Here is a 45,742-nt window from a genome sequence, read left to right as displayed (position 1 = left end):
TCATCCCGAAAAAGACGAGTAACTTTCCTCTTCCCTCTAAACGAAATGCCTGCCTTCCTTCTTTCGCTAACAACAATACAATCAGTACGATTGCCACCGCTCCATAGCGAATAAGAGAAAAATAAAATGGATCTATGTATTCTAGCGCATGATCAGCAACTGGAAACATTGCTCCCCATGACATACTTGCAATTAAACACGCTAAAGCCCCTATTATCATTTGAACTTTTTTCACCACAATCCCCCACTTCTTTCTATTTGCACAAAGAGAATTGTAAAAGAAAAAATATATCACGTAAAATGATTCGAAATGATGTTAACTATCACTTATAATGATAGTTAACATCAAGGAGGAGCATAAAATGGAATTAAGAGACTTACAAATCTTCCAAAGCGTTGCCGACCAAGGCAGTGTAAGCGGCGCAGCAAAGGAATTAAACTACGTACAATCAAATGTAACTGCACGTATTAAACAATTAGAAAACGAACTAAAAACACCGCTCTTTTATCGTCATAAACGAGGTATGACTTTAACAGCCGAAGGAAGAAAAATGCTCGTTTATGTTCATAAAATTTTGCAAGATGTTGACGAGCTAAAACAAGTATTTTTAGATAGTGAAACACCCTCCGGTATATTAAAAATTGGTACAGTCGAGACAGTAAGTACATTACCTACCATCTTATCTTCTTACTATAAACGCTATCCGAATGTCGATTTATCATTACAAGCCGGTCTAACAGAAGAATTGATTAGAGAAGTCCTTAATCATCAATTAGATGGTGCCTTTATATCAGGTCCAATTAAACATCCACTAATCGAACAATATGATGTTAGTACAGAGAAATTAATGCTTGTAACACAAAATAAAGCTTTTCATATTGAAGAATTTACAACCACACCCCTCCTCGTTTTTAACCAAGGATGTGGATACCGTTCCAAACTAGAACGATGGCTGAAAGATGAAGGTTTGCTACCAAAAAGAATTATGGAATTTAATATATTAGAGACCATATTAAACAGTGTTGCACTCGGCCTTGGAATTACACTCGTACCACAGTCCGCTGTCCACCATCTTTCTAAAGCTGGTAAGGTACATTGTCATGCAATCCCTGAAAAATATGGTAGTATTTCAACGGTTTTCATACGCCGTAAAGATAGCTATATGACGAATTCAATGCGTAGCTTTTTAAAAACAATTGAAGAGCATCATCATATCAATATGCTTTAATAGACATTCTTACACGAATGTCTTTTTTCTTACAAAAGTGTAAGCCTTCCGTAAGCTAATTCGATAGTTGCAGGCGATCATATTCCCTATAATTAAGATATAAAGCAGGGCAATAACAATTCGAAAAGGAGCGGATACGCATGATGAACAAAATGAAATCAAACAAATTTTTAAATACAATGGGCATGGTGCTATCCGCACTTGTCGATGCAAAAGCCGTTGCAACTACATTAAACAAATAAGGAGAGATTATAATGAACAACATTACTTTCAACAAATCAGACTTTACCCCGCATTAACGGGCAGTAAGACTTCCACTTCAAAATCCAACGAAATCAAAGAAGTTAGGTTTGGAATCAACTGCCCGTAAAGCCCGATTGGTTCAACTAATAATCAGTGAGGGATACCCCGCCCTCATTGATTAAAGTTTCACTTTATCGGACTTGCAAGTGGAGCTACTCTTCTTACAGCTTTCATTTACACACTTGCTCAAGGTCTTGTTTAATACTTTGTTTCCCCAAACCCCTTTATATATAGAAAAAGCTGCTCGTCTTATAGACAAGCAGCTTTTTAGTTTATCCCGCTTTAATGGGCAGTAAGACCTCCACCTCAAAATTCGACGAAAGCAAAGAAGTTAGGTAGGGGGCGGGCTGCCCATTAAAGTCCGATTGGTGAGGGCTGATAATCAGTGAGGGATAGAACCCCCCACTGATTAAAGTTTTAGTTTATTTCATATATAATTTGACCTGTTTTCGTCATATCGTATCCGCCAATTGCTTTTAATTCATTATGAAATTCTTCCGATTGCAGAATATCTTTCACGACTTCAATCAGCTCTTCATTTTCTTTATTCTTCAAAATCACCAAATCATACTGTTCTTTCATGATTGGAATAAAATCTACATTTACAATTTGCGAAAACTTTTCTGATCCTACTCCCACATCAGCTTTTCCATTCGCGACTTGCGTGGCAACACCAAGATGATTCGATTCTTCCCATTCATATCCACTAATACGTTCTTTATTTAACTTTTGAATGCGCAATTGTTCATCGACTAACACCCTAATACCAGAACCTTTTTCTCGATTTACAAATCGTATAGATGATTGAGATAAATCAGCCCATGTTTTTATATTTTTAGGATTTCCCTTTTGCACATAAAACCCGACGTTCCTTGCTAATAAATTAATCATAGTACATGGTTGTCCAACTAAAATACGTTTTACGTAAGGAACATTATATGTACCCGTTTCTCCATCAAACAAATGAAGACTAACGATACTTCCTTCTCCTTGATACATTTTTATTAAACTCGTTAAACTACCTTGATATGCCCTTAATATATTTGAACTTGGCAGGCGATTTTCTATACGTTTTGCCAACATATCTAACGTTAGTTCTTGTCCGCTAATAATACATGTATCCAAGCCTCTACTATCTTCGCTCTTTACAGGAGTACCTTGTATTTTCCCTGTTTTCATTTGCTTTATATATTGTTCTAAATCTGTTGCATCAATGCGCATCTGTCTACCGATTCTATAAGAAGGCAGTTTTCCTTTTTTAATTAGATCGTATACAGTTAATTTTGATACTTTTAATCGCTTCGCTACTTCTTCCGTTGTGTAGGAATGATGATCCATAGACGATTCCTCACTTTCTTCCTTCATTGTAACAAAGAAAAGAATATTTCTCCTATATTTTAAAAACAACTACATCGTTCAAATTATATTCAATTATAACTAGTTATATTTAGTTATATTTAGTTATAATTAAATATGTCAAAACGAAAGGGGATTTTTTTATGAACAAGTTTACATTACGATCCATCGGAGCACTTATACTTTCTTTTCTTCTTATATTTAGTGCTGCATGTACAAGCGGCGAAAAGAAAGAGAAATCAACTGCTAAAGAAGGAAAAACAGTAGAACTTACTATATCAGCTGCTGCAAGCTTACAAGATGCACTAAAAGAAATTGAAACAAAATATAAAGAAAAAGAACCTAATATTAAACTTTCTTTTAACTTCGGTGCTTCTGGTGCACTTCAACAACAAATTGAGCAAGGTGCACCTGCTGATTTATTCTTCTCAGCAGCCGAAGATAAATTCCAAACCCTTGTTAAAAAAGGATTTATTAATGAAAAAGAAGGGAAAAATCTTCTTGGAAATGAACTCGTTCTAGTCGTCCCAAAAGATAGTTCTCTTACAAAAATTCAAGATTTAAAAGATGAAAAAATTAAGAAGATCGCACTTGGTACACCTGAATCAGTACCTGCTGGAAAATATGCAAAGGCTTCTCTCACACATGAAAATCTATGGAATGATATTCAAAATAAAATCGTATTTACAAAAGATGTTCGCCAAGTGTTAACATATGTAGAAACAGGTAATGTCGATGCTGGTATTGTATACAAAACAGATGCTCTTATTTCAAACAAAGTAAAAATTGGTGAGACAGCAGCAGCGACTTCTCATGAGCCAATTCACTATCCTTTAGGTGTTATAAAAGAATCTAAGCACAAGAAAGAGGCGACCTCATTTTATGAGTATTTGCAGTCAAAAGATGCACAATCTATCTTTAAGAAATATGGATTTACAGTCCTATCCTAATTGCCATGAGCTTTGATGCTATTTTGTCACCAATCTTTCTATCTTTACGAGTAGCTGCATGCGCCACCCTGATCGTTACAATTTTAGGAACGATAATTGGACGAGTGCTAGCACGCTCCTCATGGAGATATAAAGTAATATTAGAAACTATTTTCTTATTACCAATGGTGCTTCCACCAACCGTAATCGGCTTTTTTCTCATTATCATTTTTGGAAATAATAGTCCCATTGGAGCGTGGGTAGAATCAATATTTCAGCAGTCTATTATGTTCACATCTACTGCTGCTATCATCGCTTCTACAGTTGTTGCATTTCCGCTTATGTATCAATCAGCAAAAACAGGATTTTCTATCGCAAATGTACAAATTGAAGAAAGTGCTCGTGATCTTGGTGCAAGTGAATATCAAGTTTTTCTACACGTCACACTCCCGCTTGCATTTCCTGCCTTACTAAGCGGAATGATTTTGAGCTTTGTTCGTGCACTAGGGGAATTTGGTGCTACACTCATGTTTGCCGGAAATATTCCTGGTAAAACACAGACTATCCCAACTGCAATTTATATGGCGATTGATGCAAGTAATATGCAACTTGCTTGGACACTAGTAGTTATCACTATTAGTATTTCACTCCTATTTCTGCTATGTATTCAGCTTATTAATAAAAGAATTACTAACCCTTAAAGCAGCTTCTGTCGAAGCTGCTTCTTTATTTCTTAGGAAATAAAATATACTAACGGGAAATAACTGAATTTTACTTCTTATTAAAATATACATTTTATTTGAATTCACTTTCTAAAATAGGCAATTTCCTGTTATTATATGGAGGTGTTTCAAAAAATGAAGAAATGAAAACGCATTTATATTGTGAATTCTTCATCCTGTTTTAGCGATCGGTAATCTTCTACTCTATTAGTGGGGCATTACCGATCGTTAGAACGATATGTAATTATATTGGTATAGAAAACCGAAGGGAGTCTTGTAATGGACATTTTATTAGCGCTTCTTCCTGCAATTGCATGGGGAAACATCTTATTAGTAAGCGTAAAAATGGGCGGTGGTGCATATAGCCAAACGGTAGGTATGACAATCGGTGCTCTATTCTTCGCAACAATTATGTATGTATTTACTCAACCAGCTTTAACAATGACAGTCTTGATTGTTGGTTTTATTTCAGGTTTATTCTGGGCATTAGGACAAGTAAACCAATTAAAAACAGTTGAAAAACTAGGTGTTTCAACTACTGTAACGATTTCTACTGGTATGCAACTTGTTGCAACTTCTATCTTTGGGGTTATCGCTTTCCGTGAGTGGACTACTACAACAACGATTGTTCTGGGAACGATTGCAATCCTATTAATCGTAGTTGGTGTTGTATTCACATCACTAGATGACAAAGAAAATGCACAGCCACCAGGACAATTGAAAAAAGGACTTCTTACTTTAATTGTTTCTACTTTCGGCTACCTTGTATATGTAATTATTATTCGTTGGTATAATATCGATGGTTGGTCTGCTATTTTACCACAAGCAGTTGGTATGTTTGTTGGTGCGGTTGTACTGACATCTAAACATAAGCCATTTAACAAATATGCAATCCGTAATGCTTTATCTGGTTTACTATGGGGAACTGGAAACTTATTCTTACTTCTTTCATTACCACGTGTCGGAGTAGCAACAAGCTTCCCATTATCTCAAACTGGAATCGTTATCTCAACATTCGGTGCGATTGTCTTCTTAGGTGAAAAGAAAACAAAACGTCAATTGATCTTTATTGCACTAGGTAGTGTTTTAATTATCGGCGGCGCTGTATTGTTAGGTATGACAAAAGCATAAACTTATAATCTATTAATCCCTGAAGCAATTATGCTTCAGGGATTTTTTATTACAACTATTTTTTAAATATAATAATCTTTATAGCCTTATTTGTATCACCTCTCCTCCCTCCCATTCCATTCTTTTCACGATAAGTCTTTTCTTTTTACAAAATTCTCTTAAAAATGGTATCGTTTTTTATAACATATCTCCACTAGAAAGGAATAAAGGATATGCTAACTAAACATCGAATTCTATTTATTGGTGCTGGTCGTATGGCAGAAGCTATATTTTCCGGATTACTTAAAACAAGCGAAGAATACATCGAAGAAATTATCGTTTCTAACCGAAGCAACGTAAAAAAGCTAGAACAATTACAAGCACGATATAATGTGTCTACTGCAACAGATTGGAAGCAGCATGTTACATCTGTTGATACGATTGTTTTAGCAATGCCACCTTCTGCACATGAAGAATTATTAGCAGAATTATCTCCGTTACTATCGAATCAACTTGTCGTAACGGTAGCCGCTGGCATTGGCCCATCTTATTTAGAAGAAAGACTTCCCGGGGGAACACCTGTTGCTTGGATTATGCCAAACACAGCTGCTGAAATTGGAAAGTCTATCTCCTTATATACAATGGGACGATCAGTAAACGAGATGCATCAAGAAACCCTGCAACTGCTTTTAAGAGGCATTGGTACTTCGCAACTTTGTACTGAAGAGGAAGTTCATCAGCTTACTGCAGTTACTGGAAGTGCACCAGCTTTCCTTTATTACTTTGCTGAAAGCTTAATTGAAGCAACAAAAAGTTATGGAGTCGATGAAGCAACCGCAAAACACCTTGTCATTCAAATGATTTCCGGTTCTGCTTCTATGCTTGAACAAACGCAAGATCCAGCTAACCTCCGCGAACAAGTAACAACACCAGGTGGTTCCACAGCTGAGGGTCTCAAAGCTTTATATGAATATAATTTTTCAGAGGCAATTCAAAAAGCAGTAGAAGCAACAAACAAAAAAGCTAGGGGGAAATAATATGAATTTAACAAGTTTAAAAGACTATACAACATTACATAACGGTGTAAAAATGCCTTGGTTTGGTTTAGGTGTTTTTAAAGTAGAAGATGGTTCAGAAGTAATTGAATCTGTAAAAGCAGCAATTAAAAATGGCTACCGCAGCATTGATACTGCAGCAATTTATCAAAACGAAGAAGGCGTTGGAAAGGCGATCCGTGAATCAGGTGTTTCACGTGAAGAATTATTTATTACATCAAAAGTGTGGAATAGCGATCAAGGGTATGAAACAACACTTCAAGCATTTGAAACTACATTAGAGAAATTAGGCCTAGAATATTTAGATTTATATTTAGTACATTGGCCTGTAAAAGGGAAATATACTGAATCATGGAAAGCATTAGAAAAGCTTTATAAAGACGGCCGTGTTCGCGCTATCGGTGTGAGTAATTTCCATATTCACCACTTACAAGACGTATTTGAAATTGCTGAAATTAAGCCAATGGTCAACCAAGTGGAATATCACCCACGTTTAGCACAAGAGGAGCTGCATACTTTCTGTAAAGAACATAACATTCAACTTGAAGCTTGGTCACCATTAATGCAAGGCCAACTGCTAGACAATCCAACATTACAAGACATTGCAACAAAATATAATAAATCAACTGCACAAATTATTTTACGCTGGGATCTACAAAACGAAGTTGTAACAATCCCTAAATCTATTAAAGAACATCGCATTATTGAAAATGCAAATATATTCGATTTTGAATTAAGTGCTGATGACATGCAAGCAATTCAAGCTTTAAATGAAGATCGTCGCGTTGGTCCAGACCCAGATAACTTTAATTTCTAATAGAAAAACCACTGCTATATGCAGTGGTTTTTTTCATCAAATAAAACTGAAAATTTAAACTATATTTCATTCGGTTGACACTTCATTATCCAAGGTGTAAGATTTTGAATTATCAAAGAAACACAAAAATTAATAAAGTTTATTCGTTTACTCATTGTATCAAGAGAGGTGGAGGGACTGGCCCTTTGAAACCTCGGCAACAGGTTCACTTTGAATACTGTGCCACTTCCTGCAAGCTTTATGCTTGAAAGATAGAATGAGGGACTTCGTTTATATACGGGTGCATAACTTGTACGTAAAAATCCCTCTTTCTCAATACGAAAAGAGGGATTTTTTATTTTTCATTTCCCTCATCATCATCCAAACTTAATTATTTAGGAGGAAAATCAAATGAAAAAGAAGTTTGTACCCGGTATTGCATCAGTTGTAGGAGTAAGTATTTTATTAACTGGTTGCGGTAGTTATAAAAACGAAGCAAGCGGAGCAAATGCAAAAGACGAGGCGCCTAGTAAACAGGTTTTAAACTTATCTTCACCTACTGAAATACGAACAATGGATACAGCTCGTGCTACAGATACTGATTCTGGTCAAGTAATGAGAAACGTATTTGAAGGTTTGTATAATCTTGGTGAAGGTAACAAACCTGTCCCTGGTGTTGCAAAATCTCATGAAGTAAGTGGCGATAAAACGAAATACACATTCCATTTACGAGATTCAAAATGGTCAAACGGCACTCCTGTTACAGCAAAAGACTTTGTCTTTGCTTGGCAAAGAGCTGTTGATCCAGCAACAGCCTCTGAATATGCATTTCTATTCTTTGATATTAAAAACGCAACAAAAATTAACAATAAAGAACTTCCAGCCGATCAACTTGGTGTAAAAGCAATTGATGACCATACGTTTGAGGTAGAATTAGAACGTCCTGTTCCGTACTTTATAAGCTTAACAGCGTTCCCAACATTTCTACCAATTAACGAGGAATTCTTTAAAGCACAAGGTGATAAATATGCTTTAGAAGACAATACAATTTTGTACAACGGGGCTTTTACACTAAGCGATTGGAAGCACGAGCAAAGCTTTAAATTCAAGAAAAACCCTACCTATTGGGATAAAGATACTGTCAAACTAGAAGAAATCAACTTTAACATCGTAAAAGAAAAGTCTACGGAAGTAAATTTATTCGAGTCAAAACAATTAGACCGTATCAAACTAACATCTGACTTCGTTGATAAATATAAAAAGGATGCTAACTTTAAAGAGCGTCCGAATGTAGGAGTACAGTTTTTACGTATGAATCAACAAAACAAAGTACTTCAAAACGTTTCTGCACGCCAAGCAATCGATCAAACAATTGATCGAAAATCCTTTGTAAATACGTTATTAAATGACGGCTCTACACCAACCTCTAGTCTCGTGCCGAAAAACTTTGCAAAAGGACCTGACGGAACAGATTTCCGTGCTGCAAACGGCGATTTAACAAAGGTTGATACAAAATCTGCTCAAGAATTATGGAAAAAGGCAAAACAAGAACTTGGGTCTGAAAAAATAACGTTAGAGCTATTAACAAGTGACGGTGACCTTGAAAAGAAAACTGGTGAATTCTTAAAAGGACAACTAGAAAAGAATTTAGATGGCTTAACAGTAAATATAAAGCCGCAACCACGTAAGCAACAAGTTTCACTTTTATTAAAAGGTGACTACGAAATTGGAATTGACGGCTGGAGCCCTGACTTTGCGGATCCAATTACATTCCTTGAGCTATTTACAACGAATAACCCTTACAACTTAGATCATTACTCTAATAAGGAGTTTGATGAAACAATAGCAAAAGTGAAAACAACTTTAGCCGGTGATGAAAAAGCTCGCTGGGAAGCATTACTAGCATCCGAGAAAATATTATTTAAAGACTCTGTTATCGCTCCTCTTTACCAAAAAGGCGAATCTTATTTAGAACGTTCTTATGTGAAAGGAATTGTGCAAGTAGACTTTGCAGGTCAATTAAACTTCAAATGGGCAAAAATTGAAAAATAAAACAAAGCGTTAATCCGCATCAATCGAGCTTTTATCGGTAGCCGCAATTAGCGTAATAAAAGGCCACTTTATTTGAAGTTTCCCCACCTACACCAATTATTTTTTTAGAAAAACATATGAAAAGTAGGTTCCCTAATACGAGGGAATCTACTTTTTTAATATATTATTTCAAGAAATTAACAATCTATTTTTATTATTGACATATAGTTCTTTCCAGTGTTAATATTCTAAATAATCAAAGAAACGAAATATTTAACCATCAAAATATAATGTCTTCTACGCTGAAACATATAACGATAGATTATAGTTCAGCATGTATATACATATAGAACACCTGATTACCTACATACACATACCTATAATAGGTTCTCTCTTCTTCTATAGTTACACTTCAATACATGGACATTATGACGTTACGAACAACACATTTAGGGAGGAACGAACAATGAATAAAAAAGTTGTACCTGTTGTTGCATCTGTTTTAGGGGCAAGTCTATTACTAACTGCTTGCGGAGGAAATAAAGATAACGCAAGTGGAGCGAAAGCAAATGATAAAGCACCTGATAAACAAGCAATTAACTTATCATTTGCTTCAGAAATTCCAACAATGGATGTTGCAAAAGCGACGGACGGGGAATCCATGAGCGTAATGCGAAATGTTTTTGAAGGTTTATATGCAATGGGAGAAGATAATAAACCGATTCCTGGTGTTGCTGATTCGGTTGACGTTAGTCCCGACAAAACAAAATATACATTCCACCTGCGTGATTCAAAATGGTCAAACGGTACTCCTGTTACAGCAAAGGACTTCGTCTTCGCTTGGCAACGTGCCGTAAATCCTGATACAGCAGCTGAATATGCATTCCTATTCTTCGATATACAGAATGCGAAACAAATAAACCAAAAACAATCACCAATTGATCAACTAGGGGTCAAAGCTCTTGATGATAAAACGTTAGAAGTACAGCTAGACCGTCCTGTTCCCTACTTCTTAAGCTTAACGACATTCTCAACATTCTTACCAATTAACGAAGAGTACTTAAAATCTCAAGGAGATAAATATGGTTTAGAAACAAATCATTTAATTTACAACGGTGCTTTCACATTAGATAACTGGAAACACGAGCAAAGCTTCCAATTGAAGAAAAACCCTAACTATTGGGATGCTAAAACTGTAAAATTAGAGGAAATCAACTTCAATGTCGTTAAAGATAAGTCTACAGAAGTTAACTTATATGATTCAGGACAAATTGATCGCGTTGCTTTAACTGCGGAGTTTGTTGATAAATATAAGGGCGATCCAAACTTCAAAGACCGCGCTGAAGTTGGCATTCAATTCTTACGACTCAATCAAAAAAATGAAACGTTAAAAAATCAACATGCACGCCTTGCTATTAACGGAGCAATGAATAAAAAAGCATATGTAGAAACAATTTTAAATAACGGTGCTGTTCCAGCTGAAGGAATGATTCCTGCGAAATTCGCAAAGAGTCCAGAAGGTAACGACTTCCGTAAAGAAAACGGAAACCTAGTCAAAGATGATGTGAAAACAGCGAAAGAAAACTGGAAAAAAGCGAAACAAGAACTTGGTACTGACAAAGTAACAATCGAACTATTAACAAGTGATAATGCTTTAGCTAAAAAGACTGGTGAATATTTAAAAGGTGAACTAGAAAAGAATCTAGATGGATTAACAGTGACATTAAAACCACAACCACGTAAACAACAGTTAAAACTACTATTAAGCGGTGACTATGAAATCGGTATTGATGGCTGGGGCCCTGACTTCGCGGATCCAATTACATTCTTAGATTTATTTACAACAGATAGTGCTTATAATTTCGATAAATACTCTAACAAAGAGTATGATGAGCTAATCCATAAAGTGAAAAAAGATTTAGCTGGCGATGAAAAAGCTCGCTTTGAAGCAATGAAGCAAGCTGAAAAAATCCTATTACAAGACGGCGCTGTCGCTCCTTTATACCAACAAGGTCGTTCTTACTTACAACGCTCTTTCATTAAAGGGCTTGTAACAACTGACTTCGGCGGTGAATTTAACTACAAGTGGACAGAAGTTGCAAAATAATAAGTATCAGTAAAAAAAGGTATCCAATTGAAGGATACCTTTTTGTTTTATACTTCTTTAATTATAGAACTACTTCTCTTTACCATCCCTTTTATACATATAGTAATTCTTGCTACCAATTTTATAACTAGTACAATAAGTAATAATACAATAATATTTCTCTCCCTATTAACTTCACCAAATATTATTGTATGATAACCGTTTGTTACGGGAAATAATCTCTAATCTAGTGATAACTATTTGCGGATCAATAATAGGAAGACAAACAAAACGATTATCAATTTTCTTCATAGCACTCTTTTTGCATCGAACTAAAACTCATCATAAATATAAACATAAACATCAAATATGTTCTCCATGTCAAAGAAGGTATATGTCCTGACCAAAGATAGCTAATTAAATAATTAATTCCCATAATACAAGACGATATTACTAAACTAATACTTATTAGTTTTGCATATTTGAGCATATCTTTTCTCCTTACTTTTCTATCTCTTCAAATTGCAGATTTATCGGTTCTTCTAGTAGTGTTTCATAAAAGTTTTCAGCCAAATCTGTTGAAGGAATTTTTTCATCCACTTCATCAAATCGGATACTATCTAGCCACACGCTGCCTTCTCCTGACAATAAAATACCGAATGCAATACCAAGCGCCCCTTCTTTTATATCTAATACAACCGAGTACGATTGCCAGTTATTCGTATTTTTAATTGGACGATTTTGCATATTATCCATAGCGAGCGGTTCTGTATCTTTCCCATCTACTCGCATCCACAATCCTGCCCAATCTCTTACATTCTCACTCTTAATAAACGCTGTTAAACGTAATCTTTTACCTACATATTTATCTGCTCGGAACATTTGCATTAATGTTGAAAATCCTCCATGCGTAACATTCTCTTTTGCTTTTATGTATGCAGATACTTTTCCTTGATGGGCAACTTCATAATCTAAACCCATCTCATATTCAGCAGGATGACTTCCACTTAAGATCCATCCTTTCGGTATACCTTTTTGCATTGAAACACCCTCTCTTTCTATATAAAATGACTGAAAGTACTTTCGATATTTCTTTGGTGGCAATTGAAACATTCTTTTAAAAGCTCTCGTAAATGCCTCTTGTGAGGAAAAACCATATTGCACTGCAATATCAATAACAGCTCTCTCCGTTAACACTAAGGATTGTGCAGCATGAGTTAACCTTCTCTTTCGAATATAATCCGTTACACTCATCCCAATATACTTTTGAAAAATACGATGAAAATGGTACATCGATACTGCACTGTGAGACGCCACTCTTTCTGTAGTAAGCTCCTCATGTAAATGATCCTCTATATATTCAATTGCCTGTTTTACCATCTCTTTATATTCCTCATGCATATTAGTACCCCCTCACAACTTCAATTTACCATATACATACAAATCATTTTTGATTTAAATTGCGGATTATCCCTTGCGGCTATAGGATAATAATTTATTTTCAACTCATACATAATTACATGATTTTGGGAAAAACTTGTATAGAACGAATTTACATAAGGAGGAATTTATAATGAGAATTTTACTATCAGTTTTATTAGCTCTTATGCTAGTACCTGCATTAACAGGATGTAAAGCTCCTGCAAAAGAAGACACAACTTCTAATAAAAAGACTACAGAAGAGGCAAAGAATGAAGCCCCTGCTGATTTAAAACTAGACTTTAATGAATTCGATTTAAAGGCAGACTACCAAGATACAAAGAAAGACTACGAAGCTGACTATAAAAATGTAGCAGCAGATAAGAAAATGGAAGCAAAAATTGAAGATCATAAAGCAGATGTAAAATTAACAGGAGACGAGGCTATCACAAAATTAAGCCCACTTCTACAAGAATTAAAATTTAATAAAGATACTCCTGATCAAGAAGTAATCGATCAAGTAGTAAACGTGTTCAAGCTTGATAAAGACTACCAAAAGTTCGATTTAGAAGTTGTCTTCTCTGATGGAACGAAAAAAGAATATAAAAGAGAAATAAAATAAAGAAGTAGGCGGTTGCCTACTTCTTTATTTTTACATATTTTAAATCCGGTTTAGATCCAACATAATATTGAAGACCTGATACTGACCCTTTTTGTAAATAAGAATCAGAAGGGAATATAATTGGAATTAATGGTGAATCTGTAAACATAATATCTTCTGCTTTATGCAATAAGTCAAAACGCTTATCTTCGTTTTGTTCAACTTCTGCTTCTTTTACTAAAGCGTCAAATTCCTTATTATGCCATTTTGCATAATTATTCGGACCATCACCTGCATATAAATCTAGTTTAGTAATCGGATCTAATAAAGAGCCACCCCATCCCATATAAGCTAATTGGAAATCACTTTGCTTATATGTGTCGATGTAACTCTTCCACTCTTTATTTTCTAATTTAATATCTACACCAAGATTTTTCTTAAACATTTCCTGCATTGCTTCTGCTACTTTTTTATGCTGTGTATCCGTTGTAAACTTTAATGTTACTTCAGGTAATGTAGACCATCCTTGTTCTTTCATACCTTCTTCTAACAATTTTTTCGCTTCTGCTGGATCAAATTTAACGTAATCACCTTTTTCTTTACGGAAATCACGACCACCTTGTGTTTTTGCTCCTTCTGGTACGAATGCATATGCTTCTTGTGCATTATTCTTATACAGTTTTTCAACGATAAACTTACGATCAACTGCTAGTGAAAATGCTTTACGTACTTTCGCATTTGTAAATGGCTCTTTTTCTACGTTAAACGAGTAAATATAAGATGAGAATCCCGCAACACGTTTATATTCTTTATTCCCTTTTTCTTTCTCGATCATCTCTTGTGGTAAGCTACTTAATAAATCTAATTCTTTTGATTTGTACAATTGATACGCTGTTTTAGAGTCTGGAATAATACGAAACTCAATTTCTTTTAATGTTACCTTTTTATCATAGTATTCTTTATTTTTTTGTACTGTAATTGCTTGATTATGCTTCCATTCTTTTAACGTGAATGGTCCATTTGTAATTAACTCTTTGGGATCTGTTTTTAATTTGTTGTTATCATCAATTGATTTTTTAGATAGTGGAATAAATAATGAACTCGCTAATTTTTGTTTAATAGAAGCAACTGGGTGCTCAAGTGTTACCTTTAATGTTTGAGGATCAACGACTTGAATACCAACTTGGCCTTCTTCACCTTTTCCAGTATTATATGCCTCTGCACCTTTAATAAAATACATTTCTGTCGCATTCATAGAGCCTGTTTTCGGATTTAATAATCGCTTCCATGCAAATTCAAAATCATTTGCTGTAATAGGAGAACCATCTGACCATTTAATATCTTTCTTTAAATGGATTGTATATTCAGTTCCATTCGCATTTACTTCTTCTTTTTCTGCTAACTCATTTTGATATTTCCCATCACTATCTTGCGTATATAAGCTTGAGAATAAATGTCCAATTACATAACCTGATGTGCTATCCGTTGCAATAGCGGAATCAAGTGTATATGGATCGCTACCAATATTCGTTACTAATCGATCCCCTTCTCCCTTACCAGCACTCGCCTTTTGCGCCTCTTTCTTACCGCAAGCGACAGAAGTAATTGCTAATACGGTCATAATGACAAATAATAAAAACTTCTTCATCCTACATTCTCCTTTAACCCGAAATTTTTGGTGTTGATGCTAATAATGTTTTTGTATAAGAATGTTGTGGATTACGAAATACTTCATCCGTATTTCCAAATTCAACAAGTTCTCCTTTATATAAGACAGCCACTTTTTCACATAAGTAGTGAACCATCGGCAAATCGTGCGCGATAAATAAATATGTATAACCTTGCTCCTTTTGAATCTTTTGCAGTAAATGTACAACTTGAATTTGCAATGAAACGTCTAATGCAGAAATTGGTTCATCAAGAATTAATACCTCTGGCTCACATAATAACGCCCTTGCAATAGCGATTCGTTGACGTTGCCCTCCGCTAAATTCATGTGGGTATCGATCGACATATCGTCGATCTAAGCCAACACGTTCTAGCGCATCACCTGCGACTTTATCTTTCAATCCCTTATCACCTAAACCGAATGAAATATATCCTTCTGTTACGCTATCGCGTACTTTCCAGCGCGGATTTAATGCAGCTGTTGAATCTTGAAATATGAACTGTACTCTCTGCAAGAAATCCCGCTTATGAGCTGACTTCAACTTGTGGACAACTTGACCGTTATAATCAATTTGACCAGATGTTGGACTCTCGATCCCAGCTATGAGCTTACCAAGTGTTGTTTTTCCTGAACCACTTTCTCCAATAATGCCAAGCGTTGTTCCTTTCGGGATAGAAAGTGATATATCTTTTAACGCCGCGATTTCTTTCTTCTTACTCCCATACGTTTTTGTTACTTGCTTTACCGTAATTAAATCTGTCGTCATGAGGCATTCACCTTCTCTTTTGATTTCGCTTGGTTATGCTCTAGAACATGTTGCCAACAATGTGAATTATGTTCCTCAGAATAGGATGTTCTATCAGGGAAACGATGAATACATTCTTTTATTGCTACTGGGCACCTATTTACAAATGGGCACCCAAAGCTATTTAACGTTTCAATTGATGGTGTTGTTCCCTCAATAGCCCTAAGTACCTTTTCAGAATCATCCATATTCGGAATGGCCTGCAATAAACTTTTCGTATATGGGTGCTTCGGTGAACCTATTACTTCTTGTATCGTTCCTTTTTCAACAACACGTCCCCCGTACATCACAACTACTCGATCTGCTACTTCACGTACAAGTGCCAAATCATGTGTAATTAATAAAATACTCGTATTTTGTTTTTCTTTTCTCTCTTTTAATAACCCCATAATTTGTTTTTGAATCGTTACATCTAATGCAGTTGTAGGCTCATCTGCAATAACGAGCTTTGGGTGACACGCAAATGCAATTGCTAAACAAATACGTTGTCTCATACCTCCGCTTAATTGATGCGGGTACTGTTCAAAACGTTTCTCCGCTTCATGTATCCCTAAATCATTTAATAAGTTAATTGCAATTTCTTTTGCCTCTTTCTTTGACTTCTTTTCGTGTTGTAAAATCACTTCTGTGATTTGTCTGCCTACCTTCATCGTCGGATTTAAAGAGGACAGAGGGTCTTGAAAAATAAACGAAATATCTTTCCCTCGAATTTGATTCCACTCTGATTCTTGTAAATTCGTTAATCCTTGAGATTGGAAAGAGATACTTCCATCGTCGATATGAATAGCTTCTTGATTTAGTCCAATAATAGATTGTGCTGTAACGCTTTTTCCTGAACCACTCTCTCCTACAAGTGCAACAATTTCACCTTCGTTAATAGAAAAGGAAACATGCTTCACAATTGCTTGCTTACTATTCTTTTTTTCAACGGCCAACGTTACGTTTTCTAAAGATAAAAGCTGTCCCATGTTTTTTCTCCTTTCGATTCCTTTTTACGATTTTTGGATCAATTGCATCTTGCAAACCATCACCAATTGCATTAAATGCGAACATGATTAGTGCAATCATGATTGCTGGGAAGAATAATTGCCACCACTCTCCGCTTAATAATGTCCCGAGTGCATCGTTCGTCATCGTTCCCCAGCTAGCCGCTGGTGATTGTACTCCGAGTCCGATAAAACTTAAAAATGATTCTGAGAAAATAGCTGCCGGAATTGTAAATGACAAATTTACGATAATAATCCCTGTTAAGTTTGGAATTAAATGTCCATATATAATTTTCATATGAGACGTACCTAACCGCTCTGCTGCGATAACAAATTCTCTTTGTTTTAAAGACAGTACTTGTGCTCGAATAAGACGAGCCATTCCAATCCATCCTGTTAATGCAAGGGCAATGATAATAGTAAAAAGACCTGGTTTCATAACAATTAATAGCAAAATGACAATTAATAGATATGGGATACCATATAATACTTCAATCCCTCGTATAATCCACTCATCAATTAACGTTCCAAGACGATTACGCCCTCTTACATATCCGCTAAAACCTCCGATTAGTACACCAAGCCCTATGTCTAGCGCTGCCGCTACCAATCCAACTGTTAGCGAGATTTTCCCACCAGCCCAAGTACGCGCCCATATGTCTCTTCCTAAATCATCGGTTCCAAACCAATGCTCGCTACTAGGAGGTAAATTAGTTGCTTCTTTCACTTGTTCACTCGCAGTAAATGATGTTAAACTTTCGCCAATTAGTGAGAAAATAATAATGAGTAATAACGTCACTGCTCCTAAAACCGCTATAGGGTTTGATATAAACTTGCGAAACACTTCCTTCTTTCGGCTAATCGTTTGCTGCTCTTTATTTATCGTTAATTCTTTTTTCTCTTCATTCGTTAATAACTGGTTATTGATTTCATAAGCTCCCATTTAAATGTCCCCCCTCCTTATGTAATAGAACGAATACGCGGATCAACAATACGATGAATAATATCTGTAATGAAAATACAAGAAATTAATAATGCACTATAGAAAATCGTTGTTCCCATAATGACTGGATAATCTCGGTTAAAAATGCTATCTACAAAATACTTTCCTAGGCCAGGAATGGAAAATATTTTTTCAATAACGAAAGTCCCTGTTAACAGTCCAGCCATTAAAGGTCCAACAAATGTAAGTACTGGCACAATCGCATTTCGAAGAGCATGTCTTATAATGATTTTCTTAATTGGGATACCTTTCGCTCTCGCTAGCTTAATATAATCACTCTGCAAAACTTCAATCATATTAGAGCGAACAAACCTTGTAATTACTGCGATTGGCCCTAACGCTAATGCGAAGGATGGTAATACCGTATGTTCGAATGTGCCCCAAGACGCTACTGGTAACAGTTCAAATTGAATTGCAAATACTTGTATAAATAGTGGCGCTAAAATAAAACTTGGAATAGAAATACCGAGAATCGCAAGTAAGCTCACACTATAATCAATTACTTTCCCATGATAGAGAGCTGCAAATGTACCTGCTACAATTCCGACTAATAATGAAATGATAAGTGCTTGTAAACCAATAATCGCTGATGGACCAAATCCTGTCGTTATAATTTCTGATACGCCTTGTCCCGTCGATTGAACCGATTCACCAAAGTCAAAATGAACTACACCATCTAAATAAGCGACATATTGATTCCATAACGGTTCATCGAGGTGATACTTCGCCCTCATATTTTGTATTACTTCCTCTGGGAAGATTTTCGCATCTGATGAAAATGGATCCCCAGGAATGATATGCATAATCAAAAATGTTACTGTCGTAATGACCCATAGCGTGAACACCATAACCGATAGTTTTTTAATAACATACACTTCAATAACCCCCTAAACAAATGAATTTACTTTGTTTTATTGACATATTTATTCTCCTTACTTTTCCGCTTCTTAAAATACAAAAAGCCTTGATCTTAAAAAATAAGATCAAGGCTTAATAAACGAAGGCCCATCACTTATCTTTCAAGACTTGCTTGCTGGAATTAGCACGGTGTTCCTGTTACAGAACCCGCTGCTGAGGTGTCATAGGGCCAGTCCCTCTACCTCTCTGGATAAGTAAATTGCTATATTATTATTTGGTTCAAATTGTATATTTCGAATTATAATTCTGAAAAAATGAAAAGTCAATCAAATTGGATATATTTAGAAAAATCAGTTTTTAATTCTTTTATCGGAATTACCATTAACAATCGTTCTACTTGTCATCCTCGGCTTCTACAAACTTTTTATACTCCATTCGATACTATTACCTGGCAAACCATTTCTGAATTTCACGAAGAACAGAAGGTATTAGTATCCGAGGATGAAGACGGAGATGGTAAGAAGAAAAAATAACCTTGCACGTACGCAAGGTTATTTTTTCGTTTCTGCTTGAAAACGTTTATAGTATGTTGATGCTGTTGCAAAGTTAATTTCTATATCACGAATCAATGATGAGTCTTCTTCTTTAGCTAACTTCTGCAATTTTTTCATCGCTTGTTCCGATTCATCCAAGAAACCAGCATATACCTCATGCTCTTGCTCTTTCGACTTTGGAACACGAATTTCTTTACGTATATGATCAATATCTTCTAACATGCTAGTCGTTACCTTTTGCACATCTTCTTTATATGTAGCATTCGTTATTTCCTTACCGCCCTTTTCTTTTGCCACTTCAAATAACTGCAGTGCTTTATTAATTTCTTTATTCATTTTTATATCGTATTTTTCATGTACTGCAAGATATGCTTTCATCTCTTCTGTTTGTTCAGTAGATTGCTCTACCTTTTCTTTCGGTTCTTTCGTATCTTTATTTCCATTACACCCTGCTAGAAGGAGCATACTTCCCATTACAGCAATACCCAAAACCTTCTTCATCTCTTCTTCTCCTTTTATCTACAGCTATTACTCATTATAGTTTCTTTTATCTCCACTTGTTATTATACCGATAACACTCTACTTTTTACACTTAAGACGATATCTTAATATACACACCAACATTTTTGTCACAGTATCGTCACTTTATGCAAATAACTTTTGCATCACCTTACAAAACTGTATAAGTTATTTCAAAGAAATGAAAAAAGAGCTAATTCAAAAATATTTGAATTAGCTCTTTTTTATAAATTAAGCCTCTAAATTTTGTCTTTGCTGCAGTTCAAACTGCTTTTCACTTCTTCTGGCCATAAATAGATAACATAACACAGCACCAATTTCACAAAGAGCGATCACAACCCCCATCGGTAATGCGGTGTTGCTTCCCCCAATACCTACTAATGGTGCAACAAGTGCTCCTGAAATGAACTGTAATAATCCTAATAAGGCCGACGCTGTTCCTGCAGCTTGTTTCTGATTTCTCATCGCTAACGAGAACCCAGTTGTTGAGACAACCCCAACACTTGATACAACAAGGAATAATGAACATAAAACACCAATTAAACCTATTCCTAGTACGATTGTCAGTAATAAAGATAGGCCACCAACAGCTGCGATAATAATACCAGCAACAAATAATGTCTTCTCATTCACTTTCCCTGCTAAACGACCCGTTACCTGACTAGCAATAATAATACCGATACCGTTAATCGCAAAGAATAAACTAAATTGCTGTGGTGATGCTCCGTATATGTTCTGCAACACAAACGGTGAGCCCGAAATGTATGCAAACATTGCCGCCGTTACTAGCCCTTGTGACAATGCATATCCCATAAACAGACGATCCTTTAACAGTTTTCCATACGTCGCCAACGTCCCTGACAATCCACCTGTTTCTCTTTCTTCAAGAGGTAATGTTTCACGTAATACGAAAGTAGCTGATATTAACATGAATACACTAATTGCTCCAAGAACGATGAAGACACCGCGCCATGTTGTAAATTGTAACAATTGTCCTCCAATAATCGGTGCCAAAATAGGCGCTGCTCCGTTTACTAACATGAGCAGTGAGAAAAACTTCGTCATTTCAGAACCTGAATACATGTCACGTACCATTGCACGTGATATAACAATCCCAGCCGATCCTGAAGCTCCTTGTAAGAAGCGCAATAACACTAAACTCCAAATAGATGGCGCAATAGCACAAAGTAAAGAAGAAGCAACATAAATAATAAGAGCAATAATAAGAGGTTTGCGCCTTCCGTAAATATCACTAATTGAACCGACAAATAATTGTCCTACTGAAAGCCCAAGTAAACAAGCTGTTAAAGTAAGCTGCGCAAGGGATGCACCTGTTTGTAAATCATCCGTTAATTTCGGTAAAGAAGGTAAATACATATCAATAGATAATGGCCCAATCGCCGTAAGTGTCCCTAGTACAAGAATCATCCATAACCTATTTGTCTTTACAGGTTTATATATTTCTTGATTAACTCCATTCACTTTTTCCGTTCACCCTTTCCTATAACTACTGAATCGTAACAATTATAGTTACAACATAAACATACGTCAAGTATAGTGCATTTTCCTGTTTTATGCTGTAAAAAAAAGCGATAGAATTTCTATCGCTTTACTTTTTCAAATTACTATTTTCAAATTTAGATACGGAAGACATCGCCTCTCCTGTATCTAAATATGTGATTTGAATTGGATCTCCCACTTCTGTAAACATAGCATATGGGAATTTCTTCACAGGTATCATAAATACTTTTTGTTCATTCTCTAACAGTACGTACACAATTGTATTTTCACCTGATTTTTCTTTATATACACGTTGTACAACGCCTTTTTTTTGTGCCTCTTTACCATTTGAAGTTGGTCTAAATGAATCTCCACTTCCACTCAGCGCATTTTTATAATTCTCAAGCGCTTCTTTTTGCGTAGAACCTGTTGCAAATATTTTTGCATTAGAAGCATAGATAACTGTATGAGCACGTACTAATCCCCCGTCATCAATAACAGGTACAATCCAAGAAGGTTTACCATACACGTTATAAATAACCGGCATCGTTCCATGCCATTTCTCTCTCTTAAAGGAATTATCCACTACTTCCGAAGCAGCTGAACCATCCATAATTCCCTTCACTTCTTTTCCGTTATAGTAATACAACTTACCTGTACGCGCATCGATAAGCGAATAACCTAGTGCAGAATCTACTCCCTCTTTCGGAGAGGTGAAATCAGTAAAGTAATATAATGTTCCATCCTTACCGAAGATTGGTGTAACTCCTTCTTTCGTTCCCCACTCAGTCGGAATCTTCATATCCGTTTGTGAGAATTTTGTATTCCAAAATCCGTGAATATATTTACCGAAATACGTATTTAATGTAGATGCGGTCTCGTGATTTAATACACCATCAACAAATTTAGGTGCCTTTCCTTTATCGTATCTTTTCACTTCACCTGTTTGTGCATCTACTACTACAACGCCCTCTACCTCAAATCCAGATCTTCCTGAGATAAATTCACCATACGTCATTGTATAATACGGCTTTCCTTTATCATCAACTTCGAATTTAGGTTTCCCTTTAAAAATTAAATCCGGTTCTGCTTTTCGAACGACACGTTCTAATTTATTACCAAAAAACATGCTTGGCACATATTTCATTTTATAACCAAGATGCAGTTTCGCTTCCGCATCAGGATTCGTACCTGACATCGTTACGTACCCTGGAATTGTCTCAGCTTTACGTGCTTTAAAAAAGCCTGAAACTTCAATAGGTGCTACATATAAAGCCTCACCATTTACCATTTGTGGCGTTAATTCCCCTAGCTCAAAATAAGCTACTTTCGGAATGTCCCCAAATACTTTTTTCATTTTATTCTCCGCTGTCTTTGGCGGCACTGTAAACGGCTGATCATTTTCAGTAAATGGCTCTGAAATATCTTTCTCTATCTTTACAACAGAATCATATTTTTTTTGCGTGATTACTATATCGTGCAAATAACCAAAATAGCCGTAACTTGCGAGTAAAACAAACATTAGAAGTCCTTTTAACGTACCTTCTAATTTCCCTATTTGATCTTGTGAAAATAAAACAAGCCCAATTAAAATTGCTACTGCAACAGAATAATGAGTAAGAATCGAATCTGCTCGATCATCAATTAGCCAAAGATATTCATAGATTGCAATACCGATCCAAAATAAAACAGGAATAACTAAAATGGATGATTTCTTACCCTTTACAACCTTCTCATCCCCTTTCTTATCCACTGCACGAAGTTTACTACCGCTTCTTGTCCATGGAATCAAAAACAAAGTGAGAATAGCTAAAATTAAAAATTTCATCAAAGGCAATGTCCCCTTTTCTTTTGTCTTCCCTTTTAGTATAACAAATAAAGGGTATTCAGGTAAAAATGGGGATGATTATATTTTTTTACTACTTAATACAACGCCGCTCACTACATATAAGATAGATGCAATATAAAAAATCGTACCAATCGTAAAGAAATCTACTAAATATCCCGTTGCAATAATTGCTACTGCTCCTCCAATCGATGTCCACACATGATATTTTCCAATCTCATAACCAGCATTTTTTTGCACAACTTTTCGCGCTAACGATGTCTTCTCCGTATTACGCTGCACAGCACCTAAAACCCCCATTAAAATTTGAAGAATGTACACATGCCAAACTTCCGTGGCAATCGGGAAACAAAGCATTAATATTGCCATGGACCAAGCATATATAATTAATAATTTCTGATCACCTACTCGATCAGACACCTTTCCTACTACCGGATATACAAGTGCTGAAGTTAGGGCAAATAAGCCATACGCCCAGCCAAACTGCGAGAAGCTATTCCCAACATTCCGAAGCAATAGAATGTAAAAAGGAAATACCATACTTCCCGCCATCATAATTATGCTTTGTGATGCTACAAATCTTCTATATGTCATTTGCTATACTCCTTATAAAATAAATTCACAAACCGTTCCTCTGGGTCTACTTCCTTCTTCTTCTGAAGGAACTCTTCTATGCGAGGATATGCTTTCTTTAGTTGCTCCTTTTCTGGATAAGAATAATAAGGTAAATAATAACTTCCATTATGCTTCAAAGTAACATCAATCATCTTCTGAATGACCGCTTTTGTTTTCTTTATTTCATCCTCTGAGCGCCCTTGATTAATTAAAAGTACAAGCGCAAACATATCATCTTTCGCATAAGATAGTACCGCATTTTCATTCTTTTCTACATAGCGGATGGTAATGTTAAGAAGGTTTAATTCCTCTTCATTCAAAACACTTCGCAAGTCATCTATATATGCTGCAAAACTATCTACCGGTACGAAATACTCCTGTAAAATCTCGGTCAAGTTTGGATTATCGTATTCCATAAAGGCACTATCCGATCTCATTACATTATTTCGTGTTTCGTACTTACCATTTGTACGTTCAAAATAACTTCTTTGTATATCCCAAAACGTATCCTTTCCCCAATCACTATAGCGTGATAAACCAAGTAAAAACTTTGGCGCAGCTATAATATTTTCTTCTTTTAATTTGCTGTATTCTTTCAACCTCTGCTGATCTTTTGCTAATACATAATCTGTCACATACATTTCTTTTAAAAATGAATGTGGGGCAACAGAAATACGTGCTAAATGCATACGTATATTCTCTTCCCTTCGCACTTTATTCTTAAAATATGAAGAGTACTCTTTATAATCTAGTACCTTCGTATGCTCTTCATACAATTCATCATCTGTTAACTTTAGCGTCACATCTAAAATCACGCCAAACAATCCATATCCCCCAATTACATACGTAAACAGATCCGTATTTTCTTCTCTACTTACATTACGCACCTTACCATCTGCCATTAACAACCTAAACGACTCTACTGTATCAATCAATGCTTCATGACGAATATCACGCCCATGTACATTTACACTTAATGAACCACCAACAGTAAAAATATTTTGAGATTGCATCACTTGAACCGCAAGACCATATGGATTGATTTTCTTTTGAATGTCATTCCATGTGACACCACTTTGCACCCTAATCCTCTTCTTCTCCGCATCGAATTCTAATATTTCATTATACCCTTTCATATCAAGCATCGTACCGTTCGGATAATACGTCTGACCGCCTTGGCTATGCTGCATACCTGCAATAGAAATCTTCTCTCCAGAAACGTTTGCATCTTGCACGACCTGTTTTAATGAACTTTCATCCTCAGCATGTTCAACACGTTTAATTTTTGTTGGAAGTAACTTTCCTACATCGCTCATAATGGGATGATTTAGTTGCTCCTTATATGTATTTACAGATGTTGCAAGCAACACTGTATAAGCTACAATGACCACCGCTATCTTTCTTTTTTTCAAATGACACTCTCCTCTTCTACAGTTTTCCCTCTTCATATTGTACCTATTTTCCTAAGAAGAAAGTATACAAAAAGGGGGCCCTTATTTTAGGTCCCCCTCATCAAAACTGTTACTTTGCTGCTGGCAATTGTATTGGGTCAAACTTTTCGTACGACGTATATTTTGCGTTCGTAATAATGTGTGCTTTATCCTTGCCATTACTACTCATAATCATATCTATCTTTGCTGATTCATATTTAAAATCTTTTGTAATGATATATTCTGCATCCACTTCTTCTATCTTCGCATTTTGTGCTTGTAACATTTTCTTCTGCGTTTCATCCATGCTAGTTAACATACTTTCTGTTTCTTGCCCTTTTAATGTAAATTTCAGTTTATATTTATCTCCGCTTTTCTCCATCTTCATTTTATCTAAAACTACTTCCGGTACTTCTAACTTATCTATAATATCTTGAGTCGCTTTCATTCCACCAGCGTTTAATTGCTCCTCTGGTACAGTTATAACTTCTCCTGTATTAGGGTTTTTTACCTCACCAGCAACTTTACCATCCACAGTATACACTACAACATCTGTACCAGAAATATTCATTTCAGAACGAGAATTCTTTGTCTTTGGCTCTAATTGCATCTTAGCCTTTAATATATCCATCTCTGTTCCCTCAGCTTTTACTCCTACACCATATGTCATCGTTACATGCTCTTCATTTTTAAAAGATTCGTTCGTTTTCTTGAAAACATCCTTCGCCGCTAATTCCTTTTCTTTTTGAACTGATTCTTTTTTCGGTTCATTCGTCTTTGCCGTTTTCTCATTACTACATCCTACCCCTAGACTGATTGCAAACACTAAACTTGAAATAAAAATAATTTTTTTCATAATGTCGCCCCCTTTTCCAAAATAATATCACCTCTTTTCCTATGAAATCTATACAATTTTTAATCTATATTCGCTATATAGCGACATGTTTAATGAAGATGTTAAATATGATGTTAATAACAACAACTAAATTCAGGAGGTCATTATGAAAGCAATTATTTGCACAAAGTATGGACCACCTAACGTTCTTCAACTTCAAAATATAGAGAAACCTACACCTAAAAAGAACGAAGTATTAATTAAAATTCACGCAACAAGTGTATCAACTGGGGATTGTAGAATACGCGGTTTTAATAGCCCTCTCTTATTTTGGATTCCTATGCGGGTCATATTAGGTTTCAGAAAACCGAGAAAACCTATACTCGGCGTAGAGTTATCCGGTGAAATCGAAGAAATAGGAACAGATGTAACTCAATTTAAAAAAGGTGACCCAATTTTCGCATTAACAGAACTAAACCTCGGTGGTTATGCCGAGTACACATGCGTACATGAAAGTGGATTAATAACATTAAAACCTACCAATGTGACGTATGAGGAAGCTGCAGTTATTCCTTTTGGTGGAACTTCAGCATTGCATTTCCTCAGAAAGGGCCGTATAAAAAATGGGCAACAAGTGCTCATTTATGGTGCCTCAGGATCAGTAGGAACAGCTGCTGTACAACTTGCTAAATATTTCGGCGCGAACGTTACGGCTGTTTGTAGTAATTCAAATTTTGAACTCGTTCAATCTTTAGGAGCTGATACAGTAATTGATTATACAAAAGAAGATTTTACTAAGCAGGGCGAGCGCTACGATATTATATTTGATGCAGTTGGGAAGTATAAAAAATCCCTTTGTACAAATACATTAACACCTAATGGAAAATATGTATCTGTTAATGGAATGATGGCAAAGGTAAGTAAAGAGGATATGATTCTACTAAAAGAACTAACTGAAACAGAATATTTAAAACCTGTTATTGATAGAACCTACCGGTTAGAAGAAATTGCTGAAGCTCATATGTATGTGGAAAAGGGACACAAGAAAGGGAACGTTTCGATTGCCTTAAAATAAAATATATTCTGAAAATAACATTGACAATTCTTTTTGTAAGATTTACTATTAATACCATATTAAAAAACTACATACACAAACTCTTATCAAGAGTGGCGGAGGGACTGGCCCGATGATGCCCGGCAACCGAGCTTATGACGTATAAGCTAAGGTGCTAATTCCTGCAAAACGATTTTTCGTTTTGGAAGATAAGAGAGGAACCTATTTTGTCTATTCGGCACCTCTCTTATTTTGAGAGGTGCTTTTTATTTTGGAACGTATATGGAGGGGGAATTATAGATGAAAAAAGTATTATTAAGCATTGTAAGTGGAGCGGTATTATTGCTAGGTGCATGTGGTGCTAATTCTGATAAAGAGGTAAAAGCATTAGATGAGAAAAAGATTACTGTCGGTGTGACTGGCGGACCGCATGAACAAATTTTTGAAAAGGTAAAAGAAGTAGCAGCGAAAGATGGACTCGAAATTGATGTAAAAGTATTTAATGATTATGTAGCACCAAACGTATCTTTAGATGAAAAAAGCCTCGATATAAATAGCTATCAAACGAAATCATATTTAGACGTATTTAAAGCTGAGCGCAATATGAAATTAACGGAAGTATTTTCAACAGTAACATTCCCTATGGGCGTATATTCTAAAAGCTTAAAAGATGTAAAAGACTTAAAAGAGGGCGACGCAATCGCTGTACCAAATGATCCAACGAATGAACTTCGAGCTTTAAAGCTATTTGAAAAAGCAGGAGTTTTAAAAGTAGATCCAAAGGCGACAGAAAAAGCGACTGCGAAAGATGTCATTGAAAATCCCAAAAATTTAAAGATTGTTGAATTAGAGGCATCTCAATTACCAACACAACTAAGTGAAGTGAAAGCAGCTGCAATTAATACAAACTTTGCATTAGGTGCAAAATTAAGCCCTGCGAAAGATTCTATCTTCCGTGAAGGAAAAGATTCACCATATGTGAACTGGGTCGTTGTTCGTACTGAAAATAAAGATGATGCTGTTGTAAATAAATTAAAGAAAGCTTATCAATCTAAAGAAGTAAAAGAATTTATCGAGAAAAAATTTGATGGTTCTGTTTTACCGTCTTGGTAGGAGCTGACGATAATGATTGAATTAAAAAATGTATCCAAAGTATTTACAACAAAAAAAGGGAATGTAGAAGCACTTAAGTCTACTTCCCTTCAAGTAAAAAAGGGCGAAGTATTTGGAATCATTGGATATAGTGGCGCTGGTAAAAGTACATTAATTCGATGTGTAAATTTATTAGAAAAACCAACGACAGGAAATATCATTGTAAACGGCCAAGACTTAACAACTTTATCAGCAAAAGAACTAGCAAAATCGAGACAAAAAATCGGGATGATTTTTCAAGGATTCAACTTACTTAAAACTGTGACAGTTTATGAAAATATCGCATTACCGTTACGTCTATCTGGTCTTCCCAAAAATGAAATTGAAAAAAGGGTAGAAAAGTATTTACGTATTGTCGATCTTTTTAATCGAAAAGATGCCTATCCGAGTGAACTTTCTGGTGGCCAGAAGCAGCGTGTTGCCATTGCACGTGCACTATCACATGAACCGGAAGTATTATTAAGCGACGAAGCAACAAGTGCTTTAGACCCTGAAACAACGGATTCTATTCTTGACCTATTACTAAAGATTAATGAAGAAATCGGGATTACAATTTTATTAATTACACATGAAATGAATGTCATCCAGCGTATATGTGACCGAGTTGCTGTGATGGAACATGGAGCAGTAGTTGAAAGCGGGAACGTGAAAGATATCTTCACAAACCCACAACATGTAACAACGAAGAAATTCGTAAATAGTGCATTTGCAGCGAAGATTCCAGGAGAGATACAAAAAGAACTACAAACTACTGGCGAAATTGTAACTCTCTCCTTTATAGGGACTGCTTCAGGAGAGCCAGCATTAGCTATTGCTACAAAACGTTTCCAAGTGTATCCGAATATTTTATCCGGTAATATTACACAGTTAAAACATGAATCATATGGGAAACTGGTCATTCATATGCAGGGTGAAAAAAATGAAGTAGCCCGCGCTTTATCATTTTTACAAGAGCAAGGGATCATCGTAGAAGGAGGGAGAACAGATTATGGGAAACAAGTCCTTTTTGGATGAATGGGGTAAAGTCATATGGGAAGCAACCATTCAAACATTTCAAATGACATCTATTTCGCTATTCATCTCTATCCTTATTGCATTACCACTTGGCGTTACACTTGTTTTAACGAGACCTGGTGGACAGCACGAAAATAAAATCATTTATCCAATTCTTAATACAATTATTAATATCATTCGCTCTCTTCCATTTATCATTCTATTATTCTTCATTTTACCTTTTACAAAATTTCTAATGGGAACGTCCATTGGCGTACAAGGTGTTATCGTGCCACTTGTCGTATTCACAGCTCCTTATATTGCACGATTAATGGAGACAGCTTTATTAGAAGTGGATCGTGGTGTTATTGAGGCTTACCAAGCGATGGGCGTTTCTACTATAAAAATTATTTGGCACGTTATGGTGAAAGAAGCTCGTCCCTCCCTTGTACTTGGCCTAACAATTGCAACAATTGGCCTAATTGGTGCAACAGCAATGGCTGGACTTGTAGGTGCTGGCGGTCTTGGTGATTTAGCATATCGATTCGGACACTTACGCTACGAACCTGAAGTAATGTATGCAACAGTCTTTATTTTAATTATTCTTGTTCAAGGGCTACAGTCTTTAGGAAATGGTGTTGCACGAAGATTGAAGAAAGATTAAAAAAGAAGGTATCTCAACAGGGTGAGATACCTTCTTTTTACCTTTTAAATCCACCTTCAGAATGAATAACTTGTCCAGTAATCCATTCTGCTTCTTCACTTACTAAAAATGTAATGAGCCTTGCTGCATCCTTCGGCTCACCAATTCTCCCAAAAGGAAACATCGGCTTTAATCCTTGCTTTATCTCCTCAGTCATCCACCCTGTACTAGTTGGACCTGGATTAATTGCATTCACTGTTATTCCTAAATGAGCTACCTCAGCTGACAACGTACTAGTAAGAGCATCAATAGCTCCCTTCGTTGTTGCATACGCTAGTTCTCCTGCCATCGGCCCTTTAAATTGTCCCGATGTCATATTCACAATTCTACCACCAGATTTCTTATCAAACCCTTGGGCAAATTGACTACTTAACAATGTTGTCGCACGAATATTTACCATATAGTGCTTATCTAGTTCTTCAGCAGTCAAATTAGAGAAATCATTATTCGTAGAATACGCTGCATTATTAATTAATATATGAGGGTACCCTAATTGTTCAGTAACTTTATTTATAAGCTCTTTCGGTGCATCATTCTGAGTTAAATCTAACTCCATACTTGATACTTTCACACCGTTTTTTAGTAACTCTTCTTTTAATTGTATTTGTTCACTTTGATCAACGCCCCAGGGCATCTCTTTATCGTACGCTGTCCAATACGTAAAAAATATATCGTATCCTGCTTCAGCTAATTCTTTACAAATTGCTGCGCCTATACCATCTAGACGACTTACACCTGTAACAACTGCTATTTTATGTTTTAATTGATTCATCATATACTCCCCCAATTTTAAAGGACGCATACTTTATATAAGAGATATGAATTTCCCTACACATTATCCTTACAAAAGGGATGTACAAGCCAAATATGCAGTCCTTGAATGATTTACAGATAGCTAAATAAACCCTCACTTATGAGAGAAAAATTGATCTATCTAGTTTCCTAATCATTACAAGTTCATCCGCATATTGAGTCCTTGTCCCCTTTCCATATATCTCTATTTCTATCATACCAATATGATGTAATATTTCAAACGATAAAAAAATAAAACCCAATATTCCATGCCAATCTCCTATTAATTTTAATATATTACAATAACTAAATAATTGAAATAATCAGAAAAACACTGGTAAATACTGGCTCTTTTTTTTATAATAAAATGTGGGGCTAATGTGAGAGTTGTAAGTGGTCTGATTATACAGACCCAACTAGTTTTAAACAAATAGGGGGAAGCAATATGTCAAAAAAATTACTTTCTTTATTTTCTACAGTAATCGTGGCAGCTTTTGTAATAACTGGCTGTGGTCAAAGCGATACGACAAATAAAGAACAAAAAGAAAATACAACAAAAGAAAGCAAAACAGAAAAAACGGATACACCGAAAGAAAATAAACCTAAAGAAAAAAAATCCGAAGAGAAAAAAGCTGAAGAGAAAAAGCCTGAAAATACAGCTACTAGCTCCAGCGATTACTCTAAGCTGATTTCCTATATGGAAAAAGAAACAGGTGGTAAAACAAAAGTACTTTTTGAAAATAAGGAACCACAAGTGTATAAAGCTGAAGATGTTTCAGTAACAATGAATGGCTATACATTAGTTGAATTAAATGGATTCCATACAAACTTCGACATTCCGTTTAACCGTCAAACAGAGGGCGGAGTTATTCTTGTGAACTACAGCGTAAAAAATAGTTCAGCTAAAGATATTTATTATATGCCAGCATTGGACATGTCATTTACTGGTGCGCAGAAAGTATATAGTAACTATAAAGATTTAATTCCAAAAGAAGATCAGCTCCCAACTAAACTTGCTCCAACGAATGATTACTTAGTAAAAGCAGGAGAAACTATTTCTGGTTATATCGCTTATCCATTCGGAAAAGATGATCTAGCCAAAATTTCAAGTCTCTCAACAGTCTCAGTCACAGTCCCAACTGCACAAGCTAATAAAGGAAAATTTGATGCTCCAATCGGAAGCCCTGGAAACTTTTCATTAAGTTTAAACAAACAAGGTGCTGAAAAGGTCGCAACAGATAAAACTTTCTACCAAGATAAAGCTACAGCTAATAACATGGGCGATAAAAAAATGGTAAAAGAGAAATCAGGTATTAATAACAGCCAAGAATTAGGTGCTGTTAACGTTACATTAGACGGATACCAATTTACTCAATTCACACCAAATTCCGTCGAAGCTCCACGCTTTGCAAATTTCAAAAATGGTATTGTTCTATTAACAGTGAAATTCAAGCTTGATAACAAAGATGCTCAAGACGTTTCATTATCTCCTATAAGCTCTACATTGAGAGTGAATGATGGTACACAATATACGATTAATGAAGGTATGCTACTAAATTACGACTATAACGCTGCAGTCAAAACAGGAACATCTGGAGAGTTACTGCAAGTGTATATTTTAGATCAAGAGCAGTATGAAAAGATTTGGAAAGACAAAAGCTTTGAGATTGAGTTAGGACCTATGAGAAATAAAGAAGCAAAAGATATTTCACAAGGTAAAAAAGCTAAATTTACATTACCTAAATAAATTACTAAATATATAATAGAAAAGGCATATAACATATGATTGTTATATGCCTTTTTCATTTTATAAAATCATAATTTTTGTTCACACTTTATCCATTGTGAATTTTTTCACAATGGATATATAATAAACATGTAAATAAAATATTGGAGGGATTTCAATGGTTATCAATTTTTTAAGAACTGATAAACGTGCTGCTTTCATATTATTATTTTTACGATTTTACATAGGATATGCATGGCTCGCTGCTGGGATAGGTAAAGTTTTCGGACAATCTTTTGATGCAAGTGGTCTTCTAAAGGGCGCTATCGCTCAAGCATCAGGTGCCCACCCTGCCGTACAAAGTTGGTGGGCAGACTTCCTTCAACACTTTGTTCTTCCAAACGCAGACCTATTTAGCCTTTTAGTTCAATGGGGAGAAATTTTAGTAGGTCTAGGTTTAATTTTAGGCGGATTAACAAAAACTGCTGCATTCTTTGGAATTATAATGAACCTTTCATTTTTACTAAGTGGAACTGTTAGTGTAAACCCAAACCTACTTATTCTGACTATGTTCATTTTAGTTGCAGGTCATAACGCTGGACGTATTGGATTAGATGGCTATGTTTTCCCTAAACTTTTCCGTAAAAACAACCATGAAGCATATAAATTAAGTAAAACTGCGTAGTAACAGTTTACTTTTAAAATATAAATAAGAAAAAGAGCCTAAGTATAGGCTCTTTTTCTTATTTACTCCAAATTTAAACGCTTAACGAACCGCGAAATCCTCTAGCAGCATAATAGGAATCTGCTCCATTGTGGTACACAAAAACGTGTCCGAAGCGATAATCGCAAAATAGAGCACCACCGAGTTCTCGAATGTCTGAAGGCGTTTGTACCCAACTTGATGATTTCATATCGAAATCCCCAAGTTGTTGCAAATCTCGATATTGTTCTTCAGTTAATAGTTCAATACCCATAGCAGTTGCCACATCAATAGCGTTATTTTCTGGTTTATGCTTTTTTCTTGCCTCTAACGCTTCAAGATCATAACAAAGACTTCTACGACCTTTAGGACTCTCCTTTGAACAATCATAGAAAGTATACTCGTCCTTCTCTTCATCATAACTAACAACATCCGGCTCACCGCCAGTTACTTCCATTTCATGAATTGACCATAATTTTTCATTATTAGTAGCTAGCTTTACTTCAACTTTAGCCCATTCAAGACCTTCATGGCGGTTCATGTTTTTCTCAAAACGAGCTTGTAATGCTTTTAATAGTTCTTCACGTTGTTCTACAGATAACTTATTCTTATTCGCTGTCATATTAGTCCTCCGAATTACGTTTCCTTATAATAGCTTAAGTATAAATCATCTCAATGATTGTTTGAATCTCTTTTTCAACAATTTGACCTGATTAAATCCCTGTACGAAAGCCCTCCATACTTTCCCCAAGAATATAGTATGAAAACCACATCAAATTCTGTTTCATAATAGCTACTCTCATTCCTGGCTGATCCGAACTATATGCCATTTCTTTAAATATAATTAATTCTGTATCAACTTCCATATCTCTTAACCCTTCATATAGCTCATATGCATTTGTAGTTGGAATTCTCACATCCTTTTCTCCATGTTGAATTAACGTAGGCGTACAAGCTGATTTAACATATGTCATTGGCGATGTTTTCTTATATATCTCTGGATCATTCCACGGAGTATTTCCTAAATACATGTTAATAAAGTAAGGAATATCTGTATTTACATAATGGGTACTCCAGTTCGTGATTCCGCCCCCAACTGAAATAGCTTTAAATCTACTGCTATATGTAGAACAGAAAGCTGCTATATATCCTCCGTTACTCCAGATATAATATCATCATAATCAGCAAATCCTTGTTTTCTATAGTTTGCTTTTAAAAATTCATTACCATAACCAGAACTTCCTCTATAGTTTGGTTCTAAAACGATAAAGCCTTTTTCAACAAACTGTTCAATCGGATATTTCTCATTGAAGCAGTCTGAAAATATCGGAAAGGACGCCCAATTCGGACCACCATGGATTACTACTAATAAGGGATATTTTTTATTTGCCTCAAACTCTACTGGGGTTGATAAAACACCTTCTATTTCAAGACCATCACTACTTCTCCATGAGATGATTTCCCTGTTACTTTTAAGCTTGCCTTCGAAAAAGCTATTTTCATTCGTTATTTTTTTATCATCCAAATAGATTTCAAAGGTTTCATTTGTTATAGCCTTAGTATATGTTATATGATTGCCATCCCTTGTTATAGCGGCATCCATTATAAACCCATCTACTGGTTCGTTTAACATTTCTACAGTGCCATCCTCACATAGCAATCCAATACGGTAATTCGTTTTATCCTGCCATCTAATTAAAATCCCTTTAGCCGTCCACTGTAATGGCATAACCGTACTATCAAAATTTGTTAAAGGTTGAATTACTTCTCCAGTATTCATATCATATATCTCTACTGTACTATCTTGTATATGATTTCTATAGTAATCCTTCTCTCTTATGCTTGCTGCGAAACATATTTTATCGCCCTCGGGAGAAAAGCAGACACTCGCTCCTAACAACTTATCCATATTCATTTTTTGTAGTTCTCCAGCTTCAACATCTAATATGTAGAGATCACCATTCATATAATCGTTTAAGCTTGGTGTAGCCATCCATACAACCTTTTTCCCATCATTTGAAATATCAAAGTTATGTATATAAAAATCCTTACCATCCGTTAGTTGATAAACACCGCTAATTTCGCGCTCCTCTTTATCATTTTGTATCCCTTTTTCTATTTCAATGTAATATAAACAATTATTCCGATGTTCCTTACCTACATGATGGAAATCCCCATATAGCTCCTTACGTTTCTTTATTTCCTCACATTCTTTTGACTGTGCAATATAATAAAAACCTTTACCAGTAGGCTCCCATTTGAATGTATTAACTCCATCCTTCTCATTCGTAATTTGAACCTCACTACCACCGGCTATGGACTTAACAAAGATCTGATTTGTATTAGCCCCGTCACCACCTGGGCTAAGGTATGCAATAGTCTTAGAATCTGGAGACCATAATGGATGTGTACTATCTATATCCCCATTTGTTAGTGGATAACTCTTCCCTTTATCTTTCTCATATATCCATACATGATTTCTATATGTATTGTCTTTCCAGTTAGCTGAAGTCTTTACAAATGCTACGTTTTTGCCATCATCACTTAAGTTTGCACTTGATAAGGACGGTAATGAAATAATCTCTTCTATACTTAAATATGTTTTCGCTTTCACTTTCATATAATAAGCCCCCTTGTAATGTCCATGAATCTATCGTCTCTTCTCTTCATAATAAAGAAAATTGTTTACGCATACTTAAAATGATAATGGAAAATTCAGATAAATAAAAGTAATTCTATTCCAACTCCAATAAATTAAAACTGTCATTAGTAGGTAGGATGCTGTCCACTTACCAATTTTAGATGTTCTTTTTGTGCATAAAAATACCCCTTTAGATAACATATCTAAAGGGGTACAGATTTGTATATTTATTAACCTACCAATCTCCTACTCAACAGTAACAGACTTAGCTAAGTTACGTGGCTTATCAACGTCACACTCGCGGTGAAGTGCTGCGTAGTATGAGATAAGTTGGAATGGAATAACTGCTACTAGCGGTGCTAGTGCTTCGTGTACAGCTGGTAATACGAAGCTGTCACCTTCCATTTCTAAGCCCTTCATTGAGATGATACATGGGTTAGCTCCACGTGCTACTACTTCTTTCACGTTACCACGAATTCCAAGGTTTACGTGCTCTTGTGTAGCAAGTGCGATAACTGGTGTACCGTTTTCGATTAAGGCGATTGTACCGTGTTTTAATTCTCCTCCAGCAAATCCTTCTGCTTGGATGTAAGAAATTTCTTTTAGCTTTAACGCACCTTCTAATCCTACGTAGAAGTCTACGCTACGTCCGATGAAGAAACAGTTACGCGTTGTTGCTAAAAATTGTTTTGCTAATGCGTCCATTTCTTCTTTTTGATCACAAAGTTCTATCATTGCATTTGCTACAAGTCCTAATTCGTGTGTTAAATCGAAATCAAGAACTTCACCTTTTGCTTTAGCAATGTCCGCAGCTAAAATTGAAAGTACTGCAAGCTGTGCTGTGTAAGCTTTCGTTGATGCAACTGCGATTTCTGGTCCCGCGTATAACGGAAGTGTGTAATCAGCTTCACGAGAAAGTGTAGAACCAGGTACGTTTGTAATCGTTAATGCTTTATGACCCATTTCATTTGTTTGTACAAGTACTGCACGGCTATCAGCTGTTTCACCACTTTGTGAAATGTAAATGAAGAATGGTCTTTCTGTTAATAATGGCATGTTATAAGAGAATTCACTTGCTACATGCACTTCAACTGGCATTTTTGCAAACTTCTCGATAAATTGTTTTCCAACAAGACCTGCATGATAACTCGTTCCACATGCAATGATGTAAACACGGTCGCTATCTAAAATCGCATTGCGAATGTCTTGATCCAATTCAATCTCGCCATTTTCATCTTGATACTTTTGAATTATATTACGGATTACAAGTGGTTGCTCATCGATTTCTTTAAGCATGAAATGAGGGTATGTTCCTTTTTCAATATCACTTGCGTCTAATTCCGCTGTAAACGGTGCACGTTCAATCGTTTCACCTTGTAAGTTTTTAATTGTAATACTTTCTTTCGTTACAATTACGATTTCTTTATCCATTAATTCGATAAATTGATCTGTAACTTGTAACATCGCCATAGCGTCGCTCGCCACAACATTAAAGTTGTCACCAACACCTACTAATAGCGGGCTTTTGTTTTTAGCAACATAAATCATGTTTGGATTTTCAGCATCAAGTAATCCGATTGCATAAGAGCCATGTAAAAGCGATAGCGTATTACGGAACGCTTCTTCTACACTTAGTCCTGTGCTCACTTGTTGTTCCATAAGCTGTACAATAATCTCTGTATCAGTTTCACTTACGAACGTTACATCTTGTAAATATTCTTTTTTCACTAATTCATAGTTTTCAATTACACCGTTATGAACTAGTGTAAAGCGTTTTGATGTACTTTGATGCGGATGCGCGTTTACTTTGCTTGGAACACCATGTGTAGCCCAGCGTGTGTGACCGATTCCCACGCTTGCTGCTACTTTCTCATCTACGATTTCGCGAAGTTTTGCAATACGACCTTTTTCTTTGTATACAACAACACCGTTCTCTGTTTGTACTGCAATACCTGCTGAATCATATCCACGATATTCTAGCTTTTCTAAACCTTTTAATAAAATTTCCTTTGCATCTTGCTCTCCAATAAATCCTACGATTCCACACATGTTTAGTCGCCGTTACAAATGCTTACATTGCTCTGCGAACATGTAACGACATAGTCCGATACCATTTTTATTTATACTAAAAAACGGATTACATATTGCTAGCCCTGTAAGCTTGTAACGGCTTTCACCTTCCTCTCGATTGGGTTTAAGTCCGTATATACTTATACAGCTAGTTTTCATCCGTTCCTTTTCTCTCATCACACTTTCACCTTTGTCCACTAAGTCACCTTAATGATTTAAGTAAAAGCTTGCGGTTGTGATGAACAACCGGGAGTCATCCGCCGAAATCTCGATAAACTCCACCTCGTCAACTACACTACTTGTAGTTCTGGCGCTTCTATAATTTACAATATTTCCTTTGAGAAAAAGAACAAGACCATCTTATAACAAACATGGATAAACCGTCAATGAAATTTTTTTCATCATCTATAAAACATATGAAAAAGGAGCACTTCTTGTGCTCCTTTTCAATAAATTTATCGAATTATTCAGCGCCAACTTCAGCTTTCACAACTTCTACAATGCGATGTACATATGCGTCACAAACTTCTTGTGTTGGTGCTTCTGCCATTACACGAATAAGTGGCTCTGTTCCAGATGGACGAACAAGAATGCGGCCATCACCGTTCATTTCTTCCTCTACAACACGAATAATTTCTTTAATTTTTTCATTTTCTAATGCTAGTTTTTTATCTGTTACACGAACGTTTACTAGTAATTGTGGGAATTTTGTCATCTCACCTGCAAGCTCAGATAATGGTTTTTTCGTCATTTTCATGATGTTTACCAATTGAAGTGCACTTAACATTCCATCACCAGTTGTAATGTAATCAAGTAAGATAATATGACCCGATTGTTCTCCACCTAAGTTGTAACCACCACGCTTCATCTCTTCCATTACGTAACGGTCACCAACTGCTGTTTTATCACTTGTGATATTGTTAGCTTCAAGTGCTTTGTAGAAACCTAAGTTACTCATAACAGTTGAAACGACTGTATTATGCTTTAGTTGACCAGTTTCTTTCATGTACTTCGCACAAATAAACATAATTTGATCGCCATCAACGATGTTTCCTTTTTCATCTACAGCGATTAAACGGTCACCATCACCATCAAAGGCAAGACCGATATCAGCGCCTTTGTCTGTTACTAATTTAGCTAATACTTCTGGATGCGTAGAACCTACTCCATCGTTAATGTTCATGCCGTTTGGTGAAGTTCCCATTGTTGAAATATCAGCCTCTAAATCCGCGAATAAATATGGAGCTAAAGAAGACGTAGCACCATGCGCACAATCTAAAGCGATATGTAAACCAGAGAAATCTTCCTCTACAGTTTGTTTAATATATTGTAAATATTTTTGTCCGCCTTCAAAATAATCACTCACTTGTCCAAGATTCGTACCTGTTGGACGTGGTAGTTCATCAACTTCTTTGTCTAATAAAGCTTCAATCTCTGCTTCTTGCTCATCTGTTAATTTAAAACCGTCTGAACCGAAGAATTTGATTCCGTTATCCTGTACTGGATTATGAGATGCAGAAATCATAACACCTGCTTGTGCATCTAACGCTTTTGTTAAATAAGCAACACCTGGCGTAGAAATAACACCAAGACGCATTACTTCTGCTCCAGTTGATAATAGACCTGCTACTAAAGCTCCTTCTAACATATGTCCTGATATACGTGTATCACGGCCGATAATTACTTTTGGACGATCTGTATCTTTTGTTAATACATAACCACCAAAACGTCCAATTTTAAATGCTAATTCAGGTGTTAACTCCTGGTTCGCAACCCCGCGTACTCCATCTGTACCAAAATATTTACCCATTATGATTCGCTCCTTTTTCTGGCTCTTTTTGATTATCTACTGTTGGCTCTTGACTAGTTTCTTTATCTTTTTCTTTATCTTTATCTTTTTCTTTATCTTGTTCCTGTTCCGTGTCAGGCTTAGGCTGATGTTCAGGTTCAGGATTTTTTGGTTTTTCAGTTTGATTATCTTGGTTATTATTTGAATCTGGTTTTTCACCGTTACCCTGTACTTCTTTATCTGGATTTTCTTTCTTCACAATTGTGACTTTAGCACTTTTTTGCTTTGGCTCTATTGAAATATTACCAGGACCGCTCACTTGAATAGAAACATCCTTCGTCCCCGGAGATACATTTTGCAGATTAATGGCTGCTGTTATTTGAGCAGCTGTTATTTTATCTACTATACTTGTTTCTCCTGAAATTTCAACGCTTATCTTCCCATCTTGCGGCGAAAGTAGCTGAGCCGTAACGTCTTTAGAAAGTCCATTTTTTTGAATTGATATACCATCAATCGTTCTTGTTGTCGTTTGTTTTGTTTTTTGCACACCTACTGAAACCTTTACTTGATTCGGTTTCGCACTTGTTACACCTTTGGGCAATAAAACAGAGGTATCGAATGTTGTAGACTCTGTCAATTGACTAAGATCTACTTCGACCCCCTCTATCGATTGTATATTATCCAATACATCTTTTGGACCTGCTATCGTTACTTCTCGCGGCTCAACGCTAATATTTGTAACGGCCAATCCTTCTGGCAAACTCCCCTTTTTCGTATACGTTACAGGAACAGTTTTTTCCGTATTATTGGCCGTAGCTTGCGTCGCCACGTTTAACGTTACACTAATTTTAGATGGACTCGTTCTTACATTTAAACGTTTTCCTTCTTTATTGTATAATGTAACTTCAGCTGTTTTTGTAACAGTTTTATTAACACCTTTTAAATCAATATACGCCTTAGCGGATGAAATACTTTCAATCTCTTCTTTCGTCCCAACTACCTCAACAGTATCAGGTTTAATGTTTGATTTTTCGAGAGTAGAACCCGCTAGCATTTGATCCTCATTTGATAACTTTAAGTCTACATGAACGTATTTTCTCGCTTTTTCATGTAGCGTAATTTTAATTGTTGATGGCTGAACTGTTCCTTTCACATCATCTGGAAGCCCGTTCGTTTTTAAAGAAACTTCATAAGTTCCTTTTTCGCTATCTCTCAAATCAACTGGTATATCAAATTGTTTTTTCGCTTTTGCTGTAGCAACTGCTGCTTTTGGGCCCTCTAACTTTACCTTGACGCCCTCTGCCGGAATACCACTTACGATATATTTATCTTCATCATACTTAAGGGTAATAGCATAATTAGTTAATGTTTCTTTCGCATCATTTGCAAAAGGTATTATCCCCGATGTCGTATTTTTTTCAGTTAAAGTCGCTGACATAAAAAGCATACACGCCAATAGTAATGAGATCCCCTTTAAGAACCAATGATTCTCCATTAACTTATCCATGACGCTTTCTCCTCCAATTCCATAAAGACGAAGAAGTCGTTTTTTCGCTCGCACTAAATTCAGCTAACAACATATCTTTCAGTTGTTCAGTCTTCAAATCACGATGCAACTTACCATTTTTCGTTAAAGAAATTTGACCTGTTTCTTCCGACACAACTACTGTAATACTATCAGTAACTTCACTAACTCCCATTGCAGCGCGATGTCTAGTTCCTAACTCCTTAGAGATAAAAGGACTTTCCGATAACGGAAGATAACAAGCTGCTGCTTTAATGGTACTTCCTTGCATAATAACTGCTCCATCATGAAGAGGTGTATTAGGAATGAAAATATTAATGAGTAATTCCGATGATACGTTTGCATTTAGCGGAATACCTGTTTCCACATAATCACCCATACCGGTCTCTTTCGACAAAGTAATTAATGCACCAATTCTACGTTTTCCCATATATTCCGTTGCTTTCGCTATCGCTGTTGCAACGATTTCAGGTTCATCATCCTCATGAGTTCCAACACGCGAAAATAAACTCCCGCGTCCTAACTGCTCAAGTGCCCTTCGCAATTCTGGCTGGAAAATAATAATAACGGCTAAAAATCCCCACGTTAATACTTGCTCAGTCAGCCAATAAAGCGTATGCAATTCAAGGAAAATACTGATCATCCGAACGACAATAATAACTGTAATCCCTTTTAAAAGTTGAACAGCTTTCGTCCCTCGGATTATGAGAATTAGCTTATATATAATAAACCATACAACGGCAATATCTAATACCGTACTAAGATATTTCAAAATGGTCGTATCTTCAAAAGGCATGCTAACCCTTCCTCCTACTTACGAGCAATTCTATCCATATATTGAAATATTGTTTTATGCTCTATCTGTATGTATTTCCAACAACTAGTTAATTATACCATACATGAAACAAACAACAATTACAAACAACCCCCTTTAGTCTAAATTAGTAAGATGTCAAACATTATTATCGTACAGTATAATATAAATCATTATTATACGCTTATTTTCAAATAAAAAAAGCAACTTCTCAGTTGCTTTTCTTACATTTATTTTAGTTTTTCACCGAATAAAGAACCCATTAAAGCAACTGCTGTTGTTGCCGTTCTATTTCGCTCATCTAGAATAGTATTTACTTCAACAAACTCAGCTGATGTAACAATATCAGCTTCCGCTAACATTTCCATTGCTAAATGGCTTTCACGATAAGATAGGCCACCAATTACAGGCGTTCCAACTCCTGGTGCATCATGTGGATCAAGACCATCTAAATCTAATGATAAATGTACACCATCAGTATGAGATAAATACGCGATTGTTTCTTCCATAACAGCTGTCATACCCATACGATCAATCTCATGCATCGAGAATACTTTAATACCTTCATTGCGAATAAAGTCTTTTTCTCCTTCATCTAATGCACGTGCACCAATAATTACAACGTTCTCTTTTTTCACCTTTGGATATGCCCCATATAAATCTACAAGCGTTTGATGTCCATACCCTAAACTTGCTGCAAGTGACATACCATGAATATTTCCAGATGGTGAAGTTTCTTCTGTATTTAAATCACCATGTGCATCATACCAAATAACACCTAAATTTTTATAATGTTTCGCAACACCAGCTAATGTACCAATAGCGATACTATGATCGCCACCTAGTACAAGTGGAAAACGTCCTTCTTCTATAATATGATCCACCTTACTTGCTAATTCGTTACAAACAGTTGCAACTTGTGTAAGGTTTCTTAAGCTTGTATTTACATCTACTTCTTTTTCTCTCTCTATACATATATCTCCCATATCTTTAACGTCATATCCAATTTCTTCAATTCTTTCAATTACGCCTGCATAACGGATTGCGCTCGGCCCCATATCAACTCCGCGACGCATCTGTCCTAAATCCATTGGAACTCCAATAACCGAAATTTCTTTTTTCATAGATAGTATCCCCCTTTTGTGCCTTCACTAAATATTTTAAATCTTTTATATAGTCTGACTCAACTCGACATTTTTCTGTATGGATATACAAATTATTCACTTATATTCGCCTTGAAAACCAAACTTTAAGACTATTCTATGTATAAAGTTAACTTAATGAAACAATTACCATCATTATTATTAAATAATAATAAAAAACACTCCTACATTTAGAAGTGTTTTTCTGATGCTATTTTCCATACTGCAGCAATATTCTTTGCTGTCATTTCGGTATTCTCTTCCGCTACTTTATATGCCTCTTCTAATGTCATAGGGCTCGCTGTAATACTAAATACTGCATCGATTCCTTTTTCGTGAACAGCTTGATAATTCGGAGATACAGATCCTCCAATAGCAATGACAGGAATACGAAAATGCTTTGCACGCTCTGCAACACCCACAGGGGCCTTTCCATATGCTGTTTGTTCATCTATTCTCCCTTCGCCAGTTATAATTAAATCTGCTCCTTCTATATGCTTATCAAAATTTGTATAGTCTAATACAATTTCAATTCCTCTCCGTAAATTTCCCTTTAACACTGCAATAACAGCTGCTCCCATTCCTCCTGCTGCTCCTGCGCCAGGTATTTTAGATACGTCGCAAGATAAATATTGTTTAAGGATATTCGCATAATGCTTTAAATTCTCATCCAGCTCTTTCATCATCTCTGTATTCGCACCCTTTTGCCTCCCAAATACGAAAGATGCTCCTCTTATTCCAACTAAGGGATTATCTACATCACATGCTGCTTCTATCTTTATATGCGTTAAGCGTGAATCCAAGCGCGAAAAATCAATAGCGACAATCGAATGTAACGTTCCGCCAGATGGCTCTATTACTTCCCCTTTTCCATCTATAAACCTGACTCCTAAAGCTGACAACATACCTGCTCCACCATCATTTGTAGCACTTCCGCCAAGTCCTAAAATAATGTGCTCAGCTCCTTCGTCTAGCGCATGTAGTATAAGTTCACCTGTTCCTTTAGTTGTTGTAATAAGTGGATTTCGCTTTTTAACCGGAACATGTTGTAATCCTGATGCTGCTGCCATTTCAATAAACGCTGTCTTTTTATCTTTAGACATACCGTAAAAGGCTTGTACGCGTTCTCTAAGCGGTCCTGTCACATGAAGTGATACAATCCTTCCCCCTGTAGCATCAACAAGAGAATCAACCGTTCCTTCTCCTCCATCTCCAATTGGTATTTTCACATACTCTGCTTTAGGGAAAATTACTCCAAAACCTCTTTCAATAGCTTCACATACTTCTATAGCTTTTAAGCTTTCTTTATATGAATCAGATGCAATAACAACTTTCACAATTATCCCCATCCTTTATTTTCGCATTTTCTCCATTTTAAATGACAAATATGAAGTTGTCTTTTTAAACACAAAAAAAGCTTACATCATATGATGTAAGCTTCTCTATTAGATGGAGCCTAGCGGGATCGAACCGCTGACCTCCTGCGTGCAAGGCAGGCGCTCTCCCAGCTGAGCTAAGGCCCCTTAGTAATAAAGCGGAAGACGGGATTCGAACCCGCGACCCCAACCTTGGCAAGGTTGTATTCTACCACTGAACTACTTCCGCGAAAATGGTGAGCCATGAAGGATTCGAACCTTCGACCCTCTGATTAAAAGTCAGATGCTCTACCAACTGAGCTAATGGCTCGTAAATGGCTGGGCTAGCTGGATTCGAACCAGCGCATGACGGAGTCAAAGTCCGTTGCCTTACCGCTTGGCTATAGCCCATTAATATTTACTAGTATGGTTATCTTTTCAAAAAAATAAACCCTCTCAGGTTATTTTAAAGAAAATGGTGGAGGGGGGCAGATTCGAACTGCCGAACCCGAAGGAGCGGATTTACAGTCCGCCGCGTTTAGCCACTTCGCTACCCCTCCGACATTTAAACTATATATGGTGGAGGATGACGGGATCGAACCGCCGACCCCCTGCTTGTAAGGCAGGTGCTCTCCCAGCTGAGCTAATCCTCCAAAAGTGGTGACCCGTACGGGATTCGAACCCGTGTTACCGCCGTGAAAGGGCGGTGTCTTAACCACTTGACCAACGGGCCAAAAATTTAAAAACTTTTTCCAAGCTTCCAACCGGGCTTGAACCGGTGACCTCTTCCTTACCATGGAAGTACTCTACCAGCTGAGCTATGGAAGCATAATGGCTCCGCAGGTAGGAATCGAACCTACGACCGATCGGTTAACAGCCGATAGCTCTACCGCTGAGCTACTGCGGAATAATACAAGCCTGGCAACGTCCTACTCTCACAGGGACAAGGTCCCAACTACCATCGGCGCTAGAGAGCTTAACTTCCGTGTTCGGTATGGGAACGGGTGTGACCTCTCTGCCATCATT

Annotated in this window: 39 protein-coding genes, 9 tRNA genes, 1 rRNA gene, 3 pseudogenes and 3 riboswitches; of the genes and pseudogenes, 17 read left to right on the top strand and 35 right to left on the bottom strand. The window is 36.2% G+C overall.

Annotation, left to right across the window (positions count from 1 at the left end; translation table 11 throughout):
- A partial coding sequence (locus MR113_RS17010) for an EamA family transporter (RefSeq protein ID WP_242255687.1) occupies positions 1 to 235 on the bottom strand: 235 nt, incomplete at its 3' end.
- Positions 236 to 362: 127 nt separating this feature from the next.
- Between MR113_RS17010 and MR113_RS17005 the strand changes: the two genes are divergently transcribed.
- Both MR113_RS17005 and MR113_RS17000 read left to right on the top strand, forming a co-directional pair.
- Entirely contained in the window at positions 363 to 1,229 is an 867-nt protein-coding gene (locus tag MR113_RS17005; protein ID WP_061677920.1) for a LysR family transcriptional regulator, read from the top strand.
- A 424-nt stretch (positions 1,230 to 1,653) separates the two neighbouring features.
- A pseudogene (locus tag MR113_RS17000) lies at positions 1,654 to 1,734 on the top strand (DUF3948 family protein); the annotation flags it as partial.
- A 215-nt stretch (positions 1,735 to 1,949) separates the two neighbouring features.
- Here the strand turns inward: MR113_RS17000 and MR113_RS16995 are convergent.
- Positions 1,950 to 2,897, bottom strand: a complete 948-nt coding sequence (locus tag MR113_RS16995) for a helix-turn-helix transcriptional regulator (protein ID WP_242255689.1) — start codon at positions 2,895 to 2,897, stop codon at positions 1,950 to 1,952.
- A gap of 134 nt (positions 2,898 to 3,031) precedes the next feature.
- On the opposite strand from MR113_RS16995, the gene modA reads away from it, so the two are divergent.
- From modA to MR113_RS16960, 7 genes are all read left to right on the top strand, one after another.
- Positions 3,032 to 3,838, top strand: coding sequence for a molybdate ABC transporter substrate-binding protein (modA, locus tag MR113_RS16990; protein WP_076542571.1), 807 nt, complete (start codon positions 3,032 to 3,034; stop codon positions 3,836 to 3,838).
- A 5-nt stretch (positions 3,839 to 3,843) separates the two neighbouring features.
- Positions 3,844 to 4,518 carry a molybdate ABC transporter permease subunit gene (gene modB / locus MR113_RS16985; protein WP_242255686.1) on the top strand — a complete coding sequence of 225 codons (675 nt, stop codon included), beginning with the start codon at positions 3,844 to 3,846 and terminating at the stop codon, positions 4,516 to 4,518.
- Positions 4,519 to 4,818: 300 nt separating this feature from the next.
- Positions 4,819 to 5,670: a GRP family sugar transporter gene (locus tag MR113_RS16980; protein ID WP_000353549.1), complete on the top strand. Its 852-nt coding sequence runs from the start codon at positions 4,819 to 4,821 to the stop codon at positions 5,668 to 5,670.
- Positions 5,671 to 5,882: 212 nt separating this feature from the next.
- Positions 5,883 to 6,686, top strand: a complete 804-nt coding sequence (gene proC, locus MR113_RS16975; protein WP_242255685.1) for a pyrroline-5-carboxylate reductase — start codon at positions 5,883 to 5,885, stop codon at positions 6,684 to 6,686.
- A gap of 1 nt (position 6,687) precedes the next feature.
- Positions 6,688 to 7,521 (top strand): aldo/keto reductase, encoded by an 834-nt coding sequence (locus MR113_RS16970; RefSeq protein WP_242255684.1) that lies wholly within the window; start codon positions 6,688 to 6,690, stop codon positions 7,519 to 7,521.
- Positions 7,522 to 7,674: 153 nt separating this feature from the next.
- Positions 7,675 to 7,779: riboswitch (SAM riboswitch) on the top strand.
- A 132-nt stretch (positions 7,780 to 7,911) separates the two neighbouring features.
- Positions 7,912 to 9,552 (top strand): peptide ABC transporter substrate-binding protein, encoded by a 1,641-nt coding sequence (locus tag MR113_RS16965; protein ID WP_097819856.1) that lies wholly within the window; start codon positions 7,912 to 7,914, stop codon positions 9,550 to 9,552.
- A 445-nt stretch (positions 9,553 to 9,997) separates the two neighbouring features.
- Positions 9,998 to 11,638, top strand: a complete 1,641-nt coding sequence (locus MR113_RS16960; RefSeq protein ID WP_242255682.1) for a peptide ABC transporter substrate-binding protein — start codon at positions 9,998 to 10,000, stop codon at positions 11,636 to 11,638.
- Between the two features lie 277 nt (positions 11,639 to 11,915).
- Here the strand turns inward: MR113_RS16960 and MR113_RS16955 are convergent, their stop codons facing one another.
- Both MR113_RS16955 and MR113_RS16950 read right to left on the bottom strand, forming a co-directional pair.
- Positions 11,916 to 12,107 carry a hypothetical protein gene (locus tag MR113_RS16955; protein WP_242255680.1) on the bottom strand — a complete coding sequence of 64 codons (192 nt, stop codon included), beginning with the start codon at positions 12,105 to 12,107 and terminating at the stop codon, positions 11,916 to 11,918.
- An 11-nt stretch (positions 12,108 to 12,118) separates the two neighbouring features.
- Positions 12,119 to 13,018: a helix-turn-helix transcriptional regulator gene (locus tag MR113_RS16950; protein ID WP_242255678.1), complete on the bottom strand. Its 900-nt coding sequence runs from the start codon at positions 13,016 to 13,018 to the stop codon at positions 12,119 to 12,121.
- Positions 13,019 to 13,190: 172 nt separating this feature from the next.
- Between MR113_RS16950 and MR113_RS16945 the strand changes: the two genes are divergently transcribed.
- Complete coding sequence (locus MR113_RS16945; protein WP_061677911.1) at positions 13,191 to 13,658, top strand: YusW family protein; 468 nt, start codon at positions 13,191 to 13,193, stop codon at positions 13,656 to 13,658.
- A 16-nt stretch (positions 13,659 to 13,674) separates the two neighbouring features.
- On the opposite strand, the gene MR113_RS16940 is transcribed toward MR113_RS16945, so the two are convergent.
- From MR113_RS16940 to MR113_RS16920, 5 genes are read right to left on the bottom strand one after another with little or no spacing between them, the layout of a single operon-like run.
- A complete protein-coding gene (locus MR113_RS16940) occupies positions 13,675 to 15,285 on the bottom strand; it encodes a peptide ABC transporter substrate-binding protein (protein WP_242255676.1) in 1,611 nt (536 codons plus the stop codon).
- A 13-nt stretch (positions 15,286 to 15,298) separates the two neighbouring features.
- Positions 15,299 to 16,072 carry an ABC transporter ATP-binding protein gene (locus tag MR113_RS16935; protein WP_242255674.1) on the bottom strand — a complete coding sequence of 258 codons (774 nt, stop codon included), beginning with the start codon at positions 16,070 to 16,072 and terminating at the stop codon, positions 15,299 to 15,301.
- Positions 16,069 to 17,079 carry an ABC transporter ATP-binding protein gene (locus MR113_RS16930; RefSeq protein WP_242255672.1) on the bottom strand — a complete coding sequence of 337 codons (1,011 nt, stop codon included), beginning with the start codon at positions 17,077 to 17,079 and terminating at the stop codon, positions 16,069 to 16,071. Before MR113_RS16930 ends, MR113_RS16935 begins: the two co-directional genes overlap by 4 nt.
- A complete protein-coding gene (locus MR113_RS16925; protein WP_242255670.1) occupies positions 17,036 to 18,040 on the bottom strand; it encodes an ABC transporter permease in 1,005 nt (334 codons plus the stop codon). Before MR113_RS16925 ends, MR113_RS16930 begins: the two co-directional genes overlap by 44 nt.
- 17 nt (positions 18,041 to 18,057) lie before the next feature.
- Complete coding sequence (locus tag MR113_RS16920) at positions 18,058 to 18,975, bottom strand: ABC transporter permease (RefSeq protein WP_242255668.1); 918 nt, start codon at positions 18,973 to 18,975, stop codon at positions 18,058 to 18,060.
- Positions 18,976 to 19,109: 134 nt separating this feature from the next.
- A riboswitch (SAM riboswitch) is annotated at positions 19,110 to 19,215 on the bottom strand.
- Between the two features lie 103 nt (positions 19,216 to 19,318).
- On the opposite strand from MR113_RS16920, the pseudogene MR113_RS16915 reads away from it, so the two are divergent.
- Positions 19,319 to 19,491: pseudogene (locus MR113_RS16915) on the top strand (DUF3951 domain-containing protein).
- 18 nt (positions 19,492 to 19,509) lie between these two features.
- On the opposite strand, the gene MR113_RS16910 reads toward MR113_RS16915, so the two are convergent.
- From MR113_RS16910 to MR113_RS16885, 6 genes are all read right to left on the bottom strand, one after another.
- Positions 19,510 to 20,013: a hypothetical protein gene (locus MR113_RS16910; RefSeq protein ID WP_242255666.1), complete on the bottom strand. Its 504-nt coding sequence runs from the start codon at positions 20,011 to 20,013 to the stop codon at positions 19,510 to 19,512.
- 249 nt (positions 20,014 to 20,262) lie between these two features.
- Positions 20,263 to 21,513, bottom strand: coding sequence for a multidrug effflux MFS transporter (locus MR113_RS16905; protein WP_242255664.1), 1,251 nt, complete (start codon positions 21,511 to 21,513; stop codon positions 20,263 to 20,265).
- Positions 21,514 to 21,640: 127 nt separating this feature from the next.
- Positions 21,641 to 23,359 (bottom strand): DUF3981 domain-containing protein, encoded by a 1,719-nt coding sequence (locus MR113_RS16900; protein WP_242255688.1) that lies wholly within the window; start codon positions 23,357 to 23,359, stop codon positions 21,641 to 21,643.
- A 78-nt stretch (positions 23,360 to 23,437) separates the two neighbouring features.
- On the bottom strand, positions 23,438 to 23,971 hold the full coding sequence (locus MR113_RS16895) for an MFS transporter (RefSeq protein ID WP_242255662.1): 534 nt from the start codon (positions 23,969 to 23,971) through the stop codon (positions 23,438 to 23,440).
- Positions 23,968 to 25,404 (bottom strand): FAD-binding oxidoreductase, encoded by a 1,437-nt coding sequence (locus MR113_RS16890; RefSeq protein ID WP_242255661.1) that lies wholly within the window; start codon positions 25,402 to 25,404, stop codon positions 23,968 to 23,970. Before MR113_RS16890 ends, MR113_RS16895 begins: the two co-directional genes overlap by 4 nt.
- A gap of 109 nt (positions 25,405 to 25,513) precedes the next feature.
- Positions 25,514 to 26,278: a DUF6612 family protein gene (locus MR113_RS16885; protein WP_097819846.1), complete on the bottom strand. Its 765-nt coding sequence runs from the start codon at positions 26,276 to 26,278 to the stop codon at positions 25,514 to 25,516.
- A gap of 145 nt (positions 26,279 to 26,423) precedes the next feature.
- On the opposite strand from MR113_RS16885, the gene MR113_RS16880 reads away from it, so the two are divergent.
- The 4 genes from MR113_RS16880 to MR113_RS16865 all read left to right on the top strand — a co-directional run bounded on the left by MR113_RS16880 (position 26,424) and on the right by MR113_RS16865 (position 30,120).
- On the top strand, positions 26,424 to 27,332 hold the full coding sequence (locus MR113_RS16880; protein WP_242255660.1) for an NAD(P)-dependent alcohol dehydrogenase: 909 nt from the start codon (positions 26,424 to 26,426) through the stop codon (positions 27,330 to 27,332).
- A gap of 80 nt (positions 27,333 to 27,412) precedes the next feature.
- Positions 27,413 to 27,527, top strand: a riboswitch (SAM riboswitch).
- Between the two features lie 84 nt (positions 27,528 to 27,611).
- Positions 27,612 to 28,424: a MetQ/NlpA family ABC transporter substrate-binding protein gene (locus tag MR113_RS16875; RefSeq protein ID WP_242255659.1), complete on the top strand. Its 813-nt coding sequence runs from the start codon at positions 27,612 to 27,614 to the stop codon at positions 28,422 to 28,424.
- A 12-nt stretch (positions 28,425 to 28,436) separates the two neighbouring features.
- Positions 28,437 to 29,477 (top strand): methionine ABC transporter ATP-binding protein, encoded by a 1,041-nt coding sequence (locus MR113_RS16870; protein WP_242255658.1) that lies wholly within the window; start codon positions 28,437 to 28,439, stop codon positions 29,475 to 29,477.
- The gene (locus MR113_RS16865; RefSeq protein WP_000527137.1) at positions 29,452 to 30,120 is read left to right on the top strand and encodes a methionine ABC transporter permease; all 669 of its coding nucleotides are present in this window, start codon (positions 29,452 to 29,454) and stop codon (positions 30,118 to 30,120) included. Before MR113_RS16870 ends, MR113_RS16865 begins: the two co-directional genes overlap by 26 nt.
- A gap of 37 nt (positions 30,121 to 30,157) precedes the next feature.
- On the opposite strand, the gene MR113_RS16860 is transcribed toward MR113_RS16865, so the two are convergent.
- On the bottom strand, positions 30,158 to 30,934 hold the full coding sequence (locus tag MR113_RS16860; RefSeq protein WP_242255657.1) for an SDR family oxidoreductase: 777 nt from the start codon (positions 30,932 to 30,934) through the stop codon (positions 30,158 to 30,160).
- A 462-nt stretch (positions 30,935 to 31,396) separates the two neighbouring features.
- On the opposite strand from MR113_RS16860, the gene MR113_RS16855 reads away from it, so the two are divergent.
- Both MR113_RS16855 and MR113_RS16850 read left to right on the top strand, forming a co-directional pair.
- Positions 31,397 to 32,698: a DUF5068 domain-containing protein gene (locus MR113_RS16855; protein WP_242255656.1), complete on the top strand. Its 1,302-nt coding sequence runs from the start codon at positions 31,397 to 31,399 to the stop codon at positions 32,696 to 32,698.
- A gap of 157 nt (positions 32,699 to 32,855) precedes the next feature.
- Complete coding sequence (locus tag MR113_RS16850) at positions 32,856 to 33,362, top strand: DoxX family membrane protein (protein WP_242255655.1); 507 nt, start codon at positions 32,856 to 32,858, stop codon at positions 33,360 to 33,362.
- A gap of 73 nt (positions 33,363 to 33,435) precedes the next feature.
- Here MR113_RS16850 and MR113_RS16845 read toward each other — a convergent pair whose 3' ends face one another.
- The 19 genes and pseudogenes from MR113_RS16845 to rrf form a co-directional block, all read right to left on the bottom strand.
- Positions 33,436 to 34,002, bottom strand: coding sequence for a DUF4256 domain-containing protein (locus tag MR113_RS16845; protein WP_242255654.1), 567 nt, complete (start codon positions 34,000 to 34,002; stop codon positions 33,436 to 33,438).
- Between the two features lie 91 nt (positions 34,003 to 34,093).
- Positions 34,094 to 36,000: pseudogene (locus MR113_RS16840) on the bottom strand (S9 family peptidase).
- A gap of 267 nt (positions 36,001 to 36,267) precedes the next feature.
- On the bottom strand, positions 36,268 to 38,070 hold the full coding sequence (gene glmS, locus MR113_RS16835) for a glutamine--fructose-6-phosphate transaminase (isomerizing) (protein WP_242255652.1): 1,803 nt from the start codon (positions 38,068 to 38,070) through the stop codon (positions 36,268 to 36,270).
- Between the two features lie 12 nt (positions 38,071 to 38,082).
- The gene (locus tag MR113_RS16830) at positions 38,083 to 38,268 is read right to left on the bottom strand and encodes a hypothetical protein (RefSeq protein WP_033659100.1); all 186 of its coding nucleotides are present in this window, start codon (positions 38,266 to 38,268) and stop codon (positions 38,083 to 38,085) included.
- A 286-nt stretch (positions 38,269 to 38,554) separates the two neighbouring features.
- Positions 38,555 to 39,901: a phosphoglucosamine mutase gene (glmM, locus tag MR113_RS16825; RefSeq protein WP_242255650.1), complete on the bottom strand. Its 1,347-nt coding sequence runs from the start codon at positions 39,899 to 39,901 to the stop codon at positions 38,555 to 38,557.
- A complete protein-coding gene (locus MR113_RS16820) occupies positions 39,894 to 41,387 on the bottom strand; it encodes a CdaR family protein (protein WP_242255648.1) in 1,494 nt (497 codons plus the stop codon). Before MR113_RS16820 ends, glmM begins: the two co-directional genes overlap by 8 nt.
- Positions 41,380 to 42,201, bottom strand: coding sequence for a diadenylate cyclase CdaA (gene cdaA, locus MR113_RS16815; RefSeq protein ID WP_048528662.1), 822 nt, complete (start codon positions 42,199 to 42,201; stop codon positions 41,380 to 41,382). Before cdaA ends, MR113_RS16820 begins: the two co-directional genes overlap by 8 nt.
- A 248-nt stretch (positions 42,202 to 42,449) precedes the next feature.
- Complete coding sequence (gene rocF, locus MR113_RS16810; protein ID WP_000711573.1) at positions 42,450 to 43,343, bottom strand: arginase; 894 nt, start codon at positions 43,341 to 43,343, stop codon at positions 42,450 to 42,452.
- A gap of 209 nt (positions 43,344 to 43,552) precedes the next feature.
- Positions 43,553 to 44,698: a glycerate kinase gene (locus tag MR113_RS16805; RefSeq protein ID WP_242255646.1), complete on the bottom strand. Its 1,146-nt coding sequence runs from the start codon at positions 44,696 to 44,698 to the stop codon at positions 43,553 to 43,555.
- Positions 44,699 to 44,811: 113 nt separating this feature from the next.
- Positions 44,812 to 44,884, bottom strand: a tRNA-Ala gene (locus tag MR113_RS16800).
- A 10-nt stretch (positions 44,885 to 44,894) separates the two neighbouring features.
- A tRNA-Gly gene (locus MR113_RS16795) sits at positions 44,895 to 44,966 on the bottom strand.
- A 5-nt stretch (positions 44,967 to 44,971) separates the two neighbouring features.
- Positions 44,972 to 45,047: transfer RNA gene (locus tag MR113_RS16790), tRNA-Lys, on the bottom strand.
- A 5-nt stretch (positions 45,048 to 45,052) separates the two neighbouring features.
- A tRNA-Gln gene (locus tag MR113_RS16785) sits at positions 45,053 to 45,127 on the bottom strand.
- A 65-nt stretch (positions 45,128 to 45,192) separates the two neighbouring features.
- Positions 45,193 to 45,276 (bottom strand) — tRNA-Tyr (locus MR113_RS16780).
- A gap of 17 nt (positions 45,277 to 45,293) precedes the next feature.
- A tRNA-Val gene (locus MR113_RS16775) sits at positions 45,294 to 45,369 on the bottom strand.
- Between the two features lie 5 nt (positions 45,370 to 45,374).
- Positions 45,375 to 45,449: transfer RNA gene (locus MR113_RS16770), tRNA-Glu, on the bottom strand.
- Between the two features lie 22 nt (positions 45,450 to 45,471).
- Positions 45,472 to 45,544 (bottom strand) — tRNA-Thr (locus MR113_RS16765).
- A gap of 4 nt (positions 45,545 to 45,548) precedes the next feature.
- A tRNA-Asn gene (locus MR113_RS16760) sits at positions 45,549 to 45,623 on the bottom strand.
- Between the two features lie 9 nt (positions 45,624 to 45,632).
- Positions 45,633 to 45,742, bottom strand: a 5S ribosomal RNA gene (gene rrf / locus MR113_RS16755); the annotation flags it as partial.

It is taken from the genome of Bacillus cereus group sp. BfR-BA-01379 (genome assembly GCF_022663605.1).
GTDB classification, from domain to species: domain Bacteria; phylum Bacillota; class Bacilli; order Bacillales; family Bacillaceae_G; genus Bacillus_A; species Bacillus_A mobilis.
This window is presented reverse-complemented; position numbering and strand designations above follow the sequence as displayed.

Coding starts and splice junctions, on each gene's coding strand:
- MR113_RS17005 (WP_061677920.1), top strand. CDS start 363: ATGGAATTAAGAGACTTACAAATCTTCCAAAGCGTTGCCGACCAAGGC.
- MR113_RS16820 (WP_242255648.1), bottom strand. CDS start 41,387: ATGGATAAGTTAATGGAGAATCATTGGTTCTTAAAGGGGATCTCATTA.
- MR113_RS16880 (WP_242255660.1), top strand. CDS start 26,424: ATGAAAGCAATTATTTGCACAAAGTATGGACCACCTAACGTTCTTCAA.
- MR113_RS16900 (WP_242255688.1), bottom strand. CDS start 23,359: ATGAAATTTTTAATTTTAGCTATTCTCACTTTGTTTTTGATTCCATGG.
- MR113_RS16930 (WP_242255672.1), bottom strand. CDS start 17,079: ATGGGACAGCTTTTATCTTTAGAAAACGTAACGTTGGCCGTTGAAAAA.
- MR113_RS16845 (WP_242255654.1), bottom strand. CDS start 34,002: ATGACAGCGAATAAGAATAAGTTATCTGTAGAACAACGTGAAGAACTA.
- MR113_RS16945 (WP_061677911.1), top strand. CDS start 13,191: ATGAGAATTTTACTATCAGTTTTATTAGCTCTTATGCTAGTACCTGCA.
- MR113_RS16875 (WP_242255659.1), top strand. CDS start 27,612: ATGAAAAAAGTATTATTAAGCATTGTAAGTGGAGCGGTATTATTGCTA.
- glmS (WP_242255652.1), bottom strand. CDS start 38,070: ATGTGTGGAATCGTAGGATTTATTGGAGAGCAAGATGCAAAGGAAATT.
- MR113_RS16870 (WP_242255658.1), top strand. CDS start 28,437: ATGATTGAATTAAAAAATGTATCCAAAGTATTTACAACAAAAAAAGGG.
- proC (WP_242255685.1), top strand. CDS start 5,883: ATGCTAACTAAACATCGAATTCTATTTATTGGTGCTGGTCGTATGGCA.
- MR113_RS16935 (WP_242255674.1), bottom strand. CDS start 16,072: ATGACGACAGATTTAATTACGGTAAAGCAAGTAACAAAAACGTATGGG.
- MR113_RS16960 (WP_242255682.1), top strand. CDS start 9,998: ATGAATAAAAAAGTTGTACCTGTTGTTGCATCTGTTTTAGGGGCAAGT.
- MR113_RS16940 (WP_242255676.1), bottom strand. CDS start 15,285: ATGAAGAAGTTTTTATTATTTGTCATTATGACCGTATTAGCAATTACT.
- MR113_RS16830 (WP_033659100.1), bottom strand. CDS start 38,268: ATGAGAGAAAAGGAACGGATGAAAACTAGCTGTATAAGTATATACGGA.
- MR113_RS16925 (WP_242255670.1), bottom strand. CDS start 18,040: ATGGGAGCTTATGAAATCAATAACCAGTTATTAACGAATGAAGAGAAA.
- MR113_RS16850 (WP_242255655.1), top strand. CDS start 32,856: ATGGTTATCAATTTTTTAAGAACTGATAAACGTGCTGCTTTCATATTA.
- glmM (WP_242255650.1), bottom strand. CDS start 39,901: ATGGGTAAATATTTTGGTACAGATGGAGTACGCGGGGTTGCGAACCAG.
- modB (WP_242255686.1), top strand. CDS start 3,844: ATGAGCTTTGATGCTATTTTGTCACCAATCTTTCTATCTTTACGAGTA.
- MR113_RS16995 (WP_242255689.1), bottom strand. CDS start 2,897: ATGAAGGAAGAAAGTGAGGAATCGTCTATGGATCATCATTCCTACACA.
- MR113_RS16865 (WP_000527137.1), top strand. CDS start 29,452: ATGGGAAACAAGTCCTTTTTGGATGAATGGGGTAAAGTCATATGGGAA.
- MR113_RS16950 (WP_242255678.1), bottom strand. CDS start 13,018: ATGCATGAGGAATATAAAGAGATGGTAAAACAGGCAATTGAATATATA.
- MR113_RS16955 (WP_242255680.1), bottom strand. CDS start 12,107: ATGCTCAAATATGCAAAACTAATAAGTATTAGTTTAGTAATATCGTCT.
- MR113_RS16910 (WP_242255666.1), bottom strand. CDS start 20,013: ATGAAGAAGGTTTTGGGTATTGCTGTAATGGGAAGTATGCTCCTTCTA.
- MR113_RS16980 (WP_000353549.1), top strand. CDS start 4,819: ATGGACATTTTATTAGCGCTTCTTCCTGCAATTGCATGGGGAAACATC.
- modA (WP_076542571.1), top strand. CDS start 3,032: ATGAACAAGTTTACATTACGATCCATCGGAGCACTTATACTTTCTTTT.
- cdaA (WP_048528662.1), bottom strand. CDS start 42,201: ATGCCTTTTGAAGATACGACCATTTTGAAATATCTTAGTACGGTATTA.
- MR113_RS16970 (WP_242255684.1), top strand. CDS start 6,688: ATGAATTTAACAAGTTTAAAAGACTATACAACATTACATAACGGTGTA.
- MR113_RS16885 (WP_097819846.1), bottom strand. CDS start 26,278: ATGAAAAAAATTATTTTTATTTCAAGTTTAGTGTTTGCAATCAGTCTA.
- MR113_RS16860 (WP_242255657.1), bottom strand. CDS start 30,934: ATGATGAATCAATTAAAACATAAAATAGCAGTTGTTACAGGTGTAAGT.
- MR113_RS16965 (WP_097819856.1), top strand. CDS start 7,912: ATGAAAAAGAAGTTTGTACCCGGTATTGCATCAGTTGTAGGAGTAAGT.
- MR113_RS16855 (WP_242255656.1), top strand. CDS start 31,397: ATGTCAAAAAAATTACTTTCTTTATTTTCTACAGTAATCGTGGCAGCT.
- MR113_RS16895 (WP_242255662.1), bottom strand. CDS start 23,971: ATGACATATAGAAGATTTGTAGCATCACAAAGCATAATTATGATGGCG.
- rocF (WP_000711573.1), bottom strand. CDS start 43,343: ATGAAAAAAGAAATTTCGGTTATTGGAGTTCCAATGGATTTAGGACAG.